The 57,671-nt window shown below is 69.4% G+C and carries 56 protein-coding genes; 9 read left to right on the forward strand and 47 right to left on the reverse strand.

The genetic code is table 11. The features are described 5' to 3' along the window. The first annotated feature begins 241 nt into the window (after positions 1-241). Positions 242-745, forward strand: a complete 504-nt coding sequence (gene bldD / locus ABN028_RS20950; RefSeq protein ID WP_349331560.1) for a transcriptional regulator BldD — start codon at positions 242-244, stop codon at positions 743-745. Positions 746-870: 125 nt separating this feature from the next. Here bldD and nusB read toward each other — a convergent pair whose 3' ends face one another. The 4 genes from nusB to aroQ all read right to left on the reverse strand — a co-directional run bounded on the left by nusB (position 871) and on the right by aroQ (position 3,500). Then, on the reverse strand, positions 871-1,281 hold the full coding sequence (nusB, locus tag ABN028_RS20955; protein ID WP_349331559.1) for a transcription antitermination factor NusB: 411 nt from the start codon (positions 1,279-1,281) through the stop codon (positions 871-873). Between the two features lie 4 nt (positions 1,282-1,285). Then, positions 1,286-1,843, reverse strand: a complete 558-nt coding sequence (gene efp / locus ABN028_RS20960; RefSeq protein ID WP_349331558.1) for an elongation factor P — start codon at positions 1,841-1,843, stop codon at positions 1,286-1,288. 85 nt (positions 1,844-1,928) lie between these two features. Next, positions 1,929-3,014 (reverse strand): aminopeptidase P family protein, encoded by a 1,086-nt coding sequence (locus ABN028_RS20965; RefSeq protein ID WP_349331557.1) that lies wholly within the window; start codon positions 3,012-3,014, stop codon positions 1,929-1,931. Positions 3,015-3,059: 45 nt separating this feature from the next. Next, entirely contained in the window at positions 3,060-3,500 is a 441-nt protein-coding gene (gene aroQ / locus ABN028_RS20970; protein ID WP_349331556.1) for a type II 3-dehydroquinate dehydratase, read from the reverse strand. A gap of 177 nt (positions 3,501-3,677) precedes the next feature. Here aroQ and ABN028_RS20975 point away from each other — a divergent pair, with 177 nt between their 5' ends. Both ABN028_RS20975 and ABN028_RS20980 read left to right on the forward strand, forming a co-directional pair. Beyond that, on the forward strand, positions 3,678-4,166 hold the full coding sequence (locus ABN028_RS20975; protein ID WP_349331555.1) for a hypothetical protein: 489 nt from the start codon (positions 3,678-3,680) through the stop codon (positions 4,164-4,166). Positions 4,167-4,307: 141 nt separating this feature from the next. Beyond that, the gene (locus ABN028_RS20980; protein ID WP_349331554.1) at positions 4,308-4,568 is read left to right on the forward strand and encodes a metallothionein; all 261 of its coding nucleotides are present in this window, start codon (positions 4,308-4,310) and stop codon (positions 4,566-4,568) included. A 125-nt stretch (positions 4,569-4,693) separates the two neighbouring features. Here ABN028_RS20980 and aroB read toward each other — a convergent pair whose 3' ends face one another. From aroB to ABN028_RS21050, 14 genes are all read right to left on the reverse strand, one after another. Continuing rightward, entirely contained in the window at positions 4,694-5,830 is a 1,137-nt protein-coding gene (aroB, locus tag ABN028_RS20985) for a 3-dehydroquinate synthase (RefSeq protein WP_349697811.1), read from the reverse strand. Then, on the reverse strand, positions 5,827-6,327 hold the full coding sequence (locus tag ABN028_RS20990) for a shikimate kinase (RefSeq protein ID WP_349331552.1): 501 nt from the start codon (positions 6,325-6,327) through the stop codon (positions 5,827-5,829). The genes aroB and ABN028_RS20990 overlap by 4 nt, the downstream gene beginning before the upstream one ends. Further along, positions 6,327-7,508: a chorismate synthase gene (gene aroC / locus ABN028_RS20995; protein ID WP_349331551.1), complete on the reverse strand. Its 1,182-nt coding sequence runs from the start codon at positions 7,506-7,508 to the stop codon at positions 6,327-6,329. Before aroC ends, ABN028_RS20990 begins: the two co-directional genes overlap by 1 nt. A gap of 91 nt (positions 7,509-7,599) precedes the next feature. Then, positions 7,600-8,304, reverse strand: a complete 705-nt coding sequence (locus ABN028_RS21000; protein ID WP_349697812.1) for a prepilin peptidase — start codon at positions 8,302-8,304, stop codon at positions 7,600-7,602. Positions 8,305-8,341: 37 nt separating this feature from the next. After that, positions 8,342-9,559, reverse strand: a complete 1,218-nt coding sequence (locus ABN028_RS21005) for a cation:proton antiporter (protein ID WP_349331549.1) — start codon at positions 9,557-9,559, stop codon at positions 8,342-8,344. 4 nt (positions 9,560-9,563) lie between these two features. Beyond that, positions 9,564-10,052 carry a cation:proton antiporter regulatory subunit gene (locus tag ABN028_RS21010; protein WP_349331548.1) on the reverse strand — a complete coding sequence of 163 codons (489 nt, stop codon included), beginning with the start codon at positions 10,050-10,052 and terminating at the stop codon, positions 9,564-9,566. A gap of 113 nt (positions 10,053-10,165) precedes the next feature. Beyond that, positions 10,166-10,714: an RNA polymerase sigma factor gene (locus tag ABN028_RS21015; protein ID WP_349697813.1), complete on the reverse strand. Its 549-nt coding sequence runs from the start codon at positions 10,712-10,714 to the stop codon at positions 10,166-10,168. 67 nt (positions 10,715-10,781) lie between these two features. Beyond that, positions 10,782-12,353 carry an FAD-binding oxidoreductase gene (locus tag ABN028_RS21020; RefSeq protein WP_349697814.1) on the reverse strand — a complete coding sequence of 524 codons (1,572 nt, stop codon included), beginning with the start codon at positions 12,351-12,353 and terminating at the stop codon, positions 10,782-10,784. A 37-nt stretch (positions 12,354-12,390) separates the two neighbouring features. Further along, positions 12,391-13,263, reverse strand: a complete 873-nt coding sequence (locus ABN028_RS21025; RefSeq protein WP_349331541.1) for a shikimate dehydrogenase — start codon at positions 13,261-13,263, stop codon at positions 12,391-12,393. Continuing rightward, positions 13,247-14,350: an endolytic transglycosylase MltG gene (gene mltG, locus ABN028_RS21030; RefSeq protein WP_349331540.1), complete on the reverse strand. Its 1,104-nt coding sequence runs from the start codon at positions 14,348-14,350 to the stop codon at positions 13,247-13,249. Before mltG ends, ABN028_RS21025 begins: the two co-directional genes overlap by 17 nt. Beyond that, a complete protein-coding gene (gene ruvX / locus ABN028_RS21035) occupies positions 14,347-14,850 on the reverse strand; it encodes a Holliday junction resolvase RuvX (protein WP_349697815.1) in 504 nt (167 codons plus the stop codon). The genes mltG and ruvX overlap by 4 nt, the downstream gene beginning before the upstream one ends. 19 nt (positions 14,851-14,869) lie before the next feature. Beyond that, the gene (gene alaS, locus ABN028_RS21040) at positions 14,870-17,551 is read right to left on the reverse strand and encodes an alanine--tRNA ligase (protein ID WP_349697816.1); all 2,682 of its coding nucleotides are present in this window, start codon (positions 17,549-17,551) and stop codon (positions 14,870-14,872) included. Further along, the gene (locus ABN028_RS21045; RefSeq protein ID WP_349697817.1) at positions 17,551-17,853 is read right to left on the reverse strand and encodes a DUF6167 family protein; all 303 of its coding nucleotides are present in this window, start codon (positions 17,851-17,853) and stop codon (positions 17,551-17,553) included. Before ABN028_RS21045 ends, alaS begins: the two co-directional genes overlap by 1 nt. Beyond that, entirely contained in the window at positions 17,850-18,266 is a 417-nt protein-coding gene (locus ABN028_RS21050; protein WP_349331536.1) for a DUF948 domain-containing protein, read from the reverse strand. The genes ABN028_RS21045 and ABN028_RS21050 overlap by 4 nt, the downstream gene beginning before the upstream one ends. A 104-nt stretch (positions 18,267-18,370) precedes the next feature. On the opposite strand from ABN028_RS21050, the gene ABN028_RS21055 reads away from it, so the two are divergent. Continuing rightward, a complete protein-coding gene (locus ABN028_RS21055; protein WP_349697818.1) occupies positions 18,371-18,664 on the forward strand; it encodes a hypothetical protein in 294 nt (97 codons plus the stop codon). Further along, positions 18,661-19,068 carry a type II toxin-antitoxin system VapC family toxin gene (locus ABN028_RS21060; RefSeq protein ID WP_349697819.1) on the forward strand — a complete coding sequence of 136 codons (408 nt, stop codon included), beginning with the start codon at positions 18,661-18,663 and terminating at the stop codon, positions 19,066-19,068. Before ABN028_RS21055 ends, ABN028_RS21060 begins: the two co-directional genes overlap by 4 nt. Before the next feature lie 4 nt (positions 19,069-19,072). On the opposite strand, the gene ABN028_RS21065 is transcribed toward ABN028_RS21060, so the two are convergent. From ABN028_RS21065 to ABN028_RS21105, 9 genes are all read right to left on the reverse strand, one after another. Then, positions 19,073-20,491, reverse strand: coding sequence for a replication-associated recombination protein A (locus tag ABN028_RS21065; RefSeq protein ID WP_349697820.1), 1,419 nt, complete (start codon positions 20,489-20,491; stop codon positions 19,073-19,075). Between the two features lie 105 nt (positions 20,492-20,596). Continuing rightward, complete coding sequence (locus tag ABN028_RS21070) at positions 20,597-21,697, reverse strand: ABC transporter ATP-binding protein (protein ID WP_349330628.1); 1,101 nt, start codon at positions 21,695-21,697, stop codon at positions 20,597-20,599. A 13-nt stretch (positions 21,698-21,710) separates the two neighbouring features. Then, the gene (locus ABN028_RS21075) at positions 21,711-22,757 is read right to left on the reverse strand and encodes an ABC transporter ATP-binding protein (protein ID WP_349330629.1); all 1,047 of its coding nucleotides are present in this window, start codon (positions 22,755-22,757) and stop codon (positions 21,711-21,713) included. A gap of 17 nt (positions 22,758-22,774) precedes the next feature. Further along, positions 22,775-23,767: an ABC transporter permease gene (locus ABN028_RS21080; RefSeq protein WP_349330630.1), complete on the reverse strand. Its 993-nt coding sequence runs from the start codon at positions 23,765-23,767 to the stop codon at positions 22,775-22,777. Positions 23,768-23,858: 91 nt separating this feature from the next. Further along, positions 23,859-25,640, reverse strand: coding sequence for an ABC transporter substrate-binding protein (locus ABN028_RS21085; RefSeq protein WP_349330631.1), 1,782 nt, complete (start codon positions 25,638-25,640; stop codon positions 23,859-23,861). 41 nt (positions 25,641-25,681) lie between these two features. Next, positions 25,682-26,662 carry an ABC transporter permease gene (locus ABN028_RS21090; RefSeq protein ID WP_349330632.1) on the reverse strand — a complete coding sequence of 327 codons (981 nt, stop codon included), beginning with the start codon at positions 26,660-26,662 and terminating at the stop codon, positions 25,682-25,684. A gap of 203 nt (positions 26,663-26,865) precedes the next feature. Further along, positions 26,866-28,632 carry an aspartate--tRNA ligase gene (gene aspS, locus ABN028_RS21095; RefSeq protein WP_349697821.1) on the reverse strand — a complete coding sequence of 589 codons (1,767 nt, stop codon included), beginning with the start codon at positions 28,630-28,632 and terminating at the stop codon, positions 26,866-26,868. After that, positions 28,629-29,930, reverse strand: a complete 1,302-nt coding sequence (gene hisS, locus ABN028_RS21100; RefSeq protein WP_349330634.1) for a histidine--tRNA ligase — start codon at positions 29,928-29,930, stop codon at positions 28,629-28,631. Before hisS ends, aspS begins: the two co-directional genes overlap by 4 nt. Further along, positions 29,927-30,718: an MBL fold metallo-hydrolase gene (locus tag ABN028_RS21105; RefSeq protein ID WP_349697822.1), complete on the reverse strand. Its 792-nt coding sequence runs from the start codon at positions 30,716-30,718 to the stop codon at positions 29,927-29,929. Before ABN028_RS21105 ends, hisS begins: the two co-directional genes overlap by 4 nt. A 314-nt stretch (positions 30,719-31,032) precedes the next feature. On the opposite strand from ABN028_RS21105, the gene ABN028_RS21110 reads away from it, so the two are divergent. Both ABN028_RS21110 and ABN028_RS21115 read left to right on the forward strand, forming a co-directional pair. Further along, entirely contained in the window at positions 31,033-31,878 is an 846-nt protein-coding gene (locus tag ABN028_RS21110; protein ID WP_349330636.1) for a peptidylprolyl isomerase, read from the forward strand. A gap of 20 nt (positions 31,879-31,898) precedes the next feature. Continuing rightward, positions 31,899-33,137, forward strand: coding sequence for a DUF349 domain-containing protein (locus ABN028_RS21115; RefSeq protein ID WP_349697823.1), 1,239 nt, complete (start codon positions 31,899-31,901; stop codon positions 33,135-33,137). Between the two features lie 112 nt (positions 33,138-33,249). Here ABN028_RS21115 and ABN028_RS21120 read toward each other — a convergent pair whose 3' ends face one another. From ABN028_RS21120 to pgsA, 16 genes are all read right to left on the reverse strand, one after another. Then, entirely contained in the window at positions 33,250-35,481 is a 2,232-nt protein-coding gene (locus ABN028_RS21120; protein WP_349697845.1) for a RelA/SpoT family protein, read from the reverse strand. Between the two features lie 463 nt (positions 35,482-35,944). Beyond that, the gene (locus ABN028_RS21125; protein ID WP_349697824.1) at positions 35,945-36,487 is read right to left on the reverse strand and encodes an adenine phosphoribosyltransferase; all 543 of its coding nucleotides are present in this window, start codon (positions 36,485-36,487) and stop codon (positions 35,945-35,947) included. Continuing rightward, positions 36,484-37,665 (reverse strand): protein translocase subunit SecF, encoded by a 1,182-nt coding sequence (secF, locus tag ABN028_RS21130; RefSeq protein WP_349697825.1) that lies wholly within the window; start codon positions 37,663-37,665, stop codon positions 36,484-36,486. Before secF ends, ABN028_RS21125 begins: the two co-directional genes overlap by 4 nt. Position 37,666: 1 nt before the next feature. Continuing rightward, positions 37,667-39,388: a protein translocase subunit SecD gene (gene secD / locus ABN028_RS21135; RefSeq protein ID WP_349697826.1), complete on the reverse strand. Its 1,722-nt coding sequence runs from the start codon at positions 39,386-39,388 to the stop codon at positions 37,667-37,669. Between the two features lie 24 nt (positions 39,389-39,412). Further along, entirely contained in the window at positions 39,413-39,799 is a 387-nt protein-coding gene (gene yajC, locus ABN028_RS21140) for a preprotein translocase subunit YajC (protein WP_349330641.1), read from the reverse strand. 105 nt (positions 39,800-39,904) lie between these two features. Further along, positions 39,905-41,011: a Holliday junction branch migration DNA helicase RuvB gene (ruvB, locus tag ABN028_RS21145; protein ID WP_349330642.1), complete on the reverse strand. Its 1,107-nt coding sequence runs from the start codon at positions 41,009-41,011 to the stop codon at positions 39,905-39,907. Between the two features lie 37 nt (positions 41,012-41,048). Beyond that, entirely contained in the window at positions 41,049-41,687 is a 639-nt protein-coding gene (ruvA, locus tag ABN028_RS21150; RefSeq protein ID WP_349330643.1) for a Holliday junction branch migration protein RuvA, read from the reverse strand. Further along, positions 41,684-42,361: a crossover junction endodeoxyribonuclease RuvC gene (gene ruvC, locus ABN028_RS21155; protein ID WP_502877625.1), complete on the reverse strand. Its 678-nt coding sequence runs from the start codon at positions 42,359-42,361 to the stop codon at positions 41,684-41,686. The genes ruvA and ruvC overlap by 4 nt, the downstream gene beginning before the upstream one ends. 184 nt (positions 42,362-42,545) lie before the next feature. Next, complete coding sequence (locus ABN028_RS21160) at positions 42,546-44,240, reverse strand: serine/threonine-protein kinase (protein WP_349697827.1); 1,695 nt, start codon at positions 44,238-44,240, stop codon at positions 42,546-42,548. A gap of 104 nt (positions 44,241-44,344) precedes the next feature. Next, positions 44,345-45,106 (reverse strand): YebC/PmpR family DNA-binding transcriptional regulator, encoded by a 762-nt coding sequence (locus ABN028_RS21165; RefSeq protein ID WP_349330646.1) that lies wholly within the window; start codon positions 45,104-45,106, stop codon positions 44,345-44,347. A 16-nt stretch (positions 45,107-45,122) separates the two neighbouring features. Then, positions 45,123-45,731 carry a pyridoxal 5'-phosphate synthase glutaminase subunit PdxT gene (pdxT, locus tag ABN028_RS21170; protein WP_349330647.1) on the reverse strand — a complete coding sequence of 203 codons (609 nt, stop codon included), beginning with the start codon at positions 45,729-45,731 and terminating at the stop codon, positions 45,123-45,125. Positions 45,732-45,754: 23 nt separating this feature from the next. Further along, positions 45,755-46,720 (reverse strand): pyridoxal 5'-phosphate synthase lyase subunit PdxS, encoded by a 966-nt coding sequence (gene pdxS, locus ABN028_RS21175; protein ID WP_349330648.1) that lies wholly within the window; start codon positions 46,718-46,720, stop codon positions 45,755-45,757. A gap of 98 nt (positions 46,721-46,818) precedes the next feature. Then, the gene (locus tag ABN028_RS21180) at positions 46,819-47,349 is read right to left on the reverse strand and encodes a hypothetical protein (RefSeq protein ID WP_349330649.1); all 531 of its coding nucleotides are present in this window, start codon (positions 47,347-47,349) and stop codon (positions 46,819-46,821) included. Beyond that, a complete protein-coding gene (locus ABN028_RS21185; RefSeq protein WP_349697828.1) occupies positions 47,346-48,476 on the reverse strand; it encodes a glycosyltransferase family 4 protein in 1,131 nt (376 codons plus the stop codon). Before ABN028_RS21185 ends, ABN028_RS21180 begins: the two co-directional genes overlap by 4 nt. Next, positions 48,473-49,447: a phosphatidylinositol mannoside acyltransferase gene (locus tag ABN028_RS21190; protein ID WP_349697829.1), complete on the reverse strand. Its 975-nt coding sequence runs from the start codon at positions 49,445-49,447 to the stop codon at positions 48,473-48,475. Before ABN028_RS21190 ends, ABN028_RS21185 begins: the two co-directional genes overlap by 4 nt. Next, on the reverse strand, positions 49,444-50,253 hold the full coding sequence (pgsA, locus tag ABN028_RS21195; protein WP_349697830.1) for a phosphatidylinositol phosphate synthase: 810 nt from the start codon (positions 50,251-50,253) through the stop codon (positions 49,444-49,446). The genes ABN028_RS21190 and pgsA overlap by 4 nt, the downstream gene beginning before the upstream one ends. A gap of 314 nt (positions 50,254-50,567) precedes the next feature. Between pgsA and ABN028_RS21200 the strand changes: the two genes are divergently transcribed. Then, positions 50,568-52,736 (forward strand): elongation factor G-like protein EF-G2, encoded by a 2,169-nt coding sequence (locus ABN028_RS21200; protein ID WP_349330654.1) that lies wholly within the window; start codon positions 50,568-50,570, stop codon positions 52,734-52,736. Between the two features lie 302 nt (positions 52,737-53,038). Continuing rightward, a complete protein-coding gene (locus tag ABN028_RS21205) occupies positions 53,039-54,001 on the forward strand; it encodes an acetylxylan esterase (RefSeq protein WP_349330655.1) in 963 nt (320 codons plus the stop codon). 30 nt (positions 54,002-54,031) lie between these two features. Here the strand turns inward: ABN028_RS21205 and ABN028_RS21210 are convergent, their stop codons facing one another. From ABN028_RS21210 to ABN028_RS21225, 4 genes are all read right to left on the reverse strand, one after another. Further along, the gene (locus ABN028_RS21210; protein ID WP_349697831.1) at positions 54,032-54,577 is read right to left on the reverse strand and encodes an HIT family protein; all 546 of its coding nucleotides are present in this window, start codon (positions 54,575-54,577) and stop codon (positions 54,032-54,034) included. Between the two features lie 63 nt (positions 54,578-54,640). Then, the gene (gene sthA, locus ABN028_RS21215; protein WP_349330657.1) at positions 54,641-56,047 is read right to left on the reverse strand and encodes a Si-specific NAD(P)(+) transhydrogenase; all 1,407 of its coding nucleotides are present in this window, start codon (positions 56,045-56,047) and stop codon (positions 54,641-54,643) included. A gap of 138 nt (positions 56,048-56,185) precedes the next feature. Further along, complete coding sequence (locus ABN028_RS21220) at positions 56,186-57,127, reverse strand: carbohydrate kinase family protein (protein ID WP_349697832.1); 942 nt, start codon at positions 57,125-57,127, stop codon at positions 56,186-56,188. Next, positions 57,124-57,666: a GNAT family N-acetyltransferase gene (locus ABN028_RS21225; protein WP_349697833.1), complete on the reverse strand. Its 543-nt coding sequence runs from the start codon at positions 57,664-57,666 to the stop codon at positions 57,124-57,126. Before ABN028_RS21225 ends, ABN028_RS21220 begins: the two co-directional genes overlap by 4 nt. Between the last annotated feature and the right edge of the window lie 5 nt (positions 57,667-57,671).

Genomic DNA, 57,671 nt, shown 5'->3' on the forward strand with positions numbered 1-57,671 from the left:
CCTTCCCCGCCTCTCTGGACGGGTCGTTAAAGGATGTCGGACAACGATTGAGACGGTAGCAGCCAGCCGGCCGAAGTCGGGTACCGCCGGCGTGTCGCCAGGCGCGTGAAGATCGTCAGAACGGTCCAGTTCCGTCGCGTCGGCTTGACGTGGAGGTCGCTCCGGGTTACCGTCACGCTCCGTGACCATCTTGGACGCGGCGTCTCCGTGTCCCTCGAAGATCAAGGATGAGTGAGCACGGATGCCGAGCGACTACGCCAGGTCCCTGGGTGCGAAACTCCGCGCCATCAGGCAGCAGCAGGGGCTCTCCCTCCACGGGGTCGAGCAGAAGTCCAAGGGCCGCTGGAAGGCGGTCGTGGTGGGCTCCTACGAGCGCGGAGACCGTGCCGTGACCGTCCAGAAGCTGTCCGAGCTAGCGGAGTTCTACGGCGTACCGATCACCGAGCTGCTCCCCGGCGTCGGTCCGATCGGCGCCGCCGCCGAGCCGCCGCCGCGGCTCGTCCTCGACCTCGAACGCCTCGGCCAGCTCGAAGGAGTCGAGGTCGCCCCGCTCGCCCGTTATGCCGCGACCATCCAGGCACAGCGCGGCGACTACAACGGGAAGGTGCTCTCGATCCGCCAGGAGGACATGCGCACCCTGGCCGTGATCTACGACGAGCGGCCCAGCATCCTCGCCGACCGGCTGGTCGCGTGGGGTGTGTTGAACGCCGAAGCGGCCGAGGCCGTCTCCGACGACGAGAGCTGAGCGAGGGCCGCGCCGCGCACCCTGCTCCCTCTGCGGCGCCCTTGGCCCGTCCAGGTAAGTGCGTCGGCGGAGCGATCAACACAGCCGCCCTGCCACGGGTTCGTGGCGGGGCGGCTGTCCCATCGTCAGGTCAGCAGGGTTGGCTTGAGCTCGAGCAGCCGCGCCAGGAGCCCGTTGACGAACGCTGGAGCCTCCTCGCCGGACAGCTCCCGCGCCATGCGTACGGCCTCGCTGATCGCCACCGGGTCAGGCACGTCGTCGGCGTAGAGAAGCTCATAGGCCCCGAGCCGGAGGATGTTGCGGTCGACGGGCGCCATCCGCGCGAGGCTCCACCCCTTGGCGTGCTCGCCCAGGAGCTCGTCCAGGCGTTCGGCGTGTGTCTCCACCCCTTCGACGAGCCGGACGGTGTAGTCCGAAATGGGCGGATCGGCGGCGTCACGCCGATCCGCGAGGGTGCTGAGCCGTGACCGGTCGCGCAGCTCGGCCTCGTAGAGGACCTCGAGCGCCCGCTGCCGCGCCTTCGTCCGTGCCGACACCGGACTACACCCTCCCGAGGTAGTCGCCTGAGCGGGTGTCGACCTTGACCTTCTCGCCGGTGGTGATGAACAGCGGCACCTGGATCTCGTACCCCGTCTCCAGTCGGGCTGGCTTGGTACCGCCGCTGGACCGGTCGCCCTGCAGCCCCGGCTCGGTGTACTCGATCGCCAGCTCCACCGAGGCGGGAAGGTCGATGTAGAGCGGCGTCCCCTCGTGCACCGCCACGGTCGCCGACTGGTTCTCGAGCAGGAAGTGCGACGCCTCGCCCACGACGTCGGGCGAGAGCGGCAGCTGGTCATAGGTCGTCGAGTCCATGAAGACGTAGGACTCCCCGTCGTTGTAGAGGTAGGTCATCTCGCGCCGGTCGACGGTGGCGACCTCGACCTTCACGTCTGCGTTGAACGTCTTGTCGACGACCTTGCCGGAGAGCACGCTCTTGAGCTTCGTACGGACCACAGCGCCGCCTTTGCCCGGCTTGTGGTGCTGGAACCACAGGACGCTCCAGAGCTGCCCGTCGAGGTTGAGAACCATGCCGTTCTTGAGGTCGTTCGTGGTGGCCACTGCAGTCTCGCCTCTCAGCTCCTGGTTGGTGCGTGTCGGTCCGGCGGGTCTGCCGGGCACGCGCTCATCGACTCCCGCGTCCGGCTCAGTCGAGGACGAGCAGGTCTCTGGTGGTCGGGGTGAGCAGCTCCGGTCGGCCACCGCGCACGATCACGGTGTCCTCGATGCGGACGCCGCCGCGGTCCGGAAGATAGATACCGGGTTCGACGGTGACGGGAGCGCGACCGCCGAGTTTACCCTCCGCGGTCCTGGCGAAGAACGGGTCCTCGTGGATCTGAAGCCCCACCCCGTGGCCCAGACCATGGGTGAACCGCTCGCCGTAGCCTGCCTCGGCCACCACGTCTCGGGCGGCGGCGTCGACGTCGGCGAGCTTGGCCCCCGGCGCGACCGCGTGCCGGGCGGCGCGTTGTGCGGTGCGTACGACGTCGTAGATCTCCCGCTGCCATTCGACGGGCTCGCCGCCCACCACGAACGTGCGCGTGCAGTCGGCGTGGTATCCGGCGTGTCTGGCGCCGAAGTCGATGGTGAGGAAGTCGCCGCGCTCCAACTCGCGATCCGTGGGCTGATGGTGCGGGATGGCTGCGTGCGGGCCGGATGCGACGATCGTGGCGAATGCGAGGCCTTCGGCGCCTTCGGCGTACATCCGATATTCGAGGTCCCGCGCGATGGCACGCTCGGTCCGTCCCAGCAGCGTGGTGCCGAGCAGTCCCTCCAAGGCCCGGCACGACATCGCGCAGGCGGTACGAATGTGGTCCAGCTCGGTATCGTCCTTCTCGATCCGCAACCCCTCGACGGCCCGCGCGAGCGTCGGCGTCTCGAGCCCGGCGTGGTCGCTGTGGATCGCGGCCAGAGCGTCGACGGTCAACGCATGCGTCTCCACGCCCAGCCGGGTGACGGGTATCTCCACCGCGTGCTGGACCAGGACAGGCAGCAGGCGCCGGTCGACCACGATGTCGAGGTCAGGGCACTCCGCCGCCGCCTGGTCGCCGTAACGGCCGTCCGTGGCAAGGACGCAGGTGCCGTCCACCGCCACCAGCAGGGCAGCGTTGGAGCCGGTGAAACCGGACAGGTAACGGACGTTGACCAGGGCGCTCACCAACGCGGCCGGAACGTCCGTGCCGGCCAGGACGCTGCGAAGCCGCTCTCGCCGGGCGGCATGGATGTCGGGCACGACATCCAGCCAACCGCGGGAGTGAGGTCCCCGCAAGTCGAAACGTCAGCGAGGTGTTCCGGGCAGGTTCACCAGGGCGCGGAGCGCGAGCCGGTAGGAGTCGAACCCGAACCCCGCGATGGTGCCGGTCGCGACCCCTGAGACGACGCTCGTGTGCCGGAACTCCTCGCGGCGCCCGGGGTTCGTGAGGTGCACCTCGATGAGCGGCGCCGTGAGCTGTGCACACGCGTCGCGGACGGCGTAGGAGTAGTGCGTGAAGGCCGCGGGGTTGAGGACGACCGGTGTGGAGGCGTCGGCCGCCTCGTGCAGCCAGCGGATCAGCTCGGCCTCGCTGTCGGTCTGGCGTACGTCGACGTCGAGGCCGAGTTCCGCTCCGGTCTTGCCGCACTCGGCGGCCAGGTCGGAGTAGGACAGCGAGCCGTAGACGTCCGGTTCCCTGGAACCGAGGCGGGCGAGGTTGGGGCCGTTCAGGACGAGTACGCGCACGTGCTCAGCCTAGTGTCCGCCCCGGTGATCATGATCGGCTCGCAGGGGGCGGGCGCGGCCGGCCTGACCCGATTTCCGCCGGGGTGCTCGCCGGAAATGCTCCATTGGCACCAGCCGGACATGGCGCCTACCGGTCGCCGTGGCGACTCCCGGCGTCACGGCGGCTAGCATCCTCTCGTGAACGATCTGCTGCTCATCCTTCTCGTCGGGGCGGTGATCGTCGTCGTCCTGTTCGTCCTCCGCTCGAGAGACGCGAAGCAGCCGAGCGTCGAGGAGCAGCAGAGACCAGGGCCGACCAAGCTATTGTCGCAGCCGATCGACCCCATGGTGCTCTCCGTCGTGGTCGGCCTGCTCGGACGGAGCAGGAAGGTCCAGGCGGTGAAGGAGCTCATGCGGGCCACCGGCCTGGGCCTCGCCGACGCGCGGGCCCTTGTCGATGCGATCCAGACCGGCCACCGCCCGCCGGCGACCGTGATCACGGGTGAGGCAGTGGACGTCAGCCCTCGCGCCGACGACGGGATGCCGGCCGCCCCCGGAGCGCGCGGACTCGCCGAACGCGCCCGCAGCATGCGCGCCGCCGGGCGGGAGGTCGAGGCGATCCGGCTGGTCTGCGACGAGACTGGCATGGACATCCCGGACGCCCAGAAGTTCGTCCGCTCCCTCTGAGTGGCTCTTTGCCCGACCGGACTCCCGGTTGCCTCGGCCCGATGCCGGGCAGGTAGCCCAGGGGAACCATCCGGACCGGCCACCCATTCCGACCCCTCCACGCGACGCTGCGCGAACGCCGGCCGGGAAGGAGGAGGATCGATGGCGATCTGCGAGGTATGCGGCAACGACTACTGGATGGCCTTCGAGGTACGCACCACCGCCGGCAAGGCGCACACCTTCGACTCGTTCGAGTGCGCCATCCATCGACTGGCACCGGTCTGTGAGCAGTGCGGGTGCCGCATCGTCGGCCACGGCGTCGAGGTCGCCGGACAGTTCTTCTGCGGCGCCCACTGTGCCCGCGTGTCGGGCATCGAGCACGGCGACGAGGTCAGGGACACCGCGGGAGCACGCCCGTCCTAGCACTGTGGCCGCTGCGCGGATCCGGCGCGGCCTGGCTCTGGGGCCGGTCCACCCGGAGTCAGGTGGCTTGGGAGTCAGGTGGCTTGGGAGTCACGTGACTTGCGAGTAGCCGCCCGGGAGCCAGGTCATCCGGTCAGTGCGTCGTAGGCCTCTCGGAGCATGGTGACGTCGGGACCTTCGAGGATGCCCGGCTTGGCCAGCCCGTCCAGGACGACGAACCGCAGCATGTCTCCCCTGGCCTTCTTGTCGACCCGCATGCCGGCGAGAAGCGTCGGCCACTGGTGGGGACGGTAGGACGTGGGGAGGTCGAGGCTGCCCAGGATCTCCCGGTGCCGCTGCGCTGTCCCGGCATCCAACCGGCCGGCCAACCTGGCCAGTTCCGCGACGTACACCAGCCCGACCGAGACCGCCTGCCCGTGCCGCCACTGGTAGCCCTCGGCACGTTCCAGGGCGTGGCCGAACGTGTGACCGTAGTTGAGCACCTCGCGGCCGAGCCCTCCCCCGCTGGTGGCGGCCGTCTCGGTGAGGTCGTCTGCCACGACCGCGGCCTTCACCCGGACCGAACGCTCGACGAGGTCTTGGGTGACCGGGCCGTCGGGACGTAGGGCGGCAGCCGGATCGCGTTCGATGAGGTCGAGGATCACCGGGTCGGCGATGAAGCCGCACTTGACGACCTCCGCGAGGCCGCTGGCGTAGTCGTCGGCAGGGAGCGTACGCAGGGTGGCCAGATCGCAGAGCACCCCGGCGGGTTCGTGGAAGGCGCCGACCAGGTTCTTGCCCTCAGGGGTGTTGATCCCGGTCTTGCCGCCCAGTGCGGCGTCGACCATCCCCGCCAGTGTGGTCGGGACCTGGACGACGCGGACACCGCGCAGCCAGGTGGCCGCGACAAAACCCGCGAGATCGGTCGTCGCACCACCACCCACCCCCACCACCACGTCTGAGCGGGTGAAGCCCCAGCGCCCGAGTGAGGACCAGCAGGTGGCGGCTACCTGAGCCGTCTTGGCCTGCTCGGCGTCGGGTACGTCGAGCAGGTGCACGACGTAGCCGTGTCCGGCGAGGTCGTGCCAGAGCGCTTCGGCGACGTCGATGAGCGCGGCCTGGTGGACGAGGGCGACCCGGCGGGTCTCCGGCCCGAGCAGGCCGGACAGTTCCTCGAGGACTCCCGTGCCGACGACCACGTCGTAGGGCTTCGCCGTCTCGACCCGGACCCTCGTCGGTTCGGGTGCGTTCCGGCCCGACTTTTCCGCCCCCGCGTCGGTCATGACAGGAACCTCACGATCTCGTCGGCGATGTCGTCGGGCTCGCGCCCGTCGGTGCTGACGGCCACGGTGGCCACCTCGGCGTACAGCGGGCGCCTCGCGTCGAGAAGCTGCTTCAGCTGTCCCCGGACGTTGCCCAGCAGCAGCGGTCGGGAGGTGGCCAATCCGACCCGGCGAACCGCGTGGGTCAGCGACACGTCGAGGAAGACGACCCGCTGGGAGCACAGGTCCTTGCGGGTGCGGTCGTCGAGGACGGCGCCGCCGCCGAGCGCGAGGACGCCCGCGTGCTCGGCGAGAGCCGTCTTGACCGCGGTCCGCTCGAGCGCCCGGAACGCCGGCTCGCCCTGCTCGACGAAGATGTCGGAGATCGCGGTGCCGGCCTTCGCCTCCACGTCGGCGTCGGTGTCGCGGAACTCCACCTTCAGGCGCGCGGCGACGAGCTCTCCGATGGTGGTCTTGCCTGATCCTGGCGGGCCGATCAGGACGACCTTCGGTGCCATCACCGGATCTTCAGCTGGTCGAGGTAGGCCTGGGCGTTGCGGCGGGTCTCGGTCACCGAGTCGCCCCCGAACTTCTCCAACGCCGCGTCGGCGAGCACGAGCGCCACCATCGCCTCGGCCACGATCCCGGCGGCGGGGACGGCACAGACGTCCGATCGCTGGTGGTTCGCGCGGGCCTCCTCGCCGGTCGCGACGTCGACCGTCCGCAGCGCCCGCGGCACGGTCGAGATCGGCTTCATCGCCGCGCGGACGCGCAGGGTCTCTCCGGTGCTCATACCGCCTTCTGTTCCGCCTGAACGCCCGGAGGTCCGCCTGATCCCGTCCGGCGTGGCGGTGATCTCGTCCTGTGCCGCCGATCCGCGGCTCCGGGCGAGTTCGAACCCGTCACCGACCTCGACGCCCTTGATCGCCTGGATGCCCATGAGGGCGGCCGCGAGGCGCGCGTCGAGGCGGCGGTCCCAGTGGACGTGGCTGCCGAGCCCGGGCGGGAGCCCCCAGGCGACGACCTCGACGACGCCGCCGAGCGTGTCGCCCTCCTTGTGGGCGTTGTCGACCTCGGCCACCATCGCGGCGCTGGTCTCGGGGTCGAGGCAGCGCACCGGGTCGGCGTCGATCCGCTCCCGGTCCGCGGCGGTGGCGGGTACGCTGCCGGGCTTCGCGCGGACGGTGCCCAGCTCGACGACATGGCTCACGAGGGTGATGTCGTAGGCCTGGTCGAGGAAGGCGGTCGCGACCGAGCCCAACGCGACGCGGGCCGCGGTCTCGCGGGCACTCGCGCGTTCGAGCACCGGGCGGGCCTCGTCGAATCCGTACTTCTGCATTCCCACCAGGTCGGCGTGCCCAGGTCGTGGGCGGGTGAGCGGTGCGTTCCGGGCGAGACCCTCGAGGATCTCCGGGTCGACCGGGTCGGCCGCCATCACCTGCTCCCACTTGGGCCACTCGGTGTTGCCGACGCGGATCGCGACCGGGCTGCCGAGGGTGCTGCCGTGGCGGAGGCCGCCGACGAACTCCAGGTCGTCGCGTTCGAACGACATCCGCGCGCCACGACCGTAGCCGAGCCTGCGCCGGGCGAGGGCGTTGGCAACGTCGTCGGAGGTCAGGCGGACGCCAGCGGGCAGTCCTTCGAGGATCGCAACCAGGGCGGGGCCGTGGGACTCGCCCGCGGTGAGCCAGCGAAGCATGACAGAAGTCTGTCACGGGGGGTGAGCGCGGCCCGCTCGGGTCGGCCCGCCCCGCCGTTCGTGGCCGAGATCCCCGGCGGCTGCGCGCCCGCTATCGGATTCCGTACCAATGGATCAGATCGTCCCCGTACGCGACCGCCGCGACGAAACCGAGGATCAGGAACGGTCCGAACGGGATCGCGGACTTGAGGGTGCCCCGCCGGGAAGCGATCAGCCCGAGGCTGACGAGCCCGCCGAACACGAAGGCGGCGAACGTCCCGAGCAGGACGTACGCAGGACCGAACCAGCCCAGGCACAGGCCGAGAACGCCACCCAGCTTGGCGTCGCCCAGCCCGATGCCCGACGGTATGAGGACCACGAAGAGCGCCAGGAATCCCCGCAACGCGGCTCCACCGACCGCTGCCCACGCAAGGCTCCCCCAGCGGCCCGAGAAGACAGCGGCCAGGACGAGTAGGGCACCGACGACGGCGTACGACGGCAGAACGACCGCGTTGGGCAGCAGCCGCACCCGCAGGTCGACGTACCCGAGTAGGACCCCGGTGACGACGACGTAGAGCACGGCGGGCAGCACCGGGTCGGCTCCCACCCTCCAGGCCATGAAGCCCCAGCCCACGGTCAGCGCCAGCCCGCACACGACGGGGAGTGGGGGCCAGCGCGCCAGGTCGGCGTACGGCGTCTTGGTCTCGCCGTCGGCGAGGAGCGGCTCCGGCAGCCTGGCCAGCCACCGTGGGACGACCATGCCGGCCACTCCCCCGAGTACGGCGCAGGCCACGACCAGGGCCACGGAGAACGTCACGGGTCGCGAGCTTAGATGACGATGGGCCCGCTGATTCTCATCCCTGGGTGGGCGCCGCTTCGGCGGGTTCGGGTGCCGGCTCCGAGGGCCGGGTGACACGGGTCCTGCGACGGGTGACACGGGCCGCGATCGGGTCGGTGAACCGTGCGGTCAGCGGCCCGAGGATGACGAGGATCAGGACGTACGCCGTCGCCAGCGGACCGATGCGGGGCTCCACCGCGACGGCGAGTCCGGCGATGACGATCGAGAACTCCCCGCGTGCCACCAGCGTCCCACCCACCCGCCACCGCCCAGCCGGTCGAATGTCCGCCCGCCGTGCCGCGTACCAGCCGGTGGCGATCTTGGTCGCGGTGGTCACCACGGCGAGGATCAGGGCGGGAATCAGCACCGCCGGGATAGCGGCCGGGTCGGTGTTGAGACCGAAGAACACGAAGAACACCGCCGCGAACAGGTCGCGCAACGGGGTGAGGAGGTTCCGGGCCCCTTCTGCGACCTCGCCGGAGAGGGCGATGCCGACGAGGAAAGCTCCGACGGCGGCGGAGACCTGGAGTTCCTGGGCGACGCCGGCGACGAGCAGGGTCAGGCCGAGGACCACCAGGAGCAGCATCTCGGGGTTCTCCGACGACACCGCCCGGCTGATGATCCGGCCGTGCCGCAGCGCGAGGTAGAGCACGATGCCGACCGTGCCGAGGGAGATGAGGAGCGTGAGGCTGGCGCCGGCGAGCGTCAGTCCGGCCAGGATGGCGCTGAGAATCGGCAGGTAGACGGCCATCGCGAGGTCCTCGATGACCAGGACCCCGAGGATGACCGGTGTCTCGCGGTTACCGAGCCGGCCGAGGTCGCCGAGGACCTTCGCGATCACGCCGGACGACGAGATCCAGGTGACACCGGCGAGGACGACGGCAGCGACTGGTCCCCAACCGAGAAGCAGGCCGGCGGCGGCGCCGGGCAGGGCGTTGAGGACGAAGTCGACAATCCCGGACGGGTACTGGGTCTTGAGGTTGGTGACCAACTCGGACGCGGTGTACTCGAGCCCGAGGAGAAGGAGCAGCAGGATCACGCCGATCTCGGCGCCGGTCGCGACGAACTCCTCGCTGGCGGCCAACGGGAGGAGCCCGCCGTGGCCGAAGGCGAGTCCGGCGAGCAGGTAGAGCGGGATGGGAGAGAACCCGATGCGTTCGGCGAAGCGGCCGATGATGCCGAGGGCGAGGATGATGGCGCCGAGTTCGATGAGCAGCGCGGTGGTGGCATGCACGCGGTTACCCTCCGGCGATCAGATCGGCTACCGCGTCCACTCCTTCGCGGGTACCGACGACGACGAGAATGTCGCCGGTGGCGAACCGGAAGTCCGGGGTGGGTGACGGGACGGCCGCGGTTCGCCGGATGACGGCGACGATGGAGGCGCCGGTTCGGGTGCGCGCCTGGGTGTCGCCGAGAGTACGCCCGCTGTAGGGGGTCCCTGCCGTGAGGGGAATGTGCTCGGTGACCAGGTCGATCTCGATGGTGTCCTGCAGATGGGCCACCGGATCGTCCGGGGTGAGGAGCTTGGCGATGGCCCGAGCCTCGTGCGGGGCGAGCTGGACGGCATCGCGACAGACGTCGTCGTCCTCGGGGTCGTGGAAGCCCAGGACCCGCAGCCCGTCGTGCTTGACGACGACTGACAGGTGGTCGCCGTGGTCGGTGGCGAGATCGTAGCGGGCGCCCACGCCGGGCAGGACCGTCTTGCTGGGGTGGGCTGTCGGCTCCATGAGGATCTCCGCACGCACGCGCCGGGGGAAGGATGGTCGCCGCCAGTCTCCCAGCCCGCTCGCCTGGCGTGCGACGCGTCCTCGGCCGGGGTGCGGGCGGGCGCGGCTCGGGCTCACCTGCGCCGGGACCCGGACCGAGCGGGCCTCGGCTGGTCGCTTCCCTCCTGCCCTTCGTCCGATGGCCGCCAGGTCGTCCGAAGGGCGGCTACGCCGTCAGCGGCGTTGCGGCGGGCCGCGGTCTCACTGATGCCCATCAGTGCGCCGATCTCGCGGTAAGGGAGGTCGGCGACATAGCGGTAGGCCACCGCGGCCCGCTGCTTCGGCGGCAGTGTGCGTACCGCCTCCCACAGAGCGTCGTCCCCCGCGGGCTCCTCGTGCCCGACGCCGGGCTCGGGCACCGTCGCTGTCGGCACCGGGTTCCTCGCGGCGGACCGGTGCCGGTCGATCGCCTTGCGGTGGGCGATCGTCACCAGCCACGCCCGGACGTTGCTGCCCGGACGGAGCCTCGGATAGGCCTCCAGGGCGGCCAGGAACGTCTCCGACCACGCGTCGTCGGCATCGACAGGATCGAGAATGGCCCGGCAGACCCGCAGGACCACGAGACCGTGCTCCTCCACCACCTGCTCGAACGGGACCACCTGCTCGGAGGGCTGCACGGTCATACCCTGTCAACGCGTGGCGGCCGTCGTTTCGTGAGGTTGCCCAGGGCGTCGGAGGGATGCCTCTCCCTCAGAGGGCGTACGGCAGCTTGAACACGTCTGTCGGGTCGTACTTCGCCTTGGCCGCCCGCAGCCGGTCGAGGTTGGGACCGAAGTAGAGCTTGCCGCTGGGGCGGCTCGCCTCGAGGTAGTTGACGTAGCCGCCGACGGCCGAGCCGGCCACCGCCTTGTGCCCGGCGGCGATCCATTCCCGGGCCTGTTGGCCGGTGGCGCCGCCACGCTCGGAATACCACTGGATCGACGCGAACGACCGACGCCACGGGAACGCGGTGGCGTCCACGGCGAGCCGCGAAACCGCACCACCCAGGGGGTCGAAGATCGCCGTGGCCGCGAGCCGCGTGTCGTGGGCCCTCGTGTTCATCGCGGCGAGGACAGCCGAGATGCCGGAGTCGGTGAGCGGGGTCCCGAGAATGTCGGTGCCGGCGTAGAAGACGGTGCGCGGGCCATCCGGGTCGGGTCCGAACCGTCGGTCGGGGGTGGACGAGTGCGTGTGCGGTTTGCGGCCCACCGCGCTGATCAGCCTGTCCAGCGCCTGGCCCGGATCATTCGCCACGTCGACACCGAAGACGCTCGCGGTCTGCGAACCGGACGGGTTCGCGGTCAGCCGCAGCGACGGCCATACCTCGTCCGGCGCCGTCCGCAGATACCGCTGCCAGCCCTGCACCACCGCGGCCGCATCGGGCCAGTTCCACTGCACGCTGAAGGTCCCGATCAACGGCGAGGCGACCGTCTTGAACCAGAACTCCGTCACCACGCCGAGCGTCCCGCCTCCTCCGCCGCGGCAGGCCCAGTACAGCTCGGGTTCGCTCGTGGCGTTCGCGATCCGGACCTTGCCGTCGGCGGTGACGACCTGCACCTGTGTGACGGTGTCGCAGGTCATGCCGTACGCCCGGTTGCCGAGGCTGAGCCCGCCTCCCAGGGTGAGCCCGGCGACTCCCACAGTGGGGCATGATCCGGCCGGGATGATCCGGCCCTTGGCCTCGAAGTCGGTGTAGACCTGCTTGAGCGGTGTACCGGCGCCGACCCGCGCCGTTGTGCCGTCGAAGGTGATGCCGGCGATCGGTCGTACGGAGATGACGATGCCGCCATGGTTGGTCGACGCGCCGACGTAGGAGTGGCCGCCGGACTTGCCAGTGAGCGGGAGCTTGAACCGCTCGGCGAACTTCAGCGTCGTCGCGACGTCAGCCGGGTCGCTGCATTCGGCGACCGCCGCCGGAAGCACACTGTCGTACGCGGGGTCGTACAGCTGATGGGCGACGGGGTACCCCGCATCACCGGGGCGGAGCAGCTTGCCCGACAGGCTCTCGGCGAGTGCCTTCCAGTCTGCCGGCGTGGGCGTGCCCAGGGGCGCGGGTGGGGTCGGCGGCTTCGGTGGCCTGGCGGTCGCCGTGCCACCGCCGGTGCCGTCGACGGGGGTGATGCCGTTCTTCTCGACCGCCTTGCCGCAGCCGACCAGACCGGTGACTCCGGTGAGCAGCGCTGCGCCCACCAGCGCCCGCCGCCGGAGCCCCTGCGTTCCTGCTAGCTGGGCGCCGTGTACGTGACTGTCGAGTACCTGTGCGTCGTGCTGGACCCCCGCCATGGTTCCCCCCGTGTTGTGTGACGCACCGCGGCGGCACCTATGTGCTGTCCGCGGCCAACCCCCTCGCCTCGAGCGCCCTCTCGCCCGCCGTACGCATCACGGCCACCGGCGCCGGTGAACGTCGCGTCATCAACTCCACCTGGACCCCCGCCTGGTGCACCAGCAGGTCGAGACCCCCGACAACCACCCGTCCGGCGTCCGCCGCCACCGCCGCCAGCCGGGTCGGCCACGGGTGGTAGAGAACGTCGAAGACGACCTCGGTCCGCTCGACGACCGCTTCGGCCAACGGGCCCGCCGCCCGGTCGGGCACCGTGGACACCGCTACGTCGACGGCGCGGCACTCGGATGCGACCTCCCACGACACCACGCTCGTCCGGACCCCCAACGTCGCGGCCAATGCCTGCAGCTCACCTGCCCGGGCGGGATCGCGAGCAACCGCGAGGACGTCGACTATCCCGATTTCGGCGAGCCCGGCAAGGGCGGAGCATGCAGTCGCCCCCACCCCCAGCAGCAGGGCACGACGGGCGGACGTCACGCCTCGCTCCCGCAGGGCGGAGACGATTCCGGGGACGTCGGTGTTCGCGCCGATGCGCCGGCCCTCGTCGAGGATCACCGTGTTGACCGCGCCGACCTGCCGTGCCTGGGAGGAAACCTCGTCACACAAGGGGATCGCGGCCCGCTTCAACGGCATCGTGAGCGACAGCCCCCGCCACTGCGGGCCGAGCCCGTCGAGGAATCCCGCGAGGCCCTCCTCGTCGACCTCGAACGCGTCGTAGCGCCAGTCGAGCCCGAGTTCGGAGTAGGCGGCCCGGTGGAGGACCGGCGACAGGGAATGGGAGATCGGCGAACCGAGAACGGCGCAACGCCGGACTGACCCGCCCTGCTCGGCCCCGTCAGCAGCGGTCGGCATTCGCCCGGCACCACTGCTGGAACTCGGCGACGTACTGGTCGTGCTCGCTGTAGGTCTGCGCGAACTTCGTCTCACCCGAGTCGGGATTGACGGTCACGAAGAACAACCACCCGCCGGGCGCGGGTTTGAGCGCTGCTTGCAACGCCCGCTCCCCGGGCGCGTTGATCGGGCCAGGCGGCAGGCCGACATGTCGATAGGTGTTGTACCGCGAGGAGACGGCACGCTCCTTCCTGGTCGTGGAGACGGTGTCGTACCGGTTGACCGCGTAGTGCACGGTCGAGTCCAGCTCCAGTCTCTGCTCCTCCGCCAGCCGGTTGTAGATCACCCGGGCGACCCGCGGAAAGTCCTCCGGCCGGCGCGCCTCGGCCTCCACGAGGCTCGCCACCGTGACCACCTGCCGTGGGCTGAAGCCGAGATCGCGCGCGCCTGCCGCGAGGCCGAGCCCTTCGGCCACCTCGACGTGCCGCGCCACCATCTCGCGGAGCAGCGAGTTTGCCGTGGTACCGGGGTCGATGTCGTACGTCGCCGGGAAGAGCATGCCCTCCGCGCCGCCCTTGGCGTACGGCGGAAGCTCGAGGCTCTCCGGATCCTTCAACGCCGCTGCGAACTCCTTCTTCGGGATGCCGGTCTCCTCCGACAGGATCGCGACCGTCCTCGACACCCGCCTCCCCTCCGGCACCGTGACCCGTTCGAGGATCCGCGCCGTCGGGTCGAGGATCAACGCGAGTGCCTCCTTGGCGCCCATCTGCTCCCGGAGGCGGTAGAACCCGGGCTGGATCCCGAGCGCACGGCTGTCCTTCCTGGCCGCCCGCGTGAAGGCCTCGGCACTCTTCACCACGTTCTTGCCCTCGAGCGTGTACGCGATGTCGCGGCTCGTGTCGCCCGGCGACACCTGCACGACGATCTCTCCCTGACCTGGCCCGGAGTAGTCGGGAACGGTGAACGCATTGGCCAGATAGGACTGGCCCTTGACCGCGACGAACGCGACCGCGCCACCGAGAATGACGAACGCCACGAAGACAGCCAGGCAACCGCGGCCCCGACGTGGCCGCACCCGAGCGGTGGTGCGGAACCCGAGCTCACTCACTGGTGGTCCTTCCCCTTCCCATCGCGCTTCTGACGGGGTTTCCTCCGGCCCTCGGTCAAGGACGTTCCTGGTGGCGCACCGCTGGAACGCTCGGCGTCGAGAGCGCTCTGGAGGATGATGGCAGCAGCGGCCTGGTCAATGCGTTCCCGCGTTCCGCGAATGGACAATCCCCGGTCCCGAAAGTTTCGCTGCGCGCCCACGGTCGACAACCTCTCGTCGACCAACCGGATCGGCACCGGGCTCAGCCGGGTGGCGAGGGCGAGGGCGAACTCACGGGCCTTCGCGGCGGCCGGGCCTTCGCGGCCGGAGAGCGAGATCGGCAGACCGACGATCACCTCGACCGCGTCCACCTCGGCGACAAGCGCGGCGATGCGGTCGAGGTCACCGCGACCACGGGCGACGGTCTCGACCGGAACTGCCACGCTGCCGGCCGGGTCCGACCGCGCGATGCCGATCCTCACGGTGCCCACATCGATCCCCAGCCGAACACCCGCGCGCATCGCCTAGGTCCTTCGTCGATCAGCCGCTCGTGACCCGGTCCCTGATGGCCTGCTGGACGCCTTGCAGCGCCCCTGACGCCTTCGCCGGATCGGTGCCACCGCCCTGGGCCACGTCGTCCTTGCCGCCACCTCCGCCGCCGAGGATGCCGGCCGCGATCTTGACCAGCTCACCGGCGCGAAGGCCGCGGTTGCGAGCCTCGTCGTTGACGGCGACCACCACCGAGGGGCGGCCACCTGAGGCACCGACGACCGCGACGACACCGGGCCGGTCCCGCGGGATCCGGCCCCGGACGTCGAGGACGAGCTTGCGCAGATCACCAGCCGACGCGCCTTCGGGCACCTCGTGTCCGACGAAGGCGACGCCCGCGATGTCCTCCGGATTGGCTGCCAGGTCGCCAGCGGCGGCAAGCACCTGCTGGACCCGGATGCGTTCGAGCTCCTTCTCGGCGGCGCGCAGCCGGTCGACGATGCCGGCGACCCGCTCCGGGAGTTCCTCGGGTCGGGCCTTCAACGCCTCGGACAGCTGGCCGAGCAGGACGTGCTCGCGGGCGAGGAAGCGGTACGCGTCCGCGCCGACGAGGGCCTCCACCCGGCGGATTCCCGCACCGATGGACGACTCTGACAGCAGCTTGACCACGCCGAGCTGGCCGGACCGGCCGGCGTGGGTACCGCCGCAGAGCTCGCGCGCCCACTCACCGACCGAGATCACCCGGACGTCGGTGCCGTACTTCTCCCCGAACAGGGCCATCGCCCCGGAGGCGCGCGCCTCGTCGATCGGCATGACCTGTGCGGTGACCGGGAGGTCGGCGAGGAGCAGTTCGTTGACGCGCTCCTCGGCCTCGGCGAGGACGCTCGGTGGGACGGGACCGGTGGCGTTGAAGTCGAACCGGAACCTGCCCGGCGCGTTCTCCGAACCGGCCTGTGCCGCGGTCTCGCCGATAGCCTCCCGGAACGCCTTGTGCACCATGTGGGTCGCGGTGTGCGCGCGGGAGATCGCCCGGCGGCGTTCGACGTCGACCTGCGCGCTCGCCGTCTGACCGGCGACCGCCTCGCCGCGGAGGACCTTCGCCTGGTGGACGATGAGCCCACCGAGCGGCGACTGGACGTCGTGGACGGCGAGCCTGGCACCGTTGGCGAGTTCGATCACGCCTTCGTCGGCGAGCTGCCCGCCGGCTTCGGCATAGAACGGCGTGCGGTCGAGGACCAGCTCGACCGTCTCGCCCTCACGGGCGGCCTGTACCGGCTCGCCGTGCAGCAGGAGCCCGGCGACCTGCGCCTCGGACACCACCTCGTCATAGCCGGTGAACTCCACCGCCCGCCCCAGCGCGTCGGCGACACCGCGGTAGGCGGACAAATCGGCGTGCCCGCTCTTGCGTCCGGCCGCGTCCTCCTTCGCGCGAGACCGCTGCTCGGCCATCAACCGGCGGAACCCGTCCTCGTCCACGGCGAGCCCGCGCTCGGCCGCCATCTCCAGGGTCAGGTCGATCGGGAAACCGTAGGTGTCGTGCAGCTGGAACGCCTTATCACCGGTGAGAACCTCGCTGCCGGCCTGTCTGGTCTGTTCCACGGCGAGGTCGAAGATCTGCGTACCAGTCTTGAGGGTGCCGAGGAACGTCTCCTCCTCGGCGTAGACGACCGAGCTGATCCGGGCCCAGTCCTGCTCGAGCTCGGGGTAGGACAGCTTCATCCGCGACAGGCTGACGGGCAGCAGCTCGGGCATGGTGGGCACGTCGACACCGAGGAGCCGCATCTGCCGGACCGCCCGGCGGATGATCCTTCGGAGCACGTAGCCGCGCGCCTCGTTGCTCGGGGTCACGCCGTCGCCGACGATCATCATGGCCGAACGCACGTGGTCGGCGACGACCCGCAGGCGTACGTCACTGTCGTGGTCGGCGCCGTACTTGCGCCCCGACAGCTCCGTCGCCCGGTCGAGCACCGGTCGGATCTCGTCGTTCTCGTAGATGTTGTCGACGCCCTGGATGAGGTAGGCCATGCGTTCGAGGCCCATGCCGGTGTCGATGTTCTTCGCCGGCAGCTCACCCAGGATCGGGTAGCCCTCCTTGGCGGGGCCCTCGCCGCGTTCGTACTGCATGAAGACGAGGTTCCAGAACTCGAGGTAACGGTCCTCGTCGACCTCCGGCCCACCGTCGGGGCCGAACTCCGGGCCGCGGTCGAGGTAGAGCTCGCTGCACGGTCCGCAGGGCCCCGGCACGGTCATCGACCACATGTTGTCCGCCATGCCACGGCGGACGATCCGGTGCGGCGGCAACCCGATCCGACGCTCCCAGATCCGGGCGGCCTCGTCGTCTTCGAAATAGACCGTCGCCCAGACCTTCGACTCGTCCAGGCCGAACCCACCGTCGGAGACCGGGGTCGTGATCAGCTCCCAGGCGAGCTCGATGGCGCGTTCCTTGAAGTAGTCGCCGAAGGAGAAGTTGCCGTTCATCTGGAAGAACGTGCCGTGCCGGGTGGTCTTGCCGACCTCTTCGATGTCGCCGGTACGCACACACTTCTGCACGCTCGTCGCCCGTGGGTAGGGCGGCGTCTCCTGACCGAGGAGGTACGGCTTGAAGGGCACCATGCCGGCATTGACGAACAACAGGTTCGGGTCGTCGAGCAGCAGGGACGCCGATGGGACGATCGTGTGTCCGCGCTCGCCGAAGAAGCGCAGGAAGCGCCGGCGAATTTCCGCCGTCTCCATCAGCGGGTGTCCCTCCAGGTCGTGTCGGGGTCGTTCGCGAACCGCGCGGCTGCGTCGGCGTCGAGCCCGCCGCCGTGACCGTTGGGGTGGTGGTCGTCGAGTGCGAGAGCTTCGCGCAGCTCCTGCTCGCGTGCCTCCATGCCGACCCGGACCTCCGCACCGAACGCCCGGACGGCATCGCCGAGGCCGGAGAGCTGCTTGGCCACGCCTTGGGGGGTGAACTGGTCGGCCTTCTGCGAAAGCTTGCGGACGACCAGGATCCCGACGGTGGCGCCGACCGCCACCCAGAAAACTCGCTTCATCGGGCCCGTGCTCCCTTCCGGCGCTGGCCCTTCATCTCCGACCTGACCCGGCGTTCGACATCTCTGCGGTCGTGGGCGTTGATCGCCCGGCGGACGCCGTAGGAGAAGGCCGCAAACTTCACCAGTGGCCCGCCCAGGGTCGCCGCGAACAGCGACGACAGCCCGGCGACGTTGTCGGACACGGTCTCCGCCCGCGCGGTGATCGTGTCGACGCGGGCCAGCTGGGCGTTGGTGGTGCTCACCGTGGTCGTGACCTCACCGAGCAGGGGCAGGCTCTGGTCGGTGACACCGCGTACGAGCAGGCGGGTCTCCTCGAAGACCCTGCCCAGCTTGAGGATGGGGTAGGCGAGAACGCCCACCAGCAGCAGCAACGCGCCAGCTGCCATAAGTCCCGCAATCTCACCGGCAGTCATGGCGTCCAAACCTATAACCCCCGAGGAGCGTTCGTACGCCGCCCCATCGATGCCGTGTCGGACGACGATCTCTGCGTCACCTCCTGTGCATGTAGAATGCATGCATGGTGGCCCTGCAGATTCGCGACGTTCCCGAAGAGGTCCGCGACGTCCTGGCCACCCAGGCCAAGATCCGCGGCCAGTCTCTGCAGGCCTATCTCCTCGAGATGGTCACCATGGAGGCACGGCGAGCAAGCACTGTCGGCCGGATTCTCCAGCAGTTCGAGGGGCGGACGGACGGCTCGCGGCTGACTCGAGGCGCAGCCGGTCGCCTCGTCGACGGTGCACGCGCCGGACGCGACCGTCGGGCAGGCCACGATGATCATGACGACGATGATCACGACACCGGTGCGCCATGATCATCGTCGATGCCTCGGTTCTGACCAACGCGTTCACCGACGACGACATCCTGGGCGACCGGGCACGAGCCGAGCTGGGTCGCGACCATCACTGGGCCGCACCCGAACAGCTGGTGGCCGAGACCTTCGCTGCCATCCGGAGCCGACTCATGGGCGGCATGATCGGCCCCGCGCGGGCTCACGACGCCGTCCGGGCGCTCATGCAGATCCCTGTCGACCTGCTCGCGGTCCAGCCGCTGCTCGCCAGGATGTGGGCAGCACGGGATCACGCCATCGGATACGACGCCGCCTATGTGGCGGCCGCCGAAGTCAACGGCTGCGCGTTGGTCACCGCAGACACCCGCCTCGCCCAAGCGGCCAGAACGCTGCAATGCCGTGTGCGGCTTGCCTGGCCGCCCACCTGAGGCGTCACTCGTCGCCGGCGAGGATGCGGCGGATCCGTTCGAGCCGTTCGCCGTACGCCTTCTCCGCCCCACGGCCGGTCGGTTCGTAGTAGGTCCGCCCTGCCACGACATCAGGTGAATACTGCTGGGCGACGATCCCGCGGCGGTCGTCGTGGGCGTAGGAGTAGCTCGCTCCGTGGCCCAGCTTCTTCGCACTGCGATAGTGCGCATCGCGAAGGTGCGCCGGCACCGACCCGATCCGGCCGGACCGGACGTCATCGAGTGCTGCGCCGATGGCCTTCACCACGGCGTTCGACTTCGGCGCCAGTGCGAGATGGATCACGGCGTGCGCCAGGTTGATCGCGGCCTCGGGCAGGCCGACGAACTGCGCCGCCTGGTGCGCCGCCACCGCCACGCCAAGCGCCGTCGGATCCGCCATGCCGACGTCCTCACTCGCGAGGATGACCAGCCGCCGGGCGACGAAGCGCGGATCCTCACCGGCCTCGACCATCCTTGCCAGGTAGTGCAGTGACGCATCGACGTCACTCCCCCGGATCGACTTGATGAGCGCACTGGCGACGTCGTAATGCTGGTCGCCGTCACGGTCATAGCGGACCGCGGCCCGGTCGACGGCCGTCTCCAGGGTCCCGAGGTCGACCTGGGCCGCGCCGAGGGCGATCGCGGCGCCCGCGCCCGCCTCGAGATAGGTGAGCGCACGGCGGGCGTCTCCCCCGGACATCCGGAGCAGGTGCTCCTCGGCATCCTCCGCCAGCGTGACCGTGCCGCCGAGGCCACGCTCATGAACCAGCGCGCGGTGGATCAATCCACGGATGTCGTCGTCGGAGAGGGGCTCGAGGCGCAGCAGCAGCGACCTCGACAGGAGTGGTGAGATCACCGAGAAGTACGGGTTCTCGGTCGTCGCGGCCACCAGGGTCACCCAGCGGTTCTCGACGCCGGGAAGCAGGGCGTCCTGCTGGGACTTGCTGAACCTGTGCACCTCGTCGACGAACAGCACCGTCTCGCGGGTGCGACCCAGCTCCCGGCGGGCCGTGTCGATCACCGCGCGCACCTCCTTGACCCCCGAGGTCACGGCGGAAAGCTCGACGAAGATCCGGTTGGTCTGGCGGCTGAGGATGGCGGCGATCGTCGTCTTGCCCGACCCGGGCGGCCCCCACAGCAGCAGCGACGGTACGCCGCCGTCGGTCGTCGGTGGCGTCCGGCCCTGATCACGATCTTCCGGACGATCACCCTCGATCAGCCGGCGAAGCGGCGCACCGGGCGCCAGCAACTGCCGCTGACCTACGAGATCGTCGAGGCTCTGCGGACGCATCCGGACCGCCAGCGGTGCCGACAGGTGGTCGGCGTCGGCCAGACTTCCAGAGGCGCGAGGAGCCGCCGGTCCGGCCGAACCTCCGGATACGTCGAACAGGGCGTCGTCCGTCACGGCCACGAGACTAGATGACCGCATCCCCATCCAGCCGGGGTGGCACTCCGCCGGGAGGACGAAGCCGGCACACGCAGGTCCGGCGCAGAACCGGTCCCCACCGGATCAGACAGCGACGTCCTTGCCGGCCGACACCGCTTCGGCCGCCTGTTGGCTGGCTTTCGCGTCCTGCAGCGTTGGCGGCGCGGCGAAGTGGCAGGCGACGAGGCGACCACCGACACTGCGCAACGGCGGCTCGTCGCGGGCGCAGATGTCCTGTGCCTTCCAGCACCGCGTACGGAATCGGCAGCCTGACGGCGGGTCGATCGGGCTGGGGACGTCACCGAAGAGCCGGATCCGTTCCCTGCGGCCACCGATCTGCGCCTGGCGTACGTCAGGCACCGCCGACAAGAGCGCCTGGGTGTACGGATGATGCGGCTCACCGTAGAGACGCTCCCGGTCCGCGAGCTCGACGATCTTGCCGAGATACATCACCGCCACCTGACGGCAGAAGTGGCGGACCACCGCAAGGTCGTGGGCGATGAACAGGAAGGAGATGCCGAACTCCTTCTGCAGGTTACCGAGGAGGTTCATCACCTGCGCCTGGATCGACACGTCGAGAGCGCTCACCGGCTCGTCCGCGACGATCAGCTTGGGGCGGACCGCGAGGGCCCGCGCGATCCCGATCCGCTGCCGCTGACCGCCGGAGAACTCTGTCGGATAGCGGTTGTAATGCTCGGGGTTGAGGCCGACGACCTCGAGAAGTTCCTGCACCCGGGACAGCACCTGAGCCTTGGGCACGATGCTGTGCACCCGCAGCGGCACACCGATGATCGACCCCACGGTGTGCCGCGGATTCAGCGACGAGAACGGATCCTGGAAGATGATCTGGATCTCCCTGCGGAACGGCAACACCCGCTTCTGCGACAGGCCGCCGATGTCGGTGCCCTCGAACCTGATCTCCCCGCTTGTGGGGTCGAGCAGCCGGGTGACCAGCCGCCCGGTCGTCGACTTGCCGCAGCCGGACTCGCCCACGAGACCGAGCGACTCGCCCTGGCCGAGGCTGAACGAGATCCCGTCGACTGCCTGGACCTGACCGACCACCCGGCGGACGACGCCCGTCGACCGGACGGGGAAGTGCTTGACCAGATTCTTGACCTCGAGCAGTGTCGTGCCCGGGTGGCTGATGCTCTGTTTCGATGCCGCGCCCGTCGCCGTCTCAGTCATGGTGTGGGCTCCCTCATCCGATCCGGGGCTGGATCTCATTGACGAAGATCTCCTCCGGGTTCGGCAGATGGCATCGCACCACGTGCCCCGTACCGCGTCCACCCGGCCGGAGGTCAGGCAAGGTGTCGACGCACCGGTCGTCCGGCAGCCGCGACGGGTAGGGGCAGCGCGGATGAAAGGGACAGCCGGTCGGAAGGTTGACCAGGCTCGGTGGGGTGCCCTTGATCGGCGTGAGTGGCTGGTCGAGTTCGCCCGTGAGGTGCGGCGCGCTGGTCAGCAGGCCCCAGGTGTAGGGGTGCTCCGGGTGGGTCAGGATCTCCTTGCCCGCGCCGTACTCCACGCACCGTCCGGCGTACATCACCAGCACGTCGTCGGCCATCTCGGCCACGACACCGAGGTCGTGGGTGATGATGATGATCGCCGATCCGAACTCCCGCTGCAGATCCTGCAAAAGGTCGAGGATCTGTGCCTGCACGGTGACGTCGAGCGCCGTCGTCGGCTCGTCGGCGATCAACAACTGGGGGTCGTTGACGAGCGCCATCGCGATCATGGCGCGCTGGCGCATGCCGCCGGAGAACTGGTGCGGATAGTCGTCGGCGCGGCGGCCCGCCTGCGGGATGCCCACGCGGTCGAGCATCTCGATCGCGCGCTTGCGCGCCACCGCCTTCGACGCCCTGTGGTGGGCGAGGTAGGCCTCCGCGATCTGGTCGCCGATCGTGAAGAACGGGTGCAGGCTCGACAACGGGTCCTGGAAGATCATCGCGGCGACATTGCCGCGGATCCGCCGCATCCGGTCGTCGTCGACGCCCACCAGGTCGGTGCCCTGCAGCCGGATGCTTCCGGTGATCTTCGCACGGCGTCGGTCGTGCAGGCCCATGATCGCCATGCTCGACACGCTCTTGCCCGAGCCGGACTCGCCGACGATGCCGAGCGTCCGGCCGAGTTCCACGCGGTAGCTCAGGTCCGTGACGGCGTTGACCACACCGTCCGGCGTCGGGAATCTGACGGTGAGATCTTCGACAGCGAGGAACGGCTCGCTGGAACTTGCGGTGGCGTTCATGCTCATCTGTGTCCCAGTCATCCGAGTCGGACTCGCGGGTCAAGGAAGCTGTAGACGACATCGATCACGATGTTGAGAGCGACGAGCAGGAACGCCGCGTACATCACCGATCCCATGATGACCGGTAGGTCTCCGCTCTCGAAGGCGTCGAGCGCCATGAGGCCGAGTCCCTGCACGTCGAAGATCCGTTCGGTGAAGATCGTGCCGGACAGCAGCGCGGCCAGGTCGAGCCCGAGGATCGTGACCACGGACGTGAGCCCCGCGCGGAGAGCGTGTTTGAAGTTGACGCGAGTGACGCTCAGCCCTTTGGCCCGGGCCGTACGTACGAAGTCCTCGCCGAGCGCCTCCACCATTGCCGCGCGTGTGTAACGTGCATAGGCGGTGGCGAACACGCCTCCGAGGACAACCCACGGTAACAACAGCCCGCTGAACCACTGCAGCGGATTCTCGGTCAGTGGCGTGTAGCCCGACCGCGGAAAGATCTCGAACTGGATGGACAGGTAGATCGCTGCGAGCAGGGCGACGAGGTAGTAGGGAAATGACGTCAGCACGAGCGACCCGCCGACGAGCGTCTTGTCCCACATGGTGCCTCGGTTGATCGCCGCCAGCGCGCCCAACGACACTCCGACGATCAGGAAGATCACCATGGCCCCGAGCGCCACCGCAAGTGTCACGGGGATGCGATCGACGATCATGGTCGTGACCGGCTGGTCGGCACTGAACGAGTAGCCGAGGCAGGGAACCCCGCACTCCTTGACGAACCCACCGGACTGGATCTCGCGTCCGGTGAAGATGCCCCCGAAGTATTCGACGAACTGCTGCGGGATCGGTTTGTCCAGCGACAGGCTCGCCCGGATGTCCGCCAGCCGCGACGGCGTGCAGTTCCGGTCGCCGCACATCTGGTACTCCGGCTTCGATGGTCCGATGAAGAACAGGATGAACGCCGCCACCATCACGACGAGGACCACCGACAGGCCCTCGAAGATCCGCCGTACCACGTATCCGAACATCGGTCTACCAACCTCGCGTCGCAGCCTAGGAGTGAGACCAGTTCTGGTGGGGGGACGAGCAGGTGCCCGTCCCCCCACCAGCGGCCATGACTTACTGCTTCACGAACAACTTCGTGTAGTCCGCTCCGCCGCCGTACGGGTCGTGGACGACGCCGCCGACCTTGGAGCCGTGCAGGATCGCGTCCTTGTCGTAGTAGTCCGGGATCACCGGGACGTACTTCTCCATCAGGAGCTTGTCGAGGGCGGCCCATTCAGACGGCTGCTCGTCGAGGGGCAGCGCACCGATCCGGTCGATCTCGTCGTTGACCTCTTTTTCGTTGAGGAACGACTTGTTCGGCGCGGAACCGGGGTTGAGCTCGATCAGCCGACCGTCGAAGATCGCCGGGAACACCGTCGACCCGGACGGCCAGTCGAGGCACCAACCGGAGTAACGGAGGTTTACCTCCGACTTGGGGTTGTCGGAGTCGGCGCGCCGCTGATCGGTCGGCATCGGGATCGCCTTCACCTTGAACCCGGCCGCCTTCAGCTTCTCCTCACGGACGGCTGACACCTGGGCCGCGATCTCGTTGTCGTTGGAGAACGTCCAGATGACCTCGAAGCCGAGGTTGCCCGACTCCTCGAGCATCTTCTTGGCCTTGACCGGGTCGCCGTCACCCTTGGCGCCGCTGCCGATGGCGTCGAAGTTCTCCCAGCCCGGCGTCACCTTCGGCAGAATCGTCGTTGCCGGCTCGTAGGTGAGTGGACTTTCACCCGCCGCCTTGTGCAGGGCGTCGTGCGGCCACGCGGTCGCGAGAGCCCGGCGAACCTCCAGGGGCATCGTCCGCCCGTCGAGATAGGCGAAGAACGTGCACGTGCTGGGCCCCTTGACCAGCCGCTCCTCGGGCTCCTTGTTCTGGATCTTCGGCAGCAGCGAGGCGTCGACGTCGTCGTAGGTGAGCGCCGTCTGGTCCTGACCGTTGTCCGCGATCAACTGCTCCTGCAGCTTGATCGGGTCCTGGTTGAACTTGAAGTCGAACCGGTCGGCGTACTGGTGCCGCGCCGGGTCGGTGGCCGGGTCCCAGTGCTCGTTCTTGGTGAGGACGAGCCGCTTGCCCTTCTGGTAGCTCTCGAACTTGTAGGGCCCGGTCGCCAGAGGATGGTTGCCGTAGTTCTCCTTGGTGTCCTTGGCCTCAGGAATAGCTGTGTAGAGAGGGAACGTGAGGTAGAACGGCAGGTCGGCGAACGGCTTCGCCATCTTCAGGATGACCGTCTTGTCGTCGGGCGTCTCGACGCCCGCGTAGTCCGGGCCGCCGCCGTCAGCCTTGCTCTTGTACGGCCCCTTGTAGGTGTCGCCGTCGAGGAAGTAGGTCTGCTGGTAGGTGGGACCGCTCGGCAGTTCCTCGGTGGCGAAGGACCGCTTCACCGCGTAGGCGATGTCGGCCGATGTGACATCGGTGCCGTCTTCGAGCTTGATCCCGTCCTTCAGCGTGAACTTCCACTCGGTGAAGTCCTCGTTCGGTGTGCCCAGGTCGGTCGCCATGTCGGGGACGAGGTGGTACTTACCGTCGTCACCAAGGCTCAGCGCCGTCAGGGTCCGGGTGGTCAGCCTGAGCACCGCCAGGGCGTCGATGTAGTACGCCCGCGTGGGGTCGAACGTCTCGGGAGCCTGCACCGTCAGCGTCGTGAGTGTGCCGCCCTTCTGCGCACCCTCGATCTCAGGGGCGGGGCCCGTCGCGTCCGCGTCCTGGACGACCTCGAAGCCACTGCCGGCCGGGGCGGAGGACTCCTTGTTCTCCTCTTGGGCCCGCTCCGACGGCGTCTCACCGCCGCCACCACATGCGGCAACGCCCAGCGCAAGGACGCCGGCCGCCGCCACAAGCTTTCTCCATCGCATAGGAATCGCTCCCTTGCCTTTCTTTCGTCGCGTCGGCCGTGCTACCGACGAGTCTTGGGGTCGAACGCGTCGCGGATCGCATCGCCCAGCAGGTTGAGGGCCAGGACGAGAACGAGAATCGCCAACGCGGGTTGCCAGAAGAAGATCGGATAGGTCTCGTAGTAGCTGATCGCGCCGTTGACTGTCCGCCCCCACGACGGCGTGGGTTCGGTGAGTCCGATGCCCAGGTAGGACAGGCCGGCCTCGTTGGCGATGAACGTGGGCACCGCCAAGGACAGGAAGACGATGATCTGGCCGGTGAGGTTGGGCAACAGTTCGCGGAACAGGATCCATCGGGTGGGAACCCCGATCGCCCGCGCGGCCTGGATGAACTCACGCTCCCGCAGCGACAAGACCTCGGCACGGACCAGCCGGCCCAGACCGGTCCAGCCGAAGAAGGCGAAGATGGCGACCAGGGTCCACAGCCGCACCTTCGAGACCGTGGCGCCGTCGCCCGGGAACCATGACTGCACCACCGGGGCGAAGGCGATGACGACCAGCAGCAGCGGCATCGAGAGCAGGAGGTTGATGAGCCACGAGATCGCGCGGTCGACGTGACCTCCCAGGAACCCTGCCAGCATGCCCAGAGCGGTGCCGACAGCCGTGGCGATCACCGAGGCACTGACGGCCACGAGGAGCGACGGTCGCGCACCGTGAACCCAGCGGGCGAACAGATCACGCCCCAGTCGCGGTTCGATCCCGAACGGGTGCTCCGCACTCGGGTTGACCGTCGGGAACCCGTACTCGTCGATCAGGTCCTGGTTCAGCGTGAACGGATCGGTGTGGGTGACTGCCGTGATGGCGTCGGCGAAGATCGCCACCAGGGCGAAGAACAGCACCACGATCGCGCAGACGATGGCGATCTTGTCCTTACGCAGCCGTTCCAAGGCGATCCGCGTCGGCGACTTGCCGTGGAGTGCCGGACTGGCCGGGGTCGCCGCCGATCCTTGTGCACCCGCCTCGAGCAGTGTCGGGTCCGCCATTGAGTGCCTGCTTGCCTTCCTGACGTGTCTTCGCTCATCACCGGTCGCAACAGGGCAAACCCATTGACTGCGACGCTTGACGATAAACGACGCGCTGGAGTCACGGCAGACGGTGCGAGATCACGATTTGTAAACTCTTGCGACTACATTGCGTACACGGGAGATGACGCGAGATGTATGAGCCGTGAGGGATGACGGGTGGCTCAGTCAGTCCTGCCCGGTTTCGCGTCGATGCCAGCTTCCCGGCGTTGGGCCGGTGTGATCGGTGCTGGCGCACCCGTCAGCGGGTCGGAGCCCGAAGCCGTCTTCGGGAACGCGATCACGTCCCTGATCGACTCGACTCCGGCCAAGAGAGCACAGAGCCGGTCCAGCCCGAGAGCGATCCCGCCGTGCGGTGGTGGACCGTAGCGCAGGGCCTCGAGCAGGAAGCCGAACTGGCTCTCGGCCTCTGCCTGAGTCATCCCGATCACGTCGAAGACGCGCTGCTGCACATCCGCGCGGTGGATACGGATCGACCCGCCGCCGATCTCCATGCCGTTGAGGACGATGTCGTACGCCTGCGACAACGCTTCTCCCGGTGCCTCTTCGAACCGGTCCACCCAGTCCGCGGTCGGTGCGGTGAACGGATGGTGGATCGCAGTCCATCCGGCGTCGTCACCGGTCTTCTCGACCCGCTCGAACATCGGTGCGTCGACAACCCAGCAGAACTCCCAACGGGAGTGGTCGATCAGGTCGCAGCGCTCCCCCACCTCCAGGCGGGCGGCGGCCAACAGGCCGAGCGCCTCGGCGCGAGAGCCGGCGGCGAAGAACACGCAGTCGCCGGGCTTGGCCCCGGCATGCGCCGCCAGGTGCGAGCGCTCGTCGTCGGAGAGGTTCTTCGCAACCGGACCGCCGAGCTCACCGTCGTCGCCGACCAGGACGTACGCAAGACCCTTGGCACCACGGGAACGGGCCCACTCCTGCCAGGCGTCCAGCTCCTTGCGCGCCTGTCCGGCACCTCCGGGCATGACGACAGCGCCGACGTGGAAGTCTTCGCCCTTGGATTGGAACACCCGGAAGGGCGTCTTGGCGAAGTAGTCGGTGAAGTCGACGAGCTCGAGTCCGAAGCGTAGGTCGGGCCGGTCTGTTCCGAACCGGCGCATCGCCTCTGCGTAGGTCATCCGCCTGATCGGCAACTCAACCTCGTGGCCGCGAATGTCCTTCCATACCTGGCTGATCACCTGCTCGGTCAGAGCGATCACGTCGTCGGCCGAGCCGAACGACATCTCCACATCGAGCTGGGTGAACTCCGGCTGTCGGTCAGCGCGGAAGTCCTCGTCACGGAAACAGCGCACGATCTGGTAATAGCGCTCGAGACCGGCCACCATGAGCAGCTGCTTGAACAACTGGGGCGACTGCGGAAGCGCGTACCAGTGGCCCGGCTGCAGGCGTACGGGCACCAGGAAGTCTCGTGCACCTTCTGGCGTGGACCGCGTGAGGTACGGCGTCTCCACGTCGACGAAGCGGTTGCTGTCCATCACGTCGCGGATCAGGTGGGCGACCCGGGACCTCATCCGCAGCACCTCGGCCATCTCCGGCCGGCGCAGGTCGAGATAGCGATGGCGCAGGCGGGTCTCTTCGTTGACCGCGCTCTGGTGGTGGTCCTCCACCGGGAAGGGCAACGCCGCCGCCTCGCTCAGGACCTCGACCTCGCTCGCGACGACCTCGACCTGTCCCGTCGGCAACTGCGGGTTCTCGTTGCCGGCAGGGCGCATGCGGACCTCACCGACGACGCGCAGGCAGTACTCCTGCCGCAGGCCGTGCGCGGCCTCCTCGTCGCGGATGACGACCTGGGCGACCCCCGACACGTCACGGAGGTCGATGAACGCCACCCCACCGTGGTCGCGCCGCCTGGCCACCCAACCCGCGAGCGTCACCGTCTGGCCGGCGTGGTCGGCGCGGAGTGTTCCGGCCTCGTGCGTACGGATCACTCCTGGGTCTCCTTCACTGTCGGTGTGGTCACGTTCTGGTCGGACACCACGTGCTGGACAAGGATCGGGACGAGTTCGCCGAGCGGTACGGACGTCTGGTCACCGGTGCCAAGGTCTTTCAGCTGGGCCGTGCCCTGCTCGAGATCCCGGTCGCCGAGGACGACGGCGTGAGACGCTCCCGAGCGCCCGGCCGCCTTCATGGCGCCCTTGAGCCCCTGGCCGCCGTAGGCCGTGTCGCTGCGTACGCCCGACTGCCGGAGGTCACGGAGCAGGGTGACGGTGTGCCGGCGGGCAGCCGCGCCGAGGGCGACGACATAGACGTCGCAGCGGCCCTGGTCGCCGACGGTGAGGCCTTCGGCCTGGACCGCGAGAACGGTCCGGTCGACGCCGAGACCGAAGCCGACCCCGCCGAGGTCGGGTCCGCCGATGGTGGCGAGCAGCCCGTCGTAGCGGCCACCCCCGCCGATCGAGGACTGGGCGCCGAGATCGTCGTGGACGAACTCGAACGTCGTGCGCACGTAGTAGTCCAGCCCGCGGACGAGGCGCGGGTTGTCCTCCCAAATCACGCCGAGGTCGGCCAGCGCCGCGCGTACCTCGTCGTGGAACTCCTTGCACGCACCGCACAGGTGGTCGATGATCAGCGGCGCGTTCGTGAGCTGCGCCTGGACCGCGGAGCGCTTGTCGTCCAGCACCCGCATGGGGTTGATCTCAGCTCGCCGGCGGGTGTCGTCGTCGAGGTCAAGGCCGCGTAGGAACTCCTGCAGCAGCTCGCGGTAGACCGGCCGGCACTCGCGGCAGCCGAGACTGTTGAGCTGCAGCCGGGCCCTCGACAGACCCAGCCGGCGGTGTGCCTCCGCCGCCAGCCAGATCACCTCGGCGTCGAGCGCGGGATCATCGCTGCCGACGGCCTCGACGCCGACCTGGGTGTGTTGGCGGTACCGCCCGGACTGCGGCTGCTCGTAGCGGAAGTTCGGCCCGGCGTACCACACCTTGACCGGCAGCTGCCCGCGGTGCAGGCCGCGCTCCACGACGGCCCGCAGCACGCCCGCCGTGCCCTCGGGGCGCAACGTCAGCGACCGGCCGCCGCGGTCGTCGAACGTGTACATCTCCTTCGACACGACGTCGGTCGACTCGCCGACGCCGCGGACGAACAGTGCGGTGTCTTCGAACATCGGCGTCTCGACGTAGGCATAGCCGGACAGCCGTGGCGGCAGCGCCAACGTCTCGCGCACTGCGAGCCATGTCGCCGATGCGGGGGGAACGATGTCGTAGGTGCCCTTCGGCGCCTGGAAACTCATGAGTGGTCTTCACCCGCTCCGTACCTGATGGGGTTCGCGCCCAACGAGGATGGCGGCCGGGACACCTCGGGCTGGAGCCCTTGCAGATAAGGGTTGGTGCGGCGTTCCCGGCCAATGGTCGTCTGGTCTCCGTGGCCGGGTAGGACCACGATCCGGTCGTCGAGCGGCAGCACCTTGTCGGCAAGGCTGGCCAGCATCGTCGGATGGTCACCACCCGGCAGGTCGGTACGTCCGATGGACCCGGCGAAGAGCAGGTCGCCCGCGAACATCAGCTCGGGCGGCTCGTCGCCGGCGTCCGTGCGTACGCCCGGATGTCGCTCGGGTGTCCGCCCCCCGCTGTAGGGCGTACGGAACGTCACCGACCCCGGGGTGTGGCCGGGCGTGTGGTCAACGGTGAACGCGAGTCCCGCGACGTCGACGGCCATCCCGTCGGAGAGCTCGCGGACGTCGTCCGGCTCTGCGAAGGTTTCGCCGGCTCCGAGCAGCGCGCCGGCCCACTCCTGCGGCAGCCCGGCAAGCGGGTCGGCGAGCATCGGCCGGTCGGCGGGATGCACCCAGCAGACGGCCTCGTAGGTCCCGCACACCGGGATGATCGCCCACATGTGATCGAGGTGGCCGTGGGTGAGGAGGACGGCGACGGGCTTCAGGCGGTGTTCGCGGACGACCTCCGCTACCGCGGGCGCAGCGTCCTGACCGGGGTCCACGACGACGCACTCCGCGCCGCTCGCCGTTGCCACGATGTAGCAGTTCGCGGCGAACAGTCCGGTCGGAAAACCGGCGACCAACACTGCTCAGTCCTTTGTGTGAGGGGCTCAATTGCGACGTACGACGTCGGGATTGACCTTGTGACCTACGATCCCTTCGGCTTCGAAGGGTACCGGCGGCGCCCCCGCGGCCGCGAACCACCTGAGGACCACCGGCGAGCCGATCGACGCAGGAGCGGTCCGGCGACGGTGCCATCTAGACGGTGCCATCTAGACTGGCTGCCCGGCCGCAGGGCGGAGCGCTGTCGGACATCCGTACCAAGCCGGACACCACGAGCCGTCGGATACCAGTTGGATACCAGACCAGTCGGATACCGAGAGTCGGGAGACGTCCCCCGGTGGTTACGAAGAAGCAGCGGGCGCGCCAGCTCGCCCGGCAGAAGTGGGAACGTCAGCAGTCCCGCCGTGCCCAGCGGCGCAGCCGTGCCCGGCGGCGCGCCATCATCGCCGGCGCCGTGGTCGGAGTCCTCATCGTCGGCGCCGGCGGCTACGGCCTCACCCTCCTGGTCAAAGAGGACCGCCCCGCCAGCGCCGCACCCACTCCGACCACCACACCTCCGCCGGTCTCCGCGTCGCCCTCCCCCTCACCGACCGAGGCGCCACGTCCGACGAAGCCGGGCGAGTGCAGCTACGTCGCTCAGGAGGGCACCGGCCAGCAGGCCGTCGGACTCCCCGCCGAGAAGGCCCCGGTGAAGGACGCCGTCGCCACCATCACCACCAATCTCGGGACGATCGAGGCGGACCTGTTCGGCGAGGCCGCCGCCTGCGCGGTCAACTCCTTCCGCCATCTCGCCACCAAGAACGCATTCGACGACACCACCTGCACCGGCCTCGCCGTGGCACCCGCACCGGCGCGCTTCCTCGAGTGCGGCGACGTCACGGGATCTGGTGCCGGCGGGCCGGGCTACATCTTCGGCAACGAGAACGACGACAAGCGGAGCATCGAACCCGGCTGGCTCGTCATGACCGGCGGCGAAAACCGCAATGGCAGTCGGTTCGGGATCACCTATGGTGACACCTCGAGGTTCGAGCAACCGGTGACGGTGTTCGGGAAGGTGAGTACCGGGCTCGACCTCGTGAGCAAGGCTGCGCGAGGTGGTCTGGCCCCCAACTCGGGGACACAGGGGGTCGGCAGGCCGGCAACATCGGTCATCATTTTAGATGTCAAGGTCACGACGACGTGATCTCCGACCAGGAGCGAGTAGTGAGCGGAACGGCAGAGGACCCCTGGGGCAGGGTGGCAGACGACGGCACCGTCTACGTCCGCACCGAATCCGGCGAGCGCGCCGTCGGGTCCTGGCACGTGGGCGACCCTGAGGGTGCGCTCACGTTCTTCCGGCGCAAGTACGACGCTCTCGCCCTTGAGGTCGGACTCCTCGCATCTCGGGTCGAAAGCGGCATCCTGGCACCTGACGAAGCCCAGAGCGCGCTCCGGCGTGAACGCCGCAACCTGGCCGATGCCGCGGTCGTCGGCGACCTCGGCGCGCTCGCAACCCGCCTCGATGCGCTCGAGGCGGTCATCGCCGAACGCCGTACCCAACGCAAGGCCGAGCGCAAGCGGCACGTCGAGGAGGCCAAGCGGGTCAAGTCGGATATCGCCGAGGAGGCCGAGAAGCTCGCGGCGGGCTCTGACTGGCGGCACGGCGTCGGCCGGTTCCGTGAGCTGCTCGACCAGTGGAAGGCCCTGCCGCGGCTCGACAAGCCCACCGACGACGAGCTGTGGCGCCGGTTCTCCAGCGCCCGCACCGCCTACACCCGGCACCGCAAGCAGCACTTCACCGAACTCAACGCCCGCCGCGAGGACTCCCGCCAGGTCAAGGAGGAACTCGCCGCCGAAGCCGAGTCGCTAGCCGACTCGACCGACTGGGGGCGCGTCAGCGCCCGCTACCGGGAGCTCATGCGGCGCTGGAAGGCCGCCGGACCAGCACCCCGCGACGTCGAGGACCAGCTGTGGAAGCGGTTCCGGGCCGCGCAGGACCGGTTCTTCACCGCACGCAACACCACCTTCGCCGAGCAGGAAGCCGAGTTCGAAACCAACCTGACGCAGAAGGAAGCCCTCCTCACCGAGGCCGAGGCGCTCCTTCCGGTCCGGGACCAGCGCAACGCGCGTGAGGCCTACCGCGACATCCTGGCCCGCTGGGACCGGATCGGGCGCGTGCCTCGCGCCTCCGTGCGGACGGTCGAAGGTCGGTTGCGCAAGGTCGAGGAGGCGATCCAGGCCGCCGAGGTCAAGGAGTGGCGGCGGACCAACCCCGAGACCCGGGCCCGGGCCAACGACACCCTGAGCCAGCTCCGTTCCTCCATCGCCGACCTCGAACGCACCGTGGAAGAGCACCGCGCCAAGGGCGACTCCCAGGGGCAGCATCAAGCCGAGGAAGCCCTCGACGCCCGCCGCGCCTGGCTGGCCGAAGTAGAGAAGACCCTCGACGAGTTCTCCCCCTGAGCGGCGTCTCGCATCCCGCCTGGCTGCGTTCTCCTCCTCGCCGATACGAACCCAGTATCGGCTTCGTCGTCCGCCTTGCCAGCCGGGCGCGAGATGCCGCTCAGCTAGCTGACTAGTTCGTCACGCGGTAGGCGTCGAAGACGCCGTCGACGCCGCGGACCGCGCGCAGGACGTGGCCCATGTGCTTCGGGTCGCCCATCTCGAAGGTGAAGCGGCTCTTCGCTACCCGGTCCCGGGTGGTGGTCACCGACGCCGACAGGATGTTGACGTGCTGGTCGGAGAGCACCCGGGTGATGTCACTGAGCAACCTCGCCCGGTCGAGCGCCTCGACCTGAATCTGCACGAGGAACAGGCTCTGCGCGGTCGGCGCCCAGTCGACGTCGAGCATCCGGTCAGGCTGCGCCGTGAGGTGGTCGATGTTGACGCAGTCCTTGCGGTGGACCGACACGCCTGCGCCGCGGGTGACGAAACCGACGATCGCGTCGCCCGGCACCGGAGTGCAGCACTTGGCGAGCTTGATCCAGACGTCGGTCACGCCGCGCACCACGACGCCGGAGTCGCCGCGTGGCATGCGTTCGCGCCGGACCGTCTCGATCGCGAGCGTGACGCCTTCGGAGACGTCCTCGGCTTCCTCCTCCGCTCCCCCGATGATCTGGACGAGCCGGCGTACGACGGCCTGGGCGGTGACGTTGCCCTCACCGACGGCCGCGTACAGCGACGAGACATCGGAGTGGCGCAGTAGATCCTGAGCGACGGCGGCGAGGGCCTCGTGCGTCAGCATCCGCTGCAGAGGCAGGCCTTCCTTGCGGACCATCCGGGCCAGGAGGTCCTTGCCCTGGTCGATCGCCTCCTCGCGACGTTCCTTGGTGAACCAGTGCCGGATCTTGTTGCGCGCCCGCGGACTCTTGACGAACGTCAGCCAGTCGTGGCTCGGAGCGGCGCCCTGCGCCTTGGAGGTGAAGACCTCCACCAGGTCGCCGTTCTCGAGCTGGCTCTCGAGCGGCACGAGACGTCCGTTGACCCGGGCGCCGATGCACCGGTGTCCGACCTCGGTGTGGATGGCGTAGGCGAAGTCGACCGGTGTGGAGCCGGCGGGTAGGGCAATCACGTCGCCGCGCGGGGTGAAGACGTAGACCTGGGTCGACTTCATCTCGAAGCGCAGCGACTCGAGGAACTCGCCCGGGTCCTCGGTCTCGCGCTGCCAGTCGAGCAGCTGCCGCAGCCACGCCATGTCGTTGGGGCCGGCGGGCTTGTCGGTCTCGCGGGCGGCGCTGGTGTCCTCCTTGTACTTCCAGTGCGCCGCGACACCGTACTCAGCACGACGGTGCATGGAGAAGGTGCGGATCTGCATCTCGACCGGCTTGCCGTCAGGACCCATCACCGAGGTGTGCAACGACTGGTACATGTTGAACTTCGGCATCGCGATGTAGTCCTTGAACCGCCCGGGCACGGGGTTCCAGCGGGCGTGGATGACGCCGAGTGCCGCGTAGCAGTCGCGCACCGAGTCGGTCAGGACCCGGATGCCCACGAGGTCGTAGATGTCGCCGAACTCGCGGCCGCGCACGATCATCTTCTGGTAGATCGAGTAGTAGTGCTTCGGCCGCCCGGTGACGGTGGCCTTGATCTTGGCGCCGCGAAGGTCGCCCTGCACCTGGTCGATCACTTTCGCGAGGTACTCGTCGCGCGACGGCGCCCGCTCGGCCACCAACCGGACGATCTCGTCGTAGAGCTTCGGGTGCAAGGTGGCGAACGACAGGTCCTCGATCTCCCACTTGAGCGTGTTCATACCGAGGCGGTGCGCGAGGGATGCGTAGATCTCCAGCGTCTCCCGCGCGGTCCGTTCCTGCTTCGCCTGCGAGAGATAGCGGAGAGTCCGCATGTTGTGCAGGCGGTCGGCGAGCTTGATGACGAGGACGCGAATGTCCTTTGCCATCGCGATGACCATCTTCCGGATGGTCTCGGCCTGCGCGTATTCGCCGTACTTCACCTTGTCGAGCTTGGTGACACCGTCGACGAGCATCGCGATCTCGTCGCCGAAGTCCTTTCGAAGGTCCTCGAGGCTGTACGGCGTGTCCTCCACCGTGTCGTGCAGAAGCGCCGCACACAGGGTGGGTGGCGTCATGCCGAGCTCGGCAAGGATTGTCGCCACGGCGACCGGATGGGTGATATACGGGTCACCGCTCTTGCGGGACTGCCCCCGGTGCCACTTCTCCGCGGTGCGGAACGCCTTCTCGATCAGCGCCAGGTCGGCCTTGGGGTGGGTCGTACGAACGATTCGAAACAACGGCTCCAGGACCGGGTTGCCCTGGGGGGAACGCCCGAGTCGGGCCAGTCGTTCTCGCATGCGACGGGACGAACCGGAAAACGGGCCGCCCAGGCCCTGGACCGACCCTCGTCGACCGCCGCCGCCACGCTGCTGGTCGCGCTCGGTGGTGCCGGCCGGCTCGCTGGAGTCGGGGAGGGAGACCGTCGCGATAGCCGGGGCGCCGTTGCTGGACGCGCCTGCAGAGCGTCGCGGCGGGCGGTCAGTGTCACCGCGCGCCGACGCGGGCGGGATCGTCTCCTCAGCCACAGCGCTCCCTCCGGGGCGGCAAGACACCAGTTTACGGGCACCGGCTCAGGATCCGAGCGTCACCGTCCACAAGATGACCGCTCCGGCGTGTCTCGCAAGTGCCGCCGGCCACACGGTCGGCCTGAGTGGTGGCACCTCCGGTGCGGGCAGATCGGACAGACCGCACCCGGGATGCGGCTGGTCGCGGCCAGGGGCCAGGCACGTCGCGGGGAGCACCTGCAACTACGGGGTCCTCCTACACCGCCAACAGCGAATGGACACTGAGTTCGCCGAGTCGCGCGCGGGCATCGAGGGCGGTGATTTCGAGGAGGACGGAGGCGCCCACCACGACGCCACCAGCAGCGCGGATCAGCTGGCCGGCCGCCTCCACCGTGCCACCGGTCGCGAGCACGTCGTCGATGACGAGAACCCGCTCGCCCTGCGTGAATGCGTCCTGGTGCACCTCGAGCGTCTCTTCACCGTATTCGAGGTCGTACGCCTGCGTATGGGTGGCAGCGGGGAGTTTGCCCAGTTTGCGGACGGGGACGAAGCCGACGTCCAGGGCCAGCGCGACCGGCGCGGCCAGGATGAAACCGCGTGCCTCGATGCCCACCACCTTGTCGACCCTGGGCTGGTGGTTCCGCCACGGTGCGCAGAGCGCCTCGATGACCTGGGCGAAGGCGGTGGCGTCGGCGAGGAGTGGCGTGATGTCCTTGAAGAGGATGCCTGGCTGGGGATAGTCGGGGATGTCGCGAATGTGGTGGCGGACGAGATCTCCAATGGTGTGGAGGTCATTCATCGGCCTCGTCCCTTCGATCGTCGGGCCGACCGGCTGCGTCGTTGTGGCTGGGCTCGACCGGCCGCGACCGCCACCGAACCTCTCGCCTGCGTCGGCTGGGTCAGTTGGGCGGCCACGAGCGGCGAAGACCCCGTCGGGTCACGGTCTCCTGCCGTGGTGACCACGACCGGCGCGCCCAGCTGCTTCCCACCCGGCCGGCGACGCTGCTCAGCACGCCTCGCGAGTGCGCGCATCGCGGGTTCCCGCTCCTTCAGGTCACACAGCAAAGGCGTCGCGATGAAGATCGAGGAGTACGTACCGGCCGCGATGCCGATGAAGAGGGCCAGGGCAAGGTCCTTCAGCGTGCCCGCCCCCAGCAGTCCGGCGCCGACGAACAGGATGCCGGCGACCGGGAGCAGCGCGATGACCGACGTGTTGATCGAACGCACCAACGTCTGGTTGACGGCGAGGTTCGCCGCCTCGCTGTAGGTCGACCGGGCTGACGCGACGAGGCCGCGGGTGTTCTCACGTACCTTGTCGAACACGACCACGGTGTCGTAGAGGGAGTAGCCGAGGATCGTCAGGAGGCCGATCACGGTCGCTGGTGTCATGTCGAAACCGACCAGCGCGTAGATGCCGACTGTGACCACCACGTCGTGCAGCAGCGCGACGAGCCCCGAGATCGACATCCGCCACTCGCGGAAGTAGCCCCAGATCACCACCATCACGAGGCAGAGGAAGACCGCAAGGCTGATGAGCGCCTTGTCGGTGATCTGCCCGCCCCATGTGGGACCGATGCTGGAGTACGCCACGTCGGCGGCCGGAATGTCGAGGGACTCGCCGATCGCCTTGCGTACCGTCGAGATGTCGGCGTTGGTCAGCGGCGGGGTCTCGACGCGGATCTGCCTGTCGCCGACAGCCGTGACGATCGGTTCCGAGGCGCCGGTGACGCCCACATCCGCGACGGCCTCACGCACGGGAGCGATGGCGACCGCTGCCGATCCGGAAGAGACCGGCGCCTGGAAGTCGACGCCACCCCGGAACTCGATCGAGAAGTTCAGCCCGCGGAGCAGGACCGCGCCGATGGCGAGCAGGGTGAGTACGACCGATATGAGGTACCACCACCGCCGGCGCCCGATGAAGCCGATCGAGACGTCACCGGTGTAGAGGCGGTGGCCGAGCGTTCCTAGGCGCGACATGTCACGCCTCCTTCGGCACGACGCGTCTGGAGGCACCGGCGCGGTACCTTCCCGCCGAGACTCCGAGGTGCGCCGGATCGAGGCCGGACCACCGATGACCTTCTCCGAAGAACCGGGTCCGGGCCAGGAGTGTGAGCAACGGCTTGGTGAAGGCGAAGACCACCACCAGGTCGACCAACGTGGTGAGGCCCAGGGCATAGGCGAAGCCCCGGACGTTGCCGATCGACAGCGTGTACAGGACGATCGCCGCCAGCAGGGACACCGAGTCCGCCGCCACGATCGTCCGGCGGGCGCGCAGCCATCCGGCCTCGACCGCGGTGCGCAGGCTCCTACCGTCGCGAACCTCGTCGCGGAGGCGTTCGAAGAACACCACGAACGAGTCCGCCGTGATGCCGATCGCCACGATCAGGCCAGCGATGCCGGCCAGGGTGAGAGTGAAGCCCTGGCCGGACCCGAGCAGGACGACGGCGATGTAGGTCATCCCGCCCGCGACGGCAAGGGACAGGACGACAACCAGTCCGAGACCGCGGTAGTAGAAGAACGAGTACAACACCACCAGGCCGAGCCCGATCGACCCGGCGATCAGACCACCGACGAGCTGGTCGCTCCCAAGCGTCGGCGACACCGCGGAGACCTGGCTGGTCTCGAACGACAGTGGCAGGGCACCGTACTTGAGGACGTTGGCGAGATCGGTGGCCTCCTGCTGGCTGAAGCTACCGGTGATGCTGGCCTGGCCATCGGTGATCGGCTGGACGATCCGGGGGTATGACACGACTTTCCCGTCGAGGACGATCGCGAACTGGTTCAGCGGCTCGGTGAGGTTGACCATCTGGCTGCTGGCCTGGGCGAACTTCTTCGGACCGTCGCCCTTGAGCTTCAGCCCGACCTCCCAGGCGGGCTGGGACTGCGGGAGCTGGGCCGTCGCGTCAGCGATCTCCGTGCCAAGCACCAGGGCCGGTCCGAGGACGAACTTCGCCCGATCCTCCCGGTCGCAGGCGAGCAGCGGAGTCCCGGGGTTGTCCTTGGCCGGTTTGTAGTCCTCGCAGTGGAACGCCAGGAGGGCGGACTGCTGCTCGGAAGTGGGACCGGTCGTGGACACCTGGGTCTCGTTCGTGCCCGGTGGCGCCGATGGTGTCGTGGGCTCATCCGGCTCATCCGGCTCAGCCGGATCGGTCGGCGTCACCGTCGGACTGGGTGTCGGCTTCAGAATCGGGGCGATTCCCGGCGCTGCCCGGCTGCGGTTGGCCCCCGAAGGGCTGGGGGTCGGCGTGGCACCTGCCGTGGGTGAGGCGGACGGGCTGGCCGAGGCGGACGGGCTGGGTGACGCCGTCGGTTCCGGTGCCTCCACGCCCGCCGCCTGGACGGCGAGGACCTGGCGGAAGCGCAGCTCGGCTGTCGATCCGACCAAGGCGACGATCTCGTCCTGCCCTACGCCCGGGACCTCGACGATGATGTGGTCACTGCCCTGGGTGGTGACCTCCGCCTCGGCAATGGCACCGACGCGGTTGCGAATGATGTCGACGGCCTCGTTCAGCTTCTCCGGCGTCACCGAGCCCTGGCCGGCGGTCGGCTGCGCCGTCAACGTGATCGAGGTGCCGCCACGCAGGTCAAGTCCGAGCCGGGGCGTCCACACCCCGAGCAGCGCCATCGTCGCGACACCCACGACCAGGGCGAGTGTCACGACACCGACCGCTCGCCACGGGTGCGGCCTCCTGGTTGCCACCTCGGCTCCCCGTCCCCCGAGACCTCAGGACTCCTTGATCGGCCCCTCTGGCGTCGGCGAGCTTCCACTCCCCTTGGCGGAGTCCTCCGACGTCGACTCCGCATCGGCGGTGGAGTCGCCGTCGGTGGGCGAATCCATGATCCGGACGATCGCCTGCCGGACGTGACGGGCGTAGACACCGGGTGCGATCTCGAGGACCACGGCGTCGGCTTCGACCGAGTGGACGGTCGCGAGCAGCCCAGCGCCGGTCATCACCTGCTGTCCGGGCTGGACCTTCTGCTGCATCTCGGCGGTCTCGCGCTGCCGCTTGCGTTGTGGCCTGATCGCGACGACCCAGAACAACACCAGCAACAACACCGGAAGCAGCAGTGCCCAGACGTTGGCGCCGCCGGCGGCGGAACTGAGGAGCATGAGGTCGATCCTTCCCTGGCGCCCTCACGCAGGGCACCTCTCGTGGGTGTGACCACGGCCGTGGCCCCACGGCCATCGGCGGAGTCTAGACGACCGAACGCGGCTCTATGTCGAGTCGTCGCCCGGGTCGTCATCGAACAGGCTCGGCGTCTGCCCGAACGCCGAGTCGGCCGGCACCGCGAGGCCGATCTGGCGCCACGCCGCGGGAGTTGCCACCCGGCCGCGTTGGGTGCGGGCAAGATAGCCGTTGCGGACGAGGAACGGCTCGGCGACCTCCTCGACCGTCTCACGCTCCTCACCGACCGCGACCGCAAGGGTCGACAGGCCCACCGGCCCGCCGCCGAACCGTCGGCACAGGGCGTCGAGGACAGCCCGGTCGAGCCGGTCAAGCCCGTCCTCGTCCACTTCGTACAGCGTGAGGGCGGTCCGGGCGACGTCGTGGCGGACGACACCGTCCGCACGGACCTGGGCGTAGTCACGGACCCGGCGGAGCAGCCGGTTGGCGATCCGGGGCGTGCCCCGGGACCGGCTGGCGATCTCGTGCGCGCCGTCGCCGGCGACGGGGACGTCGAGCAGCTGCGCGGACCTGGTGACGATCTCCTCCAGCTCGGCCACTTCGTAGTAGTCCAGGTGCCCGGTGAAGCCGAACCGGTCGCGCAGTGGACCGGGTAGCAGACCCGACCGGGTGGTGGCACCCACCAGCGTGAACGGCGGGATCTCCAGCGGGATCGCGGTCGCGCCAGGTCCCTTGCCGACCACCACGTCGACCCGGAAGTCCTCCATCGCCATGTAGAGCATCTCCTCGGCGGGACGGCTCATCCGGTGGATCTCGTCGAGGAACAGCACCTCGCCCTCGGCGAGGGAGGACAGGATGGCGGCGAGGTCGCCAGCGTGCTGGATCGCGGGCCCGCTGGTGATCCGGAGCGGCGCGCTGAGCTCGGCCGCGATGATCATCGCCAAGGTCGTCTTCCCCAGCCCTGGTGGGCCCGAGAGCAGCACGTGGTCCGGTGGCCGGCCGCGACTCCGCGCGGCTTCCAACACCAGTCCCAACTGGTCCTTGACCCGGGACTGCCCGATCAGCTCCTCGAGCGTGCGCGGCCGGAGCGCGGCTTCGACCGTCGTCTCGTCGACGCGGGCCTCCGCTTCGACGAGGGAGCGCCCACCTGGACGCTCGCCGCCCACGTGATCGCCGTTGTCGGCGTACGAGGTCATCGATCAGCTCCCCGGCAGAGGGTTTTCCCACGGCATGTCATGCCCGGGAGAGCGTACGAAGGGCGGCGCGGAGCAGACTCGCCACCTCCGGCGCCGCGCCTGTCTCGGCCTGTTCCTGCGCCAGGGGTTCCACCGCGTCGAGTGCGGTCTCTGCCTCCCGCGTCGACCAGCCAAGGCCGAGCAGTGCACCGCGGACCTGGACCCGCCACGCGACGGTGCCGCCAGCGGCGGCCGGCACGGGAGTTCCGTTCGCCGCGGCACCCGTACCGGCAGTGGGTGCGCCGAGACGGTCCTTGAGCTCCAACACGATGCGCTGGGCACCCTTCTTGCCGATCCCGGGAACCTTGGTCAGCGCCACCAGATCCTCGCGGGCGACCGCGCGACGCAGGTCGTCGGGCCGGTGCACGGCGAGCATCGCCTGCGCGAGCCTTGGTCCCACACCGCTGGCGGTCTGCAGGAGCTCGAAGACCATGCGTTCGTCGTCGTCGGCGAAGCCGTAGAGCGTGAGCGACTCCTCCCGGACGACCAGACTGGTCGGGACGCTCGCGGTCGCGTCCACCCGCAGGTCGGCCAGCGTGCCCGGTGTCGCACGGATCTCTATCCCGATGCCGCCGACATCGACGACGGCGGAGTCGAGTCCGACAGATGCGACCTTGCCTCGTACGAATGCGATCATCGAGGACCCTTCCGGTGCGGCTCGCCGGCACCTTCGGCGGACTGTGTGGGCTGAACGGTCTTCGTGGACACGGCAGCGGCAGTGTGCCAGCGGGCGCCGACAGCCTCCCGCGCGGCGACGACCGGCGGGCGGCCACGACCGACCGGGCCGCGGCGGTTCTGGCTCCGCCCCGCCGCGGCCTGCCGGGCGGCCTCGATCCGGGCGGCGGCAGGGCCACGCCACAAGTGGCAGATCGCGAGCGCCAGGGCATCGGCCGCGTCGGCCGGGCGGGGCTTGGCGGGAAGGGACAGGATCCGGGTCACCATGTGGGTCACCTGTTCCTTGCCGGCGCGGCCGTTGCCGGTGACCGCCGCCTTCACCTCGCTGGGCGTGTGGAGGGCAACCGGGATGCCACGTCGCGCCGCCGCGGTCAGGATGACGCCACTCACCTGGGCAGTGCCCATCACCGTGCGGACGTTGTGCTGGCTGAAGACCCGTTCGAGCGCCACGGCATCGGGTGTGTGCTCGTCGAGCCAGCTGGCGACCACGCGCTCGACCTCGAGCAGCCGGCCGCCCAGGTCGAGGTCGGGATGGGTCCGCACGACATCGACCGCCAGCAGGCCCAGCCGGCGTGGGTGCTCGCTCTCCACCAGTCCGAGGCCGCAGCGGGTGAGGCCGGGATCGATTCCGAGCACGCGCACTGGTCCTGGACCCTCCGCCTCACCTGCCGCCGAACGTCTGTTCGGGAGGCTATCGGGCCCGCGCCCACGAGGACGTGGCGACGCGCCGGCCGGCCCCGGATCCGCGGGTGACGCCGGCGGGCCCCGGATCCGCGGGTGACGCCGGCGGGCTCAGGATCGGCGGGTGGCGCCGGCGGACTCAGCCAGGCCAGTCGAGCCGGGGCAGCGGCCCCTGTTCCAACGGCCACCACTGGATGAGTTCGGTACTGGCAACCGTGGCGAGGACCAGAGCCACGACCGCGAGCACCGCCCCGGCCACGACGGAGACCCAGCGGCGACGGAGTACGGCGGAGAGGATCCGCTGGCTCCCATGCTGGACGCCCTCACCCTCGACACCCCACCAGGCCAGCGCCGCGACGACGAGCCCGATGCCACCGGCCACCAGGTCCCAGCGGGGCGTGATCGCACCCGCGTAGAAGAACAGGACAACGACGCCGACGAGGATGCCCGCACCGGTGACGGCGATCGGCAGGGTCAGCGCAGTGACCAGAACCGAACGCACGAAGTGCCACGGCAGTGCCGCGCCGACCGCCACGGGGTCGAGTCCGCGACGCCCCCTGGTCGATCGCCGCCGCCGGAGGAAGCGGGCCGACCGGTCGACCGTACGGCTGACCACCAGCCAGCCGGTCAACGCTCCGGCCGCGATGAGCGGCACGACGGCGGCCAGGGCCGCGAGGACGGCGAACGCGAGCGTGGTCACGACCCGGTGGGGTCTGACCGGCCCGTGATAGACCGGCCAGGAGGGTTCGGGCGTGCGTTCCTCGGTGTCGGCGGCCTCGCCGTCGTCGGCGTACGGCTCTCCCGGGTCGGCGCCGGGGTCGTACCTGTCGTCGTACCCGTCGTATCCGTCGGCGTGGTCATCGCCCGCGGGCGCGTACCTGTCGTCGGTGTAGGTGTCGAGCGGAGGGGCTTCGGACGCGGCGCCGGCCATGGGTGTGGTCGATCCGTTGCCCAGGTGCGTGTCGGGGATGCCTGAAGCCGGTGCCTGCGACAGTGCGACGGTCCGGTCCGGCGGCGGCTCGCCGGTCTCGAGCCAGCGCAGGAGTGTCGGTGCGCTGGGACGCTCGGCAGGGTCCTTGGCGAAACAGAGTTCGAGAACCGGAAACAGCCAGTCTGGGCAGCCGTCGAGGTCCGGACCTTCGTGCAGGACTCGATAGGCGACAGCCTCCAGTGGCCCCTTGCCGAACGGTGAGCGTCCAGTCGCGGCGTAGGCAACGGTCGCGGCCCAGGAGTGGATGTCCGCGGCCGCCGTGATCTCGGAACCGTGCAGGATCTCCGGCGCGACATAGCCGGGGGTTCCGTAGACCAGACCAGGCACGGTCATGCGGGTGTCGTCGGCGATCTGCGCGATGCCGAAGTCGATGACGACAGCGATTCCGTCATCGAGGAGGACGTTGCCGGGCTTGAGGTCCCGGTGGACGACATCGGCGCCGTGGATCGAGCAGAGCGCGTCGGCGAGGTCACCGGCGAGGTCGGCGAGGTCGGCTCCGTCGAGCGGTCCGTCCCGCTCCACCACCTCGTGCAGGGGTGGTCCGGCGACGAAGTCGGTGACGAGGTACGGCGTGGCAGCCGCGACGTCGGCGTCGAGGACCTGGGCGACGTGGCGGCCCCGGACGCGTGCGAGCACCTGCGCCTCGCGGGCGAACCGCGCCCGCGACTCGCTGTCGCCGGCAACGTGCGGGCGGAGCAGCTTGATCGCGACGACCCGCCCGTCGGTGTCGGTGGCGCGATGGACGACGCCCATCCCGCCCTCGCCGATCCGTTCACGCAGCAGGTAGCCGTCGAGCCGCGTGAACTCGACAGTGGACGCGTCGTCGGTCAGGTCCCGCTGCACGCAAACACGGTAACCGGCCCGCGACGGCTATGTCCGGCGCACGCCACGCCACGCTGATGGCGAGTCGCCAATGCCCGAGTCCGGCGAACCACGCGAACCCGTCGCTAGCCGACCTTCTCCATGATGTCGTCGGACACGTCGAAGTTGGCGTAGACGTTCTGCACGTCGTCGCAGTCCTCGAGCGCCTCGACGAGCCGGAACACCTTGGGCGCGGTGTCCTCGTCGAGCGGAACGGTCACACTCGGGACAAAGCTCGCTTCGGCCGATTCGTAGTCGATGCCGGCGTCCTGCAGGGCCGTGCGGACCGCCACCAGGTCCGACGGCTCGGAGATCACCTCGAACGCCTCGCCGAGGTCGTTGACCTCCTCGGCACCGGCGTCGAGCACGGCGAGGAGTACGTCGTCCTCGGTGAGCGCCTTGCCGTCCTGTTCACGAGGGAGGACGATGACGCCGCGCCGGCTGAACATGTACGACACACTGCCCGCGTCGGCCATCGAGCCGCCGTTGCGCGTGGTGGCGGTGCGGACCTCGCCCGCCGCCCGGTTGCGGTTGTCGGTGAGGCACTCGATCAGGATGGCCACGCCGGCGGGTCCGTACCCTTCGTACATGATCGTCTGATAGTCGGCACCGCCGCCCTCCAGACCCGAGCCACGCTTGACCGCACGGTCGATGTTGTCGTTGGGGACCGAGGACTTCTTGGCCTTCTGGATGGCGTCGAAGAGGGTCGGGTTGCCGGCCGGATCGCCGCCGCCGACCCTCGCTGCGACCTCGACGTTCTTGATCAGCTTCGCGAAGAGCTTGCCCCGCTTGGCGTCGATCACGGCCTTCTTGTGCTTCGTGGTTGCCCACTTGGAATGACCGGACATGGCGGGTAGGCCTCCTTCACGCCGAAGACGCGGTGGTCAGCTCGACAAAGTATCGGTGGACGCGGTCGTCGCCGGTCAGCTCCGGATGGAAGGCCGTCGCGAGCAGGTGACCCTGGCGGACCGCGACGATCCTACCCAGGGCGGGGCCGGAGGCGACCCGGGCGAGTACCTGACAGCCCGGGCCGACGCTCTCGACCCAGGGCGCGCGGATGAACACCGCATGGAACGCACCGTCCAGATCTGCGAACTCCACGTCCGCCTCGAACGAGTCGACCTGCCGGCCGAAGGCGTTCCTTCGGACGGTCATGTCGATCCCGCCGACGGTCTCCTGGCCGGGCGCGCCGTCGCGGATCCGGTCGGCGAGCATGATCATGCCCGCGCAGGTGCCGAAGACCGGCATGCCCGCAGCGATCCGTTTGCGCAGCGGCTCCAGCAGCTCGAACGTCGCCGCCAGCTTGATCATCGTGGTCGACTCGCCGCCCGGGATGACGAGCCCGTCCACGGCCAGGAGCTCCTGGGGACGGCGTACGTCAACGGTCTCCGCGCCGTGCGCCGAGAGGATCCGATGGTGCTCGCGGACATCGCCCTGGAGGGCGAAGACGCCGATGACCGGTGTGCTGACCACTCGTCAACCCTACGGGCCGGCGGTCACCAACCCCGGGTGGCGAGCCGGGCGCTCTCCGGTAGCTCGGCGACGTTGATGCCCACCATCGCCTCGCCGAGGCCCCGGGACACCTTGGCGATCACGTCGGGGTCGTCGTAGAAGGTCGTCGCCTGCACGATGGCCGCGGCCCGCTTGGCCGGGTCACCGGACTTGAAGATTCCGGAGCCGACGAAGACACCCTCGGCGCCGAGCTGGCGCATCATCGCCGCGTCGGCCGGCGTGGCGATCCCGCCCGCGGTGAAGAGGACGACCGGCAGCTTGCCGAGGCCAGCTACCTCCTTGACCAGTTCGTACGGTGCCCGCAGATCCTTCGCCGCGGCGAAGAGCTCCTCCTCGCCGAGGGTCGTGAGCCGGCGGATCTCGCTGCGGATCTGGCGCATGTGCCGGGTGGCCTCGACCACGTTGCCGGTGCCGGCCTCCCCCTTGGAGCGGATCATCGCCGCGCCTTCGGACAGCCGCCGCAACGCCTCCCCCAGGTTCGTCGCGCCGCACACGAACGGCACGGTGAACGCCCACTTGTCGATGTGGTGCGTCTCGTCGGCCGGAGTGAGCACCTCGGACTCGTCGATGTAGTCGACGCCGATCGCCTGCAGCAGCTGGGCCTCGACGAAATGCCCGATCCGTGCCTTGGCCATGACCGGGATGGAGACGGCACTCACGATCCCGTCGATCATGTCCGGGTCACTCATCCGCGCGACGCCGCCCTGTGCGCGGATGTCGGCGGGTACGCGCTCCAACGCCATCACCGCCACGGCACCGGCGTCCTCGGCGATCTTGGCCTGCTCGGGGGTGACGACGTCCATGATCACGCCGCCTTTGAGCATCTCCGCCATGCCACGCTTGACCCGGGCCGTCCCGGTGACCGGACCGTGGCCGTTGCCGGCGGGTGCGCCGGGACCTGTGGCGGCACTGGTCGTCGGGGTGGGCGGGGGGAACTGGGATTCGGTCACGGTCTACCTCGAAGCTGGAAAGCGGTACGAACGGCACCCCCATCGTAGAGCCCCGACTGGCACCATGTTCCATAGCCAGTTCGAGCCGAGTGGCTTCCTCAGACCGGGAGGCCGGCGGGGGCGGTCGTGTCCAACTCGACGGTTTCGGGCATGGCCGCCCGCCCGGCGAGCCGGAACCATCGGACCCGCCAGCGGCGGCGGAGCGCCCGAGTGGTCGCCACGGTGTCGTTGTGGAATCGGCGGGCCATATCCACCCGCCGGCACGCCGCGCCCAGCTCCGCCAGCAACTCCCCCGCGCCGGGCTGTCCGGCGAGCTCGCGGGTGCCCTCGGACTCCGGGAACGCCGCGACGAGCGCTTTGGAAAGGTCCGACTCCCGCGCCTCACGGTCCTCCTCCCCGCTCGCGCGGGCGCGGTGCGCGGCGTCGGCCACCAGCAGCGAGGTCGCCGGATCGAGCATCCCCGAGGTGGCGACCTCAAGCGCGACTGCCGAACGGCGGAACAGCTGCGCCTCCAGGGCCGCCCGGGCGGCGTCGAGCCGGGTGTGCAGCCGGTCGACGCGGCCAGCGGTCCAGGAGAGGTAGACCCCGATGACCGCGACGACGATGACGGCGACGTACGGCCAGTTCATCGCGCCTCGCTCACGCCGGCAGGACCCTCCGCGACCATTTCGTACACGGCGAGGATCTCCTTCGCGACACTGCTCCAGTCATAGCGGCGGACCGCGAGCCGGGCGGCGGCCCGCAGCCGGTCCCGCTCGGCCGCGTCGCCCAGCAGCGTGAGGGCCTCCCTCGCGAGGGCAGGGGCGTCACCCACGTCGAAGAGCCGGCCCAGATCCCCGCCCTCGACCACCATGCGGAACGCGTCGAGATCGCTGGCGAGCACGGGTGCGCCCGCGGCCATGGCCTCCACCAGGACGATGCCGAACGACTCGCCGCCGGTCTGCGGCGCTACGTAGACGTCGGAGCTGGCGAACATCTCCGCCTTCTCAGGGTCGTCGACCATGCCGAGGAACGTCACCGCGTCGCGGCACTCGGGCGGGAGCGTCCCCCGAGCTTCATCGACATCACCGCGGCCGGCGACGAGCAACCGCACGCCCGGTCGTTCGCGCCAGATTGCCGGGAACGCCCGGAGCAGGACGGCAAGTCCCTTACGGGGTTCGTCCAGCCGGCCCAGGAACGACAACGTGCCGTCGCCGCCTGCCCGCCAGGACGCGCGCGGCCGGGCAGCGGCGAACCGCTCGACGAACAACCCGTTCGGGATCACCACCGGCTCTCCACCGAGGTGCTGGACGAGGGTGGCCCTTGCCGGCTCGCTCACCGCGATCCGCGCGCTGATCTTCTCCAGGGCCGGACGCAGGATCGACGAGGCGGCACTCATGACCCGCGACCGGGGCATCGCCGTGTGGAACGTCCCGACGATCGGGCCGGTCGCCGCCCACAGGGCGAGCAGCGACAGTGACGGCGTGGCCGGCTCGTGGATGTGGAGAACGTCGAACTCGCCGTCGCGGATCCAGCGCCTGACCCGTGCCGCCGAGAGCGGCCCGAACGCCAGCCGGGCCACCGAGCCGTTGTAGGGCACGGGCACGGCCCGCCCGGCCGGTACGACGTAGGCCGGGACAGGCGTGTCGTCGTCGGCCGGAGCGAGCACCGACACCTGGTGCCCCATCTCGATGAGCACCTCGGCGAGGTCGCGCACATGGTTCTGGACCCCGCCGGGGACGTCGAGGGAGTAGGGGCAGACGATCCCGACCCTCACCTCGCTACCCGGTCCCCCGCGAGCGCGGCTTGGTGGTCGCGGGTGAGGTCGGCGATCCAGAGCCGCTGCAGCATGTGCCAGTCCTCCGGATGCTCGGCGATGCCGGCCGCGAACGTGTCGGCGATCTGCTGGGTGAGCGTACGGATCGCCGGCCGGGACCCGGCCGGCTTCTCCAGTGCGTCGTGGAAGTGGATGTGCATCCGAGGTCCGTCGTACCACAGGGTCACCGGGATGAGGACGGCACCGGTACGCACGGCGAGGGCGGCAGGTCCGGCGGGCATCCTGGTCTGCTCCCCGAAAAAGCTCACCTCGACACCTCGCGTGGACAGGTCCCGGTCAGCGACCAGGACCACGAGGCCGCCGTCCCGCAGGCGTTCGGTGAGCCCCTGCATGGGGTCGGGACCGCCCGTCGCGGGGAGCACCTCGATGCCGAGCGCCGCCCGGTAGGCGACGAACCGGTCGAACAACCGCTCGGGGCGTACCCGTTCGGCGACTGTCGTCATCCGCGTTCCATGCGTACTCGCCCAGGCCCCGGCGAAGTCCCAGTTGCCCATGTGCGGCAGGGCGGCCACGACACCCCGGCCGCTGTGGACGGCGGTCCAGAATGCCTCGCCTCCGTGCGTGACGACCGACTGGCGGATGTCGTCGGGACGCATGTCGGGCAGCCGGAACGCCTCACACCAGTACCGGAAGTACGACCGCATGCCGGCGCGGGTCAGCGCCCGCAACTCCGCCTCACCCGCGTCGGGCCGGACGCGGGCGAGGTTGCGCTGGAGCTGGCGTACGCCACGGGTACGCCGCAGCCAGGCCAGGTCGGCCAGGAGCCGCAGCAGCCCGAAGGCCGCCGGCCCGGGCAGGCGGCGCAACACGGCCCAACCGACGGAGTAGGCGGAGCTGACCACGTGGTCGGTGAGGCGCACCAATCCGCCGCGTCCCCTGGTGTGATCCGCTGCCCGCCCGGCCACCCTCACCGGCTCTCCCGCTCAGACGGCTCGGACGGCCCGGACGGCCCGGTGGACGGGCCAGGGGGCGGTCCGGAGGAGGGTTCGGCCGCTGGCGGTCCACCCGACTCGGCGGGCGGGCCGGCGGCAGCCTCGTCCGCCCGAACCTGCCGGCGTACGGCGCCGACCCGCTGGATCACGGTCACCGTGCTCGCCACCGCGAGGACGCCCAGCACCAGGGGCAGCACCAGCGGGACGCCCAGACCGGACAGCCCGGTCGCCACCAGGACCGCGACCAGCCGGTCCGCCCGCTCGGCGATGCCGACGTCGGCCTTGAGCCCCAGGCTCTCGGCCCGGGCCTTGGCGTAGGACGTCACGCTGCCCATCACCAGGTCGTACAACGCCAGGCAGGCGAACACGTAGCTCTCTCCGCCGCCGGCGTACCAGAGGGCGAGCCCGCCGAAGACCGCGGCGTCGCCCACCCGGTCGAGAGTGGAGTCGAGGAAGGCGCCCCACTTCGACGAGCGGTTGGACATCCGCGCCATCAGGCCGTCGACCATGTCGGAGAACACGAACGCCGTGACGACGATCGTCCCCCAGAAGAGCTCACCCCGCGGGTAGAAGCCCAGGGCGCCCACACACACACCGAGGGTGCCGACAAGGGTGACGATGTCGGGCCCGATTCCTACTCGGAGGAAAAGGCGCGCCACGGGCGTCAGCAGTCGTATCCAGAACTGGTGGAACCGTCGCAACATGAGGTGATCGCCGCTCTTCGGGGCTCGGCTCGTCGCGGCGATGCTACTGGAGCACCAGGACGGCACCGGACGGATGGTCATCCCTCCGGCGTGCCGCAGGTCCCAGGGTGAACAGGCCGGGCAGCCAACCCGGTCGCGAATCTGGTCGTTCGGGATCCCGGCACGAGACGTTCATCCGGCGGGCCAGTTCCGTCAACACGCGCGAAGTACTTGTGCCGCGGTCAGGCCTGGGTGAATGGTGGATAGTCAGATGTCAGGGCGCCGCCCGCTCGAACCACCTGCAGTGAGGTGGCCTTCGGTGGCGTAGCGCCGCCGAGGTCAGAAGTCAACACCCTCGGCGGCCGACTGTCCGGGCGCGTCCGGCTTTCGCTTGCGCGCGCAAGGAGGCGACGCCCATGGCTGAAAAGCACCTGACCCCCGGTGGAGCGGCCGTCACGGCACCCACGGCCGACCGGCCCGATGTCGTCCGCAACATCGCCCTGGTCGGCCCATCCGGATCCGGAAAGACCACGCTCGTGGAGGCGTTGCTCGCCACGACCGGCACGATCGCCCGGGCGGGACGCGTGGAGGACGGCGCGACGGTCAGCGACTTCGACGAAGTCGAGCACCGCCAGCAGCGCTCCATCGGCTTGTCGCTCTCCCCTCTGACGCACGGGGGAATCAAGGTCAACCTGCTCGATACGCCTGGTTATGCCGATTTCGTGGGAGAGCTCCGCGCCGGTCTACGCGCCGCGGACTGCGCCCTCTTCGTCATCGCCGCCAGTGAGGGGATCGACGGCGCCACCCAGGCGCTCTGGCACGAGTGTGCCGCGGTCGGCATGCCTCGCGCCGTCGTGTTCACCAAGCTGGACCATCCCCGAGCCGACTACGCCGGCGTACTGAGCCAGGCACAGGCCGCGTTCGGGGAGAAGGTCCTGCCCCTCTACCTCCCCGTCGACGGCCAGGGTGAGATCAGCGGCCTGATCGGACTGCTGTCGGAGAAGCTCTTCGACTACTCCTCGGGAAGCAGGGCCGAAGGCCAGCCGAGTGAGACCTACGCCGACGAGGCCGAGGAGGCCCGCGGCACCCTGATCGAGGGGATCATCGAGGAGTCCGAGGACGAGAGCCTCATGGACCGCTACCTCGGCGGGGAGGAGATCGACGGCAAGCTGTTGGTCGACGACCTGGAGAAGGCCGTGGCCCACGCGTCGTTCTTCCCGGTCGTTCCCGTGTGTTCCTCCACCGGTGTCGGCACCGCCGAACTGCTCGAGGTGATGACGAGCGCCTTCCCGTCGCCGATGGAACACCCGCTCCCCGAGGTCTACACCCCGCAGGGCAAGGCAGTCGACAAGCTCACCTGCAATCCCGACGGTCCGCTGCTCGCCGAGGTGGTCAAGACCTTCTCCGATCCGTACGTCGGCCGGATCAGCCTGGTCCGGGTCTTCTCCGGAACGATCCGGCCCGACGACACGCTGCACGTGTCCGGCCACCTCTCGGCGTTCGTCGACGACGCCCGCGGGCACGAGGACCACGACGCCGACGAGAAGGTCGGCACCCTCTCCTCCCCGCTGGGGAAGACCCAGCGGACCCTGAACCGCTGCGTGGCAGGAGACATCTGCGCCATCGGGAAGCTGACCAGGGCCGAGACCGGCGACACGCTCTCGTCCAAGGACCAGCCGCTGCTGATGAAGCCCTGGACCATGCCCGAGCCGCTGCTCCCGATCGCCGTCACCGCGCACGCCAAGGCCGACGAGGACAAGCTGTCACTCGGGCTCTCCCGGCTCGCTGCGGAGGACCCGACGCTGCGGATCGAGCACAACGCCGAGACCCACCAGCTGGTCCTGTGGTGCATGGGCGAAGCCCACGCCGACGTCGCGCTCGACCGCCTGGCCAACCGCTACTCCGTCCAGGTCGACCAGGTACCGCTGCGGGTCCCCCTGCGGGAGACGTTCGGCAGGAAGGCGACCGGCAAGGGGCGGCACGTCAAACAGAGCGGCGGGCACGGCCAGTACGCCGTGTGCGACGTCGAGGTCGAGCCGCTGCCGGAGGGGTCCGGATTCGAGTTCGTCGACAAGGTGGTCGGCGGTGCCGTACCGCGGCAGTTCATCCCGAGTGTGGAGAAAGGGCTCCGCGCGCAGATGGAACGCGGCGTCGCGGCGGGCTACCCGGTCGTCGACATCCGCGTGACGTTGTACGACGGCAAGGCACACAGCGTCGACTCCTCCGACATGGCGTTCCAGACGGCGGGTTCGCTGGCGCTGCGCGAGGCGGCGAAGAACGGCACCGTGAACCTGCTCGAACCCGTCGACCTGCTGTCGGTACTGGTCTCCGACGACTATGTGGGCACGGTGATGGGTGACCTGTCCAGCAGGCGTGGGCGCGTGCTCGGCACCGAGCCGGTGGGCCAGGGCCGCACGCTGGTCAAGGCCGAGGTCCCTCAGGTCGAGATCACGAAGTACGCCAACGACCTGCGCTCGATGTCCCACGGCACTGGGACGTTCACCCGGAAGTTCGTCCACTACGAGCCCATGCCGGCAAACGTCGCCCAGCGACTCAGGGACGCTCAGGCCGGCGACGACGGCTGAGGCGGTCGGCCCGGCCGCCGCTCTCTTGACGGTCGGACACAGTCCTGGATCCGCGGCGGGGCGGTCGTTCCTGGCCGCCCCGTCCCAGTCGTCGGGTCGAAGCCACAACGGCACCCGGCTACGGCTTCTCGGGCTCCAGGTCCTCCTTTCGACGCCTGCCTTCGCAGGCAGCTGCGTACACCCCGCGTTGTGGCCGGGTGAGGAAGCCTCGGCGACCCGGACCCGTGGCGCTGGCTACGCTCCTGAACGCCGGTCCGTCCGCCAGCTGCGACCGTACGACTCCACCAGGGAGGATCCGCCGCATGCCACTGACCTTCGATATGCCGCGCGAGAAGCTCGCGACCTACCAGGGCACCAACCCTCGTCCCGCCGACTTCGACGCGTACTGGGATGCCTCCCTCGCCGAGCTGGACGCGATCGATCCCAAGGCGGAGCTCGAGCCCGCCGCCTTCCAGGCACCGTTCGCCGAGTGCTTCCACCTGTGGTTCCGCGGCACCGGCGGCGCCCGCGTCCACGCCAAGCTCCTCCGGCCCAAGAACGCCGCTCCACTTCACCCGGCGGTCGTGCACTTCCACGGATACTCGGGCCGCTCTCCGGACTGGTCGGACCTGTTGAGTTGGGTCGGTCTGGGCTTCACCGTCGCGGCACTGGACTGCCGGGGCCAGGGCGGGCTCTCCGAGGACCTCGGCGGCGTCACCGGCTGGACCCTGCGGGGCCACATCGTCCGGGGCCTCGACGACGACCCGAGCAAGCTCTACTACCGCCACGTCTACCTCGACACGGCTCTCCTCGCCCGCGTGGTCATGGACATGGAGGACGTCGACGAGGCGCGGGTCGGCGCTACGGGCGGAAGCCAGGGCGGCGGCCTCACCCTCGCCTGCGCGTCACTGGAGCCGCGGATCGCCAAGGCGGCTCCGGTCTATCCGTTCCTCAGTGACTACCAGCGGGTGTGGGAGCTCGACCTGGCCAAGGACGCCTACGCCGAGATCTATGAATGGTTCCGGCGCTTCGACCCGCTGCACGAGCGGGAGAAGGAGGTCTTCACCAACCTCGGCTACATCGACGTCCAACACCTGTCCTCACGGGTGCGCGCCGAGGTGCTGATGGGTGTGGGGCTCGGCGACACGGTGTGCCCGCCGTCGACCCAGTTCGCCGCGTACAACAAGATCACGAGTACGAAGGAACTGCGGATCTACCCCGACTACAAGCACGAAGGGCTGCCTGGGCACGGCGACACGATCTTCACGTTCCTGTCCCAGCTCTAGAGCAGCGGCCGCTTCTGAACGGACGTCCGGTCAGGGGGCCGGCCAGGCGCCGGCGACCAGCTCGCGGGTGTCCCGGAGGAGCTGCGGGAGGACCTTGGTCCGGCCCACGACCGGCATGAAGTTCGTGTCGCCGCCCCAGCGGGGCACCACGTGCTGGTGCAGGTGGGCCGCGATGCCGGCGCCGGCAACCGGGCCCTGGTTGATCCCGATGTTGAAACCTCCCGCGTGGGAGGCGGTACGCAGCGCCGTCATCGCCTGCCCGGTCAGCTCCCCCAACTCGAGCGTCTCCTCGCGCGTGAGGTCGGTGTAGTCGGCGACGTGGCGGTAGGGGCAGATCATCAGGTGGCCCGGGTTGTACGGATACAGGTTGAGGACGGCGTAGGTCACCGCACCTCGACGCACGACGAGGCCCTCCGCGTCGTCGTGCTCCGGGATCTCGCAGAACGGGCACCCGTCGCCGGCTCCTGATCCGCGCGGCTTGTTCTCGCCCAGGATGTAGGCCATCCGGTGCGGGGTCCACAGCCGTTCGAACGCGTCCGGCGTACCCACGCCCTCCTGGCGTTCCGGCTCCTCCACCCACCCGATCCTACGGAAGGTGGGAGGTCGCGCGGCCAGGGCAGGCTCCTGACTGCGGCGGCCTCAGTCGAGGAAGCGTTCGACGGCGCGCATCTTGTTCATCGCGTCCAGCGCGGCGACCTTGTAGGACTCCGCGAGTGTCGGGTAGTTGAAGACCGTGTCGACGAGATAGTCGATCGTGCCCCCGCAGCCCATCACGGTCTGGCCGATGTGGACGAGCTCGGTCGCTCCGGTGCCGAAGACGTGGACGCCGAGGAGTGTGCGGTCCTCGGCGTGGACGAGGAGCTTCAACATGCCGTACGAATCACCGAGGATCGCGCCGCGGGCGAGCTCGCGGTAACGGGAGATGCCGACCTCGAACGGCACGTTGTCCTGGGTGAGCTCGTCCTCGGTCCTGCCGACGTAGCTGATCTCGGGGATGGCGTAGATGCCGATCGGCTGCAACTCGCCGAGCCGGCCGATCACGGGTTCGTCGAACGCATGGTAGGCGGCGCGCCGGCCCTGCTCCATCGAGGTCGCCGCCAACGCCGGGAAGCCGATGACGTCACCGACCGCGTAGACGTGTGACACCTGGGTACGGAAGTGCTCGTCCACCTTGATCCGGCCGCGATCGTCGGCTTCGAGGCCGGCGCAGGCGAGGTCGAGGGGATCGGTGACGCCCTGCCTGCCCGCGGAGTACATCACCATGTCGGCAGGGATCCGCTTGCCGCTCTCCAGCACCGTGAGGGTGGTGGAGTCGTGCCGCTCCACCCTGTCGACCGTCTCGCGGAACCGGAACGTCACCGCGAGATCGCGCAGCTGGTACTTGAGCGCCTCCACGATCTCCAGGTCGCAGAAGTCCAGCATGCGTTCCCGGCGTTCGACGACGGTGACCTTGGTGCCGAGTGCGGCGAACATCGATGCGTACTCGATCCCGATCACCCCGGCACCGACGACCACCATCGACGACGGGATGCGGTCCATCTGCAGGATCTGGTCGGAGTCGACGATCGTGCGCCCGTCGAACGCCACCGACTCCGGTCGGGCCGGCCTCGTGCCGACCGCCAGGACGATGCGTCCGGCGGTGACCGTACGCATGCTCCCGTCGGCCGCCGTGACGGCGACCGTGTGCCGGTCGACGAACCGGGCCTCTCCCAGCAGCATCTCGACGCGGTTGCGGGCCAGCTGGGCCCGGATCACGTCGATCTCCCGGCCGATCACGTGCTGGGTGCGCGCGGACAGGTCGCCGACCGTGATGTCGTTCTTGAGCCGGTACGACGCGCCGTACATCTCCCGCTGGTTGAGGCCGGTGAGGTAGAGGATCGCCTCGCGGAGCGTCTTCGACGGAATCGTGCCGGTGTTGATGCAGACCCCGCCCACCATGTGCCGCTTCTCGATGACCGCCGTGCGCTTACCGAGTTTGGCGCCGGCGATGGCGGCCTTCTGCCCACCCGGACCGGACCCGATGACGAGAAGGTCGTAGTCGTCCATGCCGCTCCTTCGACTGGGGCTACCGCATTGCGCAGACATCGACAGGCTCCCTCGTCGACGCCACTGGCCGTCCCATCCTGCCTACCGCAGCGTGCTGGCGTCGATCCAGAGAACGACATACACGGCGCGGCGAAAGGCTCAGGGCCCCGGTCGTCCGGTCCGACGATCGGCGGCGGAAGACCCTTCCTGCTGAGCCACCAGCGCGTCCAGCCCCGCGCGGTCGAGGAATCCGGCCGCGCCACCGGACGCACCGATCTTCCAGGACGCGAAGAGTGTCGCCCGGCGCAGGGCTGCCAGCGGTTCCATGCCGCGTCCCCAGCCGTCGACGTACGCGCTGAACAACGAGTCGCCGGCGCCGACCGTGTTGACCACGGGTCTCGTGTGCGCGGGCGGTACGTGGACGATGTCCTGGCCCGCTACGCCCAGCAGGGACCCGCTGCCGCCCATGCCGAGCACGACCACGGACGCCTGGTGTTGTGTCAAGGCAGCGTTGACGAAATCGCGCGGCGTGAGGTCGATGCGTTCCTGGGAGGCGAACAGGACGTCCGCGGCGGCCAACCAGTCCTGGTTGTACGGATCCCAGAGCCCCTTGACGGCATGGACATCCGTGGCGATCGGGATGCCGCGCTCGCGGGCCATCGCCAACATCGGTCGGGCGTAGCCGATGTTGGTGAGCACCGCGATGTCGACGCCGTCGAACAGCGCGGGAAGGAGATCGTCCGGATAGGTCGCCTCCTGGACGTCCTTGAGGTCCACGAGGTTGCGGCGCAGGCCGTCGCGGTAGAACCGGCTGAGCGACTGCGCGGTCGCGGGGACTCCGCGGACGACGAAGGACGGGTCGAGCCCGTGGGTCGCGAACTCCTCCAGACACGCCGACCCGAGAGTGTCCCTACCGATCACCGTCGCGAAGCGCACCTCGTTTCCGAGACCGCGCAGTGCCACGGCGACATTGACACCAACACCCGACACCGTGGTCGCCAACGCATGAGCGTGGAAGCTGTCGGACACGCTCGCCTTGAGATGATCGACGTGCACAGCCGTCTCGAGGTTCGTGTGTCCCACGACGGCAATGGTGGTCACGGCATGCCGTTCTTCTGCTCGCCACCACGAGGGCGGAACGACACCGCTCCTTGGTCGAGGTTCCGGGTGTAGCGAAGCCCCGGCCGGCCGGACAGGATGGTCTCGCCCACGGACACGAACCCGGTGCGGGCCAGCACGGCTCGCGAGGCGGCGTTGTCCAGCGTGGTCCTCGCCCTGAGCGTGGTCAGGCCGTACTCCGAGGCAGCCATGGCACACACCTGATGGACGGCGCGGGTAGCCAGGCCCCGCCCGGCGGCCTTCTCGGCGATCCGGTACCCGAGTTCGGCCGAGCCTTCCGCCACGTCGACCAGGTTGACCCGACCCAGCACCTCGCCGTTGTCCACGAGGACGTGGAAGTAGAGCAGCCCGGCTGCCTGCTCACTCAGCCGCTCGCGGTGTCGTGCGTCGAACTGGGCGAAGTAGTCGTCGCCGCGGTCCGGAATCGAGGCGGCAAAGTAGTCCCGGTTTTCCCGTTCGAAGACCAGCAGAGCCCGCGCATGGTCGTGGCGAAGAAGCTGGAGTTCGGCCGAAGAGGACACTCGCT

This window comes from Actinopolymorpha sp. B17G11 (assembly GCF_040196095.1).
Taxonomy (GTDB): domain Bacteria; phylum Actinomycetota; class Actinomycetes; order Propionibacteriales; family Actinopolymorphaceae; genus Thermasporomyces.

Bases quoted from the DNA above. Each gene is read 5' to 3' on its own strand.
- bldD (WP_349331560.1), top strand. From the start codon at position 242: ATGCCGAGCGACTACGCCAGGTCCCTGGGTGCGAAACTCCGCGCCATC.
- ABN028_RS20980 (WP_349331554.1), top strand. From the start codon at position 4,308: ATGGCGATCTGCGAGGTATGCGGCAACGACTACTGGATGGCCTTCGAG.
- aroB (WP_349697811.1), bottom strand. From the start codon at position 5,830: ATGACCGACGCGGGGGCGGAAAAGTCGGGCCGGAACGCACCCGAACCG.
- ABN028_RS20990 (WP_349331552.1), bottom strand. From the start codon at position 6,327: ATGGCACCGAAGGTCGTCCTGATCGGCCCGCCAGGATCAGGCAAGACC.
- aroC (WP_349331551.1), bottom strand. From the start codon at position 7,508: ATGCTTCGCTGGCTCACCGCGGGCGAGTCCCACGGCCCCGCCCTGGTT.
- ABN028_RS21010 (WP_349331548.1), bottom strand. From the start codon at position 10,052: ATGGAGCCGACAGCCCACCCCAGCAAGACGGTCCTGCCCGGCGTGGGC.
- ABN028_RS21015 (WP_349697813.1), bottom strand. From the start codon at position 10,714: ATGACCGTGCAGCCCTCCGAGCAGGTGGTCCCGTTCGAGCAGGTGGTG.
- ABN028_RS21020 (WP_349697814.1), bottom strand. From the start codon at position 12,353: ATGGCGGGGGTCCAGCACGACGCACAGGTACTCGACAGTCACGTACAC.
- ABN028_RS21025 (WP_349331541.1), bottom strand. From the start codon at position 13,263: ATGCCGACCGCTGCTGACGGGGCCGAGCAGGGCGGGTCAGTCCGGCGT.
- ruvX (WP_349697815.1), bottom strand. From the start codon at position 14,850: ATGCGCGCGGGTGTTCGGCTGGGGATCGATGTGGGCACCGTGAGGATC.
- alaS (WP_349697816.1), bottom strand. From the start codon at position 17,551: ATGGAGACGGCGGAAATTCGCCGGCGCTTCCTGCGCTTCTTCGGCGAG.
- ABN028_RS21045 (WP_349697817.1), bottom strand. From the start codon at position 17,853: ATGAAGCGAGTTTTCTGGGTGGCGGTCGGCGCCACCGTCGGGATCCTG.
- ABN028_RS21050 (WP_349331536.1), bottom strand. From the start codon at position 18,266: ATGACTGCCGGTGAGATTGCGGGACTTATGGCAGCTGGCGCGTTGCTG.
- ABN028_RS21055 (WP_349697818.1), top strand. From the start codon at position 18,371: ATGGTGGCCCTGCAGATTCGCGACGTTCCCGAAGAGGTCCGCGACGTC.
- ABN028_RS21060 (WP_349697819.1), top strand. From the start codon at position 18,661: ATGATCATCGTCGATGCCTCGGTTCTGACCAACGCGTTCACCGACGAC.
- ABN028_RS21070 (WP_349330628.1), bottom strand. From the start codon at position 21,697: ATGACTGAGACGGCGACGGGCGCGGCATCGAAACAGAGCATCAGCCAC.
- ABN028_RS21075 (WP_349330629.1), bottom strand. From the start codon at position 22,757: ATGAACGCCACCGCAAGTTCCAGCGAGCCGTTCCTCGCTGTCGAAGAT.
- ABN028_RS21080 (WP_349330630.1), bottom strand. From the start codon at position 23,767: ATGTTCGGATACGTGGTACGGCGGATCTTCGAGGGCCTGTCGGTGGTC.
- ABN028_RS21085 (WP_349330631.1), bottom strand. From the start codon at position 25,640: ATGCGATGGAGAAAGCTTGTGGCGGCGGCCGGCGTCCTTGCGCTGGGC.
- ABN028_RS21090 (WP_349330632.1), bottom strand. From the start codon at position 26,662: ATGGCGGACCCGACACTGCTCGAGGCGGGTGCACAAGGATCGGCGGCG.
- hisS (WP_349330634.1), bottom strand. From the start codon at position 29,930: ATGAGTTTCCAGGCGCCGAAGGGCACCTACGACATCGTTCCCCCCGCA.
- ABN028_RS21120 (WP_349697845.1), bottom strand. From the start codon at position 35,481: ATGCGAGAACGACTGGCCCGACTCGGGCGTTCCCCCCAGGGCAACCCG.
- ABN028_RS21125 (WP_349697824.1), bottom strand. From the start codon at position 36,487: ATGAATGACCTCCACACCATTGGAGATCTCGTCCGCCACCACATTCGC.
- secF (WP_349697825.1), bottom strand. From the start codon at position 37,665: ATGTCGCGCCTAGGAACGCTCGGCCACCGCCTCTACACCGGTGACGTC.
- yajC (WP_349330641.1), bottom strand. From the start codon at position 39,799: ATGCTCCTCAGTTCCGCCGCCGGCGGCGCCAACGTCTGGGCACTGCTG.
- ruvB (WP_349330642.1), bottom strand. From the start codon at position 41,011: ATGACCTCGTACGCCGACAACGGCGATCACGTGGGCGGCGAGCGTCCA.
- ruvA (WP_349330643.1), bottom strand. From the start codon at position 41,687: ATGATCGCATTCGTACGAGGCAAGGTCGCATCTGTCGGACTCGACTCC.
- ABN028_RS21165 (WP_349330646.1), bottom strand. From the start codon at position 45,106: ATGTCCGGTCATTCCAAGTGGGCAACCACGAAGCACAAGAAGGCCGTG.
- ABN028_RS21180 (WP_349330649.1), bottom strand. From the start codon at position 47,349: ATGAACTGGCCGTACGTCGCCGTCATCGTCGTCGCGGTCATCGGGGTC.
- pgsA (WP_349697830.1), bottom strand. From the start codon at position 50,253: ATGACCATCCGTCCGGTGCCGTCCTGGTGCTCCAGTAGCATCGCCGCG.
- ABN028_RS21200 (WP_349330654.1), top strand. From the start codon at position 50,568: ATGGCTGAAAAGCACCTGACCCCCGGTGGAGCGGCCGTCACGGCACCC.
- ABN028_RS21205 (WP_349330655.1), top strand. From the start codon at position 53,039: ATGCCACTGACCTTCGATATGCCGCGCGAGAAGCTCGCGACCTACCAG.
- sthA (WP_349330657.1), bottom strand. From the start codon at position 56,047: ATGGACGACTACGACCTTCTCGTCATCGGGTCCGGTCCGGGTGGGCAG.